The following is a 48,356-nucleotide window of genomic DNA, read 5'->3' as shown; positions in this document are numbered from 1 at the left end:
CCCAACGATCAGCCCACCCCACGCCCGCCGCCCAACCACCTGCAGACGACCCCGCTCCAGCCGCACCAACGGCCGCCACCGGTGACAACGCAAACCGGCCGTGGACCCCAGGGAAGAACGCCAGGTCCGCCTCGCCGCCCAACGCATCCTCGCCCGCCACCTGCGACCAACAACCCCAGAGGAGAATTCCACCCGTACGCCCCGGCCCGCGCCTACGTCTCCGCCTCCGCCCCGGCCACCGAGCCGGCGGCCGCCACCTCCGAGCCGGCGCGAGGCCAGGCGCACCCGTCGCCGCCCTGCTCTGGCCGGCGCCGGAGGAAACGAAGAAGTCCAAGCGCCGCTTAGGGCGTGTGTCGAAGTCGGCGGTGAGGCCTGAACTGGTGTGGCCGTTTGGCGTGTCGGAGGTCGAGATGTGGCGAGGCCTCCGGTAGGTGGTTCAGCGACCAAGCAGAACCGGAAACCGGAGACCTCGTGGACACCCTGGCGGTGACGAGGCGGCACGACCTGACCGACGTGCGGTGGGCGGCGCTGGAGCCGTTGCTGCCCGCGCCGAAGCGGCCAGGTCGACCGTCGTCATGAACCAGGCGGCAGCTGATTGACGGGATCCGGTGGCGGGTCCGGGTGGGTGCCCCGTGGCGGGACGTGCCACCGGACTACGGGTCCTGGTCGGCGGTGTACGGACTGTTCCGGCGTTGGCAGCGCGACGGGACCTGGCAGCGGGTCCTCACCGCGTTACAGGCCCTCGCCGACGCGGCCGGGCAGATCACCTGGGACGTGTCCGTGGACTGCACCAGCGCCCGCGCCCACCAGCACGCTGCCGGGGCGCGGAAAAGGGGGATCTGCAGGCCGAAGCGCCCGGCGGCGTCAGCGTCGAACCGGACGACCATGCCCTAGGTCGCTCTCGTGGTGGGTTGACCACGAAGCTGCACCTGGCGTGTGAGCAGGGGCAGAAGCCCTTGGCGATGGTGTTGACGGCTGGTCAGCGTGGGGACGGTCCGCAGTTCATCCCGGTCCTGGCCGCTATTCGTGTTCCTCGCCTGGCCGCCCGCCGCCCCAGGACCCGACCGGTTCGGGTCCTGGCCGACAAGGCGTACACGTCGAGGGCCAACCGCCGTTACCTGCGCCGGCGAGGGATCGCCGCGACGATCCCGTCGAAGGCGGATCAGGATGCCAACCGGCGTCGGAAGGGGTCGAAGGGCGGCCGGCCCCCGGCCTTCGACCCCGATCGGTACAAGCAGCGTCATGCCGTGGAGTGCGGCATCAACCGGCTCGAACGCCACCGGGCCGTCGCGACCCGCTTCGACAAGCTGGCCGTCCGCTACCAGGCCATCGTGCACGTCGCCGCGATCAACGAGTGGCTGTGACCGACTTCGACACACGCCCTAGGGCCTAGCCTGCGGCGGGATAGTTGATCCCCGCCTCTAGCAGCGCGAACGCGCGGTCGGCCAGGTCAGAGACCTTTTCGTCGGGCTCGTCTTCGCGCCAGGCGCGGACGGCCACCTGCAGCGCGGCGCTGGCCACCGACGCCACGAGCTTGGGCCGCGGATCGGTGACCGGGTCGACACCCATCCGCACCGCCACCCGGCGGGCCAGCTCGTCGAGCTGCTCGGTGCACATCTCCAGACTCCGGGCCATCACGGCCGGACTGTGCTGGACGAGGTCCATCACGCACGCGAACTGGGACGCGTCGGCCTCATCCCCTTCGTACGCCCGGAGAACGTCGACGACCGCGTGGCGCAGCGCGGTGACCACCGGCTCGTGGGTGGGGCGCGCCTCGAACGCCTGGTAGACCTCCAGGAACTGCTGCAGCTGGATCGATGTCGCGACGTCTTCCTTGGAGCCGAAGTAGCGGAAGAACGTCCGCGACGACACCTCGACCGCTTCGGAGATCTCGTCGACGGTGGTCGCCTCGAAGCCCTTGGTGCCGAAGAGTTCGAAGGCGGCCTCGATGAGCGCCTTTCGGGTGCGCTGCTTCTTGCGCTCCCGGAGGCCCATGCCCTCCACGGTCGTGTTCGGTGACATGCGGAAAGTGTACGGGTGGTGCCGAGCTCCGACTTTATTCCCCGCATGACAGTAGTCACTATCAGGCGTAAGTCCGTTGACGCCATCTGTCGTGCACTGACAGATTTTCTCCCATGTCACAGGCAACCCTGACCCGGCCCGGCGGGCCGAACAACGACGTACGGCGGCCCAGCCGCCACGGCCACGGTCACCCCTGGCTGACCCTGCTGGCCGTAGCCCTCGGCGTGATGGTCGTGGGCCTCGACGCGACGGTCGTGGCCATCGCCAACCCGGCGATCGCGCGCGACCTCGGCGCCGACTTCGCCCAGCTCCAGTGGGTTACCAATGGCTACCTGCTCGCCCTCGCGGTCTCCCTGATCGTCGCCGGCCGCCTCGCCGACCGGTTCGGCCGCAAGACCGTCTTTCTCGTGGGCGTCGCCGGCTTCGCGGTCGCCTCGATCGCGGTCGGCCTCTCCGGCTCGATCGAGATGGTGATCTTCTGGCGAGTCGTCCAGGGCTTCGCCGGCGCGCTGCTCCAGCCGGCCAGCCTCGCTATCCTCCGCAACACGTTCCCGGCCGAAAAGCTCAACATGGCGATCGGCATCTGGGCCGGCACATCCGGCCTGGCCATCGCCAGCGGCCCGATCGTGGCCGGTCTGCTCGTGGAGAACGCGAGCTGGGAGTGGGTCTTCTTCCTCAACGGCCCGGTCGCCACGGTGGCGATCCTCCTGGGCCTGTGGGTGGTGCGGCAGTCGCGCGACCCGGAGGCCGCCGGCTCGTTCGACCTACCCGGCGTCGGGCTGCTCTCCGCAGCCCTGTTCAGCCTGGTGTGGGGCCTGATCAAGGCACAGGAGCACGGCTTCGGCGACGTCGTCCCGCTCGGTTTCTTCGCCGGCGCGACGGTGCTCGGTGCCGCGTTCGTCGTGCGCGAGCGGACAGCCAGCCACCCGTTGATGCCGCTCGGCCTCTTCCGCAACCGCTCCTTCTCGGCCGGCAGCGTGCTGGCGATGCTGGGCTTCTTCGCGCTCTTCGGCTCGTTCTTCTTCCTCACCCTGTACCTGCAGCAGGTGCACGGCATGAGCCCGGTCGACGCGGGCGTGCGACTGCTGCCGATGACCGCCACGTTCATCGTGGCCTCGCCCGTGGCCGGCGCGCTCACCGCCCGGTACGGCCCGCGTCCGCCGCTGGTGGTCGGGATGCTGCTGACCGCGGTCGCGCTCTTCGCGCTCTCCCGGATCGGGGTACAGGCCGACTACCTGTCGCTCTGGCCGTGGTTCATCGTGATCGGCATGGGCTTCGGCATGGTGCTGGTCAGCAGCACCGAGGCCATCGTCGGCAACGCGCCGGTGCACCTGGCCGGGCTCGCCGGCGGGATCCAGCAGACGGCGGCCCAACTCGGCGGCGTGCTCGGCACCACCTTGTTCGGCACGATCCTGGCCACCCGGGTCGGTGACGTGCTAACGGAGAAGTTGACCAGTGCGGGCGTACCGGCCGACATGGTGCCCGGCTTCACGGCCGCCGAGGACTACGTCGCCCAAGGCGTCGCACCGGTGCCGCCGGGCGCACCCCAGCCGCTGGCCGACGCGATCACGACCGGCAGCCACCTGGCCTTCATGTCGGGCTTCCAGGCGGCGCTCACGGTGGGTGCGGTCATCGCGCTGCTGGCGGCCGCGGCGGCCCTGCTGGTGCGGCGTGGCGAGAACACCACCGCGGCGGCCCACGCCGGCGCCTAGGAGCCGAGTTCAGGCTCTCCTCACATCGGGGCGCTCCGCAGGCGACGGGGCGCCCCGATGCGGGCCTTACGGGGTGCGAACGCCGCCGCAGAATCGGGAACCAAGCCTGGCCGATGCACCGGCACCGCCGGCGGTGGGACCGGTTCGACGCTCTCTGCTTGGTCGTCGTCGACGAGGTGCAGGGGCGGCCTGTCCTCAGTTCGGGTGTCGTCGGGTGACCACTTTCCCCAGTCAGGGGTGTCGGTCGGCTGGTCGACGGGCACCGCCGCCGCTGGGGCGGTCGAGAAGACGAGCTTGGACGAGCCGAGGAACGCCAGCACCGGCACGGCCGACAGCAACCAGCCCGACAGACTCGGCTTCGCCGCCGCGAGCTGCGCCGCCAGGGACAGCGCGACCGCGCAGACGAGCAGGAACAGCGGATAGCCGACCGGGCCGCCGGTGCGGCGTCGCCGCCGGATGGTCAGTAACGCCGCGAGGGGGAGCATCCGGGCCAGGGGTGGCATGACTGGCGGAACGCCGATGGTCATCCTCACCGCGTCGAGGCCGTCCGTGCCCACCTGACCCGAGCAGGAGAGTGGTGGCATGACGCCAACGAAAAGCAGCGCACGCCCTACGTGCGAGACATCCTCGCGCCGTTGCGGCCCTCGCCTGAGTTGCTTGCTGAGCTGACCACGATCGTTTCCACAGCAGCTCACGTGGCCGTGCTGGTTGCCTGGGGGCCAAATGGTCAAGATAGTTCTGTTTTGCCTTCGGGTTCCGATTTCTCCTCTGACGCCCAGTAGAGAACGTCGCGCCAGTCTTCTCGTGTCGCCGTCAACCTCGGCCGCAACTCGAGCAGGGCGTCGACCGGGTCGTGACTGGGGGACCAGCCGGCCACCACTCAGCGGAACCCCGCCGCCGACTGTTCCCGGTCAAGATCCGGTCTGGTGGGGCTGCCGCTGAGACTAAGCACCCGAGCCGCCCAACGCCGCCTCGGTCCGCTGATTGACCGTCGCCTCCTGGCCGTCGATGCACTTCGCGTACACCCTCAGCAGCACGTCGACCAGCAGCACGTAGACGCAGTGCCCGGCACGCGCGGCGACGGCGGTTGCCGGCACGCCGGAGTTCAGCCACAGCGACACCGTCGCGTGCCGCAGGTCGTACGGCCGCCCGGCCAGCGGGGAGGCCACCTGCACCGGAGTCAACGCATCAACGGCTGACGGCAGGGCGGGGCCCCGATCAGAGCCCGAAACGTGTTCGGGGCCCGTGAGCCGCGGGTCCAGGATGCGGTGAAGCCGATAGGCGACAGGCCGGAATCCCCGGTTAGGCCAGAAGACGGACGAGAGCGGATTCGTTGCCCGCCAGCCAGTGACGCAGACCGTGAATCCCCGGTGCGCCGCGTCTGCCAGCGCCCACTCGGTCAGCCTGCGTCCAACTCCCGTGCCGCGAGCGTGCGGAGCCGTCGAGGCCAGGAACAGTTCAACCGAGCCCCGGGGCTTGAGGATCGAGGACTCATCGTCGGGGACAGGGCGCATGACCACGAAACCATCGATGCTGTCGTGTCCCTCGGACACCCAGTACGCCACGGTTGGATCATTCAACAGCTCCAAGTGACCGGATCGCAGTATGTCCCACATCGGCTGGTCGGTGAACGCGAACACCGGGGGCGCCGCATGCGCCTCATTGATGAGGCCAAGCAGTGGCTGCAGAACACCGATATCGGCGGGATCTGCCAGACGGACACCGCGCGGCGCCTCCACCGGGGTCTTCGCGGAGACATCCATGATGCCGTGGACCTGCTCGTGCCCGAATCCGAGCGTCAGCCACAGCGGAAGATCGGCGGCAGGAGGCTCCGTGTAGTGGTGCAAGCGTCCGTCGGCAACCCACTGACCTGACAGATGGGCGTACAGCCGCTTCAGAACCACCGGACCCTCGCCCAGGGCGTAAGCGGCACACTGCGGCAGCGTCCAACAGTGACGGCCGCGCTGCCCCTCCCCGGCCCGGGCCAGCAGGTATCCGATTACTGCACCTTCCCGCACCGCAACCGCACCACGAGAGCCGTCTTCCCACGCTTGTTCCAGAAGGGTCCGGCACTCTTCCAGGACGCCGAAGCGCTCGCCCAGCGCCCGCTCAAGCGCGAAGTCGCGCTGATGCCGGGCGGCGAGAATTTCTGCCGCACGATCCAAATGAGCCGAGTCGAACGTTTCGATCACAACGGTAGCGCCGGAATCAACAGAAGAACTAGGCAAATCGATCCAATCGCACCTTAGGGTATGGCACAATAAGGCCCATCCTCGCCCAACACGCCTGGAGTGCGCATCAAGATCGGATGATGCCTGAATCTGCGGCGATGCTACCGGGCCAGACCCGAAGACTGTCACAAGTTTCCCTCGCGCCGGTTGCACGCCCTGCCCGTTGGCGCGGAAGCCGAGGGTCGACGGCGGACTCCCGGGCGTAGCTGCCGGCGCGATCGCGCAGGTCAAGCCAGGTCACTGCGGTGCGACTGCTGGCCGTCTCCACACTCCCTAAGCCATTTGGCTGCAGCAATCCGTACAGCCAAGCCGGCCGGCGATCACGAGTGACGAGCGACGTCAGCCGACAAGGCGTCAACGACCTCGGCGACACCCCGGCGTGCCGCAGGTCGTACGGGCGACCGACCAGGCAGAGACCACCCGCCGGCGGCAGGCTCAACCGCCGTGCGTCCTTCCAGACCCGGGAGTACGTCGACGACGCCACCACCACGTTGCCCGGTCGCTGCGGAACAACCGCCCGGTGCTGACCCCGAACCGGTCGATATGCGCTCGCAGGATCGCCACCAGCTCCGGCGGGGCCGGCACCTTCAGCGCCTCCGGTTCGCCCCGGTGCTTCAGCCCCCGGTCGTCGTGGGCCGCAAGTTGTCCGCCGGTGCCCCGCTGCCGAACGTCCGCGACTTCGGCCCCGTCCCCACCACCCACCGAAAGGTGTACGACTTCTTGCGGCCCGCCAGCGCGTTGACCTGAATGCCTCGGATCCGCACCTCACGCGACTTCACGCCGCCTCCCGGTGCTGTTCCAGGCAGGCCCGCAGGTCCCGCCGCTCGATCCGCAGTTCGCCGTTGGGCAGCTTGATGCACTCCGGGGCGATGCCCAGCTCACGGGGTAGGGATGGTCTGGGCGACTGCCCGACGAGGAGATTTGCTTGAGTTCCGCAGGATGGGCCCTGAACGGAAGCAGCTGCTGAGGCTTGTGGGAGCCCGTCGAAGGCCCGCTCCGGTGGAGCTGTTGCTGCAGGGGAAGTCGTACGGCGCGTGAGGGGTGGTGGGAGGTCGGTAATCATCGGACCGGTGGTGACACAAGCCAGGGTGAGAGTTCGTCAACCAGGCGGGAGTCTTGGATGGGTCCACCGGGAAAGCGTGACGAGGATTGGTTCACCAGGGTCTACACGGCCGAATACGGACAGGTTGTGAAGTACGGCCAGCGTCGGCTTGCCGATCTGGACGCGGCGGCTGAACTCGCTCAGGAGGTGTTCGTCATCGCCTGGCGGCGTCGCCGCGAGGTGCCGGACCGCAGCCTGCCCTGGCTGTACGGGGTGGCTCGTCGCCTGCTTGCGAACGCATGGCGAGCTCGGCGAGCTGCGCCGGATGTGCTAGCGATTGCCGATGCTGGTTTTCTGCGGGAGCCAGGAACGTCCGGCGCGGACGCGACCGTGGGGGTCGCCGACCTACAGGCCGCTCTAGCCACCCTCGCCGACCTCGATCAGGAAATCCTCCGGCTGGTCGGTTGGGAGGAACTGACAGTTTCCGAGGCCGCTCAGGTCCTCGGCTGTACCCGTACCACCGCTGCGGTGCGTCTGCACCGCGCCCGTAGGCGCCTCAACGAAGCGATGTCGTACCGAGCTGTACCGCTGGCACAGCAGCCGGTGTTGGCCAGTCCTCGAAAGGTCATGTGATGTTCGGAGAAGAGCGAACGCGTACCCTCCTCGGTCCGGCTGACCCGGCCCGGCACAGCACCCTCGCACCGCCCCGGCTTTCGGCACACGATCTGATCGTCCGAGCGGAGGCTATCGCCGAGCCGGTCGCCGGTCGCCGCCAGGCACGCCCGACGCGCAGGCTGGTCTTGACGGCCGGGACGCTGGCCGTAGCGGTCGGCGCCGCAGCAATCGCCCAAACGTTCGGCCCGCTCAGCCCGGATGCCCCGCAGACCGCCAGTCCGCCCGGGGCGGACTCGGGGGTGGTGCTCGTGCCGGTGGCGTACGGCTCTGGCACCCGTGATGCTGGGAGGCAACTGCGCGCGTTGGCGAGCAGCCTTGTCGATGCGGAGTACGACAACAGTACGGGCCGGTACATGTACCACCAGACGAAGACGTGGGGCGACCCGGTGATGACGTCTTCCGACGGTCGCCACCACGTCGCTTTCGCGGCCGATACCAGACTCTGGCAGGCCGCCGACGGCACCGGTAAGCAGGTCACGGTTCAACTCGAGCCGCAGTATCCGGACCAGGAGTCTCGGGACTACTGGCAGCGCAACCTCAAGCCCAAGGCTGCCGCCTCCGCCACCCGTGCGCCTGACAGCATTCCGCTGCCACCGAAGAACCTCGCGCCGCTGCCGTCGGGTCGAGCGCAGCTGAACGAACTGCTCAAGGTCAGGTTCGGCGCCGGCACCGTCGGCAAGGAGGTCAGCATGGTGTACGGGCGGTATGTGGTTCCGCGTCAGACGCGAGCGGAGATCCTGCGGGTCCTTGCCAATGTGCCTGGGTTCCTGTGGCGGGGACAGGTAACCGATCGGGCCGGCCGGCAGGGTGTAGCCATCACCTTCGACGACCGCGAGCACAACGCGCAGTCCTTGCTGATCTTCAATCCGAACACGGGCGAACTGCTCGCCTACGAGCGGCTGACCCTCTCGCCGGTACGGATCAGCGCGTACCAGGTACTACTCGATACTGCCTGGACCGATCGACTCAACTGAATTGCCGGTGCCGGGGCCGCCTCTACGGTGGCCCCGGCCGCGCTTGACGATGACGGTCGGGGCTGGGCGATCCCACGGGCCGCAAGCCGGTGGCAACGAGGCATTTCGGACCGCCCGAGGCCATGTCGACCAGGCAGACCAACTGGCCATGAGTCGAGACAGTCACTTGTGCACCGCCACGATGGTCAGATCGTGGACCTGATCATTCCGGCCGGGAGGGGGTGACCTACGGCTGGGGGCGCTGCGATGAGAGCGCCTGCCGCTCGTCACCGCGGATGTCACGCTGCACGGTGCTGCGCTTGTGACTGGCTGGCTCAGCGGGGACGGTGCGACGACGTCCAGCGTTGCTGTTGCAGCCGCTCGATGCCGTCGAGCAGGAGGTCCAGTGCGAACTCGAACTCGAACTGGTCGTCGCAGCCCTGCCCCACGACCGAGCCGTCGTCGTGGGACGCCGCCGTGGCAATCTCCGCGAGGTGCGGGAACCGGGCCGCGATCTCCGGCGGTAGCTCCGCCGGCGGGTCCGAATTGGCCGGTCCGGAGCGGCCGGCGTGCCGGGAGGTGTCGAACAATTCCTGGCTGAAGCCCAGGATCCGGCTGCCCATGGCGTGCATCACGTGGTGGGCGAGGTCGGCGGAGAATCCGCCTGCCCGCAGCGTCCCGACCACCGAATCGAGGTAGGCGAGGATGGCCGGCGTCGCCGTGGTTCGCGACTCGATCGCGAGCGGTGCCCACGGATGGCGTCGGAGCGCCTGCCGCGCGGAGAGGACGCGTTCGCGGACCGTGTGCTTCCAGTCGGCGTCGGGCAGCGGCGGGTCGATCTCACCGACGACCATGTCGATCATGCCGGCTATCAACTCGTCCTTGTTGGCCACGTGCTTGTAGAGGGCCATCGGGACGACGCCCAGCTCTTGGGCGAGGTTGCGCATGCTGAGGGAGTCGATCCCGGCCGCGTCGGCGAGCGCGATGGCGGCGCGCAGGATCCGGTCCCTGCTCAGCGGCGCTCTGCGCAGCGTCTCAGCCTGCTCAGCCATCTCCTCAGCCTGCTCAGCCATCTCCGTCCCCGTCTTCCGGCAGCGTTCGAAACCTTAACCGCCTTGACGGGTGTACGGCGTACACCTACGATTCCTGTCAAGGTGTACGCCGTACACCCGCTGGGAGGCGAGAATGAAGGCGATCGTTCAGGACAGGTACGGTCCACCGGAGACGCTCACGCTCGCGGACGTCGACGTGCCGCAGCCGGCCGCCGGCGAAGTGCTCGTGCGGGTCGAAGCCGCCGCGCTCAACGCGTACGACTGGCATGTCATGCGTGGCGACCCGCGGATGGCGCGGTTGGCCCTCGGCCGGTCGCGGCCCCGGGCGCGCATCCGGGGCCGCGACTTCGCCGGCCGGGTCGAGGCCGTCGGGGCCGACGTTCGGCAGGTGCGCCCGGGCGACGCCGTCTTCGGCGACCTCGGCGACGCCAACGGCGCGTTCGCCGAGTACGTGTGTGTGCCCGAGGCCTTGGTCGCACCGAAGCCGGCGAACCTGACCCCGCAGCAGGCGGCAGCCCTGCCGCTGGCCGGCGTCACCGCGCTCATGGGGCTGCGCGACGTCGGACGGGTCGAGCCCGGCCACCGGGTCCTCGTCAACGGCGCATCCGGCGGCGTGGGCACCTTGGCCGTGCAGTTGGCCAAGGCGTTCGACGCCACCGTCACCGCAGTGTGCAGCACCCGCAACGTCGACCTGGTCCGCTCCCTCGGCGCCGACCGCGTCGTCGACTACACCCGCGACGACTTCACCCGCGAGGCAGGTCGCCACGATCTCGTGTTCGACCTGGTCGGCAACCGGTCACTCACCGCACTGCGGCGGGCGCTGACCCCGACCGGGACGCTGGTGCTCTCCGGGGGCGGCGTGTACCAGGGCGGCAGTCTCGTCGGACCGGTCGGGCTGATCGCGCGTGGACGCCTGGTGGCACCGTTCGTCCGCCACCGCATCGCCGTTCTCACCACGGCGCCGGGCCGGCAACACCTCGACACGCTTCGTGCCCACGCCGAGGCCGGGCGACTCACCCCGGTCGTCGACCGGACCTACCCGCTGCGCGAGGTGCCCCGAGCCATTCGGTACCTGGAGGGCGAACACGCGCGAGCCAAAGTGGTCATCATCATCTGACCGGTCACCCGCGCATCCCCAGCCGCGCCCCGAAGCCGGGCGACTGGCGCCGCCGGCAGCCTGGCCCCCGGCGGGCGACGCTCAGCGTCGCAGTTCCCGCCAGGCGGGGTTGCCGCCGCGCCACGCCCCCGCGAGGATGCTCGCGGAGCTTTGGCTGGAGCATTCCAGCACCTCTGAGCGGCCGTGCTCACCACCGATCTGCGCCTGAACCTCCCAGCGCTGACCATCGGTACGGATGTAGACGTCGCGACGCCCTCGCTTGGTCGCGTCCCCGTTCCACCAGTGTTCCTCGACGATCACCTTGCGACCGTACCAGCAGGCGTGGGGGCGGCGTCAGTCGCGACGGTGAGCGAATTTCGGGAGCGGGTCGGGAGGCGGGTGCTCTACCGCCGGCGCGCCGGCCGGGATCCGGGTGCTCTACCGCCGTCGAAAACGGCGCGACCAGGCGACGGGCCGATCGACCGCGTTCACCAACCGGGCATTCGGACACTGGCGATAAACGGATCGAAGGCACCGTGGGCCCCGCCCGCGCATTTGCGGGCGGGGCCCACGGCGGCGGCTCAGAGCGCGGCGCGCAGCGCCTCGGCGAGAGTGGTCGGCTGCCGGCCGATCAGCTTCGCCAGGTCGTCGCCGTCGACGTGCAGCGCGCCCCGGGACAGGCCCCGGTCGCTGTCGGCGAGGACGGCGGCGAAGCCCTCGGGCAGGCCGGCGCCGACCAGCACCTCCGTGAACTTCTCCGCCGGCAGGTCGGTGTACCCGACGGCGCGACCGGTCTGCCGGGACACCTCCTCGGCCAGTTCGGTCAGGGTGAACGCCTCGCCGCCCAGCTCGTACACCCGGTTGGTCTCCGCCGCGCCGGTGAGCGCCGCGGCGGCGGCCTCGGCGAGGTCCGCGCGGGTCGCGGCGCTGACCCGCCCGTCACCCGCCGATCCGGTCACCCCGAACTGGAGGTACGTCGGGACCTGGTCGGTGTAGTTCTCCAGGTACCAGCCGTTGCGCAGGATCACGTACGGCAGGCCCGCGCCGACGATCTCCCGCTCGGTGGCCAGGTGTTCGCTGGCGAGGATCATGCCGGAGCGGTCGGCGTTGGCGATGCTGGTGTAGACGACCAGCCCGACGCCGGCCTCGCGGGCGGCGGCTACGACGTTGCGGTGCTGGGCGATGCGCTGCCCGATCTCGCTGCCGGAGACGAACATGAGCTTTTCGGCCCCGGCGAACGCGCTGCGCAGCGAATCGGGGTCTGTGTAGTCGGCCTGCCGTGTTGTCACGCCGCGATCGGCGAGGTCGGCGAGCCTGGCTGTGTCCCGGCCGAGCGCGACGATCTCGCCGGCCGGTATGCCCCGGTTGAGCAGCGAGGAGACGATCAGCCGGCCGAGGTGGCCGGAGGCTCCGGTGACGACGATGGACATGATGTGCTCCCTCTCGGTGGCGGAGACGATCTCCGGGGTCGGATCCGTCGTCCGGTGCAACGGGATGCTTTCTCCTTGACTTCCCGTTGGAGAGTAGGCACCTTGAAGTAAGGCACTAACTGATGGAGAGTGAAGACGTGAAACCCACTCCCTTCGCCCGCAACTGCGGCAGCCGGCAGGTCCTCGACCGGATCGGCGACCGGTGGAGCGTGCTCGTCGTCCTCACCCTCGCCGGCGGGGAGAAGCGCTTCAGCGAGCTGGCCCGGCACATCGAGGGAGTGAGCCAGAAGATGCTCACCCAGACGCTGCGCGGGCTGGAGCGCGACGGCCTGATCACCCGCACCGTGCACGCCGCCGTCCCGCCCCGGGTCGACTACGCGCTGACCGACCTCGGGCGCAGCCTGCTCGACCTGGTGGGCGGGCTGGAGGCGTGGGCGACGACCCACCTCGGTGAGGTCGAGGCCGCCCGCGTCCGCTACGACACCGCCGGCTGACACCGCCCGGTTGCCCGGCCGCACCGCCCCGCGCCGGTCGGCCGAGTCCCCGGTCAGGCCGTCAGCTGGTCGACCCGGGTGAGCACCTGGTCGACCAGGCCGTACTCCCGGGCCTCCTCGGCGGTGAACCAGCGGTCCCGGTCCCAGTCCTGCCGGATCTGCTCCAGGGTGCGCCCGCTGTGCCGGGCGATCAGCTCCTGCATGGTGCGCTTGACGTGCAGCATGTTCTCTGCCTGGATGGTGATGTCGGCCACCGTGCCGCCGAACCCGCCCGACGGCTGGTGCATCATGATCCGCGAGTGGGGCAGGGCGTACCGCTTGCCGGCGGTGCCCGCGCAGAGCAGGAACTGACCCATCGAGCCGGCCATGCCGAGCGCGAGGGTGGCCACGTCGTTGCGGACGTACCGCATGGTGTCGTAGACGGCCATTCCGGCACTCACCGAGCCGCCCGGCGAGTTGATGTAGAGGTAGATGTCCCGCTCGCTGTCCTCGGCCGCCAGCAGCAGGAGCTGCGCGCAGATCTGGTTGGCCGACTCGTCGGTGACCTCCGTGCCGAGGAAGATGATCCGCTCCCGCAGCAACTGCTGGAAGACCTGGTCGTCGAAGGACGGCTGACCGCCGTTCCGCATCCGTACGTCGTACCTGATCATCACGAGCCTCCACGCCGCCGGCAGGCGACGGGAGCCGCCCAGGGGAACCGGTGCCCCCAGCGTCCGCCCGGCCTGGGGCGCGATCCCAGCGTTTCTGCCGGCGGCAGATCCGCCGTCGGCAGAACCGGCCGGGCCTAGCGAACGGTCAGCCGCCGCCGGTCCGCCTGAGCCCGCCGCCGGGCCAGCACCCGGGCGGTACGCACGGCGGGACGCCGCAGCGGCGCGGAGGCGAACAGCCGGATCGGCCACACGTGCCCGGCCGATCCGAGGTGCCCCACCGCCCCGCCCACCGACGCCACAGGCGCGCCGAATGCCGCCCCGCCGACGTGCAGCAGCCGGCCGCCCGCAGACGGGGTGACCCCGCCGAGCCGGAGCACCCGACCGGCGGACACCGGCGCGGGGCACTCCACCCGAGGCGTCCCGCCCGACTGCGGCGCGGAAGCGTCGGCGTGGAACCCGAGGCGCGGGCGCGGGCTCGTCTCGCCCCCCACCGGCACCACCGGGTCCAGGCGGGCCAGGGCCGCGCGGGGCGCGGCCGGCAGCCGCCGTTCGACCCGGCGCAGGTCGTCGCGGGCCTCCTCCAGCAGGTCCGACAGGCCGATGCCGAGGGCGCGGCAGATCGCCGCCAGCACCTCGGAGCTGGCCTCCTTGCGCCCGCGCTCGACCTCGGAGAGGTACGGCAGGGACACCCCCGCCGCCTCGGCCACCTCGCGCAGGGTGCGGCCCTGGCGCTGCCGCACCCGGCGCAGCACTCCGCCGATCACCCGCCGCAGCAACGACATCCGGGCCTCCTCGTGGTGGGCACTACTGCCCCCATCATGCCGGTTCGGCGGGCCGCACACCGACCCGGACGTGCGCCGGCGGCCGGGCTCGGTCCTGGCGAGGTGACGGCGTCCCTACCATCGGTGACCTGCCGGCCTGCCGGGCTGGGCCGGCCCGTACCAGCTATGTTGTGCACGTGCAGGCGGCGGAGGCGGAGCAGCGACGGTGATTCATTTTCCCGCGCAGCGGCGAGGCCCGTTGAGCGCGCTGAGCCTGCGTCTGGCCGCCGCCCTGGGCCTGGTCCTCGCCGTCGTCGCCGCGGTCTATTTCGACCGGGACGGCTACCGTGACGTCAACGAGGACGGTCTCACGCTCCTCGACTGCTTCTACTACGCGGTGGTTTCGCTCTCCACCACCGGGTACGGCGACATCACGCCGGCGGCGCCGTCCGCCCGGCTGGTCAACGTCCTGTTCGTCACCCCGGCCCGGGTGCTCTTCCTGATCATCCTGGTCGGCACCACCCTGGAAGTCCTGACCGAGCAGTACCGGACCGGCCGTCGTCTTACGCGGTGGAGGAGAAGCGTGAAGGACCACGTCATCATCTGCGGCTACGGCACCAAGGGCCGCAGCGCGGTCTCGGCTCTGCTGGAGAACGGCCTGGACAAGTCCCGAATCGTGGTGGTCGAGCGCAGTCCGGGGGCGCTGCGGCAGGCGACCTCCGCCGGGCTGGTCGCGATCGAGGGGTCGGCGACCCGCTCCTCCGTGCTGAACGAGGCACACGTACGCAACGCCAAGGCGGTGATCATCGCGACCGACAGCGACGACGCGTCGGTCCTGGTGGCGCTCACCGTCCGGCAGCTCACCGTCGGCCAGGTGCGGATCATCGCGGCGGCCCGGGAGGCCGAGAACGCGCCGCTGCTCAAGCAGAGCGGCGCCCACCACGTGATCGTCTCCTCCGCCACGGCCGGCCGGCTGCTCGGCTTGTCCACCTCCGCGCCGCCGCTGATCGACGTGGTGGAGGACCTGCTGACCCCCGGTCAGGGCATGGCGCTGGCCATGCGGTCGGCGGAACGCAGCGAGGTCGGCCGCTCCCCGCGCGAGCTGGACACCCTCGTCATCGCGCTGGTCCGGCGGGGCAAGGTGGTCACGCTTTCCGACCGGGCAGCCGCGGTCATCGAAACCGGCGACATGCTCGTGCACGTGCGTGACGACCGTCCGCAGCCCGCCGGCACGCCGGGCTGACGGGGCCCGGTTCCCGACGCGCTGATTCCGGGCCGGACGACAGGGCCCGGCACCTTCCGGTGCCGGGCTCCCTCGCCGTACGGGCGGGACGAATTCAGAGGATCGTCCAGGTGTCGCCGCTGCCCAGCAGGCCGGCGAGCTGCTGCTCCGGCGTCTCGGTGACCCCTGCCTTCGCCGCCTCGACCTGACCCTGGACGACGCTGTCGTAGGACGGGCGGTCGACCGAGCGGAACACGCCGATCGGGGTGTTGCTCAGGTCGAGCCCCGGCAGCCGGGAGAGCGCGAACGCGTACGCCGGGTCGGCGACCGTCGCGTCGTGCACGACGATCTCCTCCGGACGGACCGAGGCGGTTTCCCGGACCTCCAGCCCGAAGCCGCCCGGCGGGTGCACGACGCAGAACCGCCCCTCGGCGCCGAAGGTGATGGGCTGCCCGTGCTCCAGCCGGATCAGGAAGTCGTCCCGGGTGCCCGGCTCCTTGAGCTGGTCGAACGCCCCGTCGTTGAAGATGTTGCAGTTCTGGTAGATCTCCACGAACGCCGAGCCCTGGTGCTCGGCGGCGGCCCGCAGCACCGACTGGAGGTGCTTGCGGTCGGAGTCGATGGTGCGGCCGACGAAGCTGGCCTCCGCGCCCAGGGCCAGCGAGAGCGGGTTGAACGGGGCGTCCGCCGAGCCGGCCGGGGTCGACTTGGTGATCTTGCCGACCTCGGAGGTCGGCGAGTACTGCCCCTTGGTCAGGCCGTAGATCCGGTTGTTGAACAGCAGGATCTTCAGGTTGACGTTGCGACGCAGCGCGTGGATGAGGTGGTTGCCGCCGATCGACAGCGCGTCGCCGTCGCCGGTGACGACCCACACGGACAGGTCCGGGCGGGACACCGACAGGCCCGTTGCGATCGCCGGGGCGCGGCCGTGGATCGAGTGCATCCCGTAGGTGTTCATGTAGTACGGGAACCGGGACGAGCAACCGATGCCGGAGACGAAGACGATCCGTTCCCGGGGGATGTTGAGCTCCGGCATGAACTGCTGCACGGCGGCGAGGATCGCGTAGTCACCGCAGCCGGGGCACCAGCGCACCTCCTGGTCGGACTTGAAGTCCTTCGCGGTGAGCTTGAGGGCGACGGGCTCAGACATTCTTCAGGACCTCTTCCAGCATCGTCTCCAGCTCGGTGGCCGTGAACGGCAGGCCGCGGACCTGGTTGTAGCCGATGGCATCGACCAGATACTTGCCCCGGATCACGTGGGCGAGCTGGCCGAGGTTCATCTCGGGGATGACCACCCGGTCGTAGGAGCGCAGCACCTCGCCGAGGTTGGCCGGCATCGGGGCCAGGTGCCGCAGGTGCGCCTGGGCGACGGAGAAACCGCGCTGGCGCAGCCGCCGGCAGGCGGCGCCGATCGGGCCGTACGTCGAGCCCCAGCCCAGCACCAACATCCGGGCGTTGCCGTCCGGGTCCTCCACCTCGACGTCCGGCACCGGGATCGTCTCGATCCGGGCCGCCCGGGTACGCACCATGAAGTCGTGGTTCGCCGGGTCGTACGAGATGTCGCCGGTCTTGTCGGCCTTCTCCAGGCCGCCGATGCGGTGCTCCAGCCCCGGGGTGCCCGGGATGGCCCACGGCCGGGCCAGGGTCTGCGGGTCGCGCAGGTACGGCAGGAAGGTGCCGTTGTCGCCGTTGGGCGCGGTGGCGAACTCGACCCGCAGGTCGGGCAGGGACTCCACGTCGGGCAGCAGCCACGGCTCAGAGCCGTTGGCGACGTAGTTGTCCGACAGCAGGATCACCGGGGTGCGGTAGGTCAGCGCGATCCGGGCCGCCTCGATCGCCGCGTGGAAGCAGTCCGAGGGGGACCTCGGGGCGATCACCGCGACCGGGGCCTCGCCGTGCCGGCCGTGCAGGGCCATGTTGAGGTCGGCCTGCTCGGTCTTGGTGGGCATGCCCGTCGACGGCCCGGCCCGCTGTACGTCCACGATGACCAGCGGCAGCTCCAGCGCCACCGCCAGCGAGATCGTCTCGCTCTTGAGCGCCACGCCGGGGCCGCTGGTGGTGGTGACGCCGAGCGAGCCGCCGTACGACGCGCCGAGCGCCGCGCCGACGGCGGCGATCTCGTCCTCGGCCTGCATGGTGATCACGCCGAACCGCTTGTGCTTGCTCAGCTCGTGCAGGATGTCCGAGGCCGGGGTGATCGGGTACGCACCGAGGAACACCGGCAGGCCGGAGCGGACGCCCGCGGCCACCAGGCCGAGCGAGAGCGCCGCGTTGCCGGTGATGTTGCGGTAGGTGCCCGGCACCATCTTCGCGGGCTTCACCTCGTACCGGACCGAGAAGGAGTCGGTGGTTTCGCCGAAGTTCCAGCCGGCCCGGAAGGCCGCGACGTTCGCCGCGACCAGTGCGGGGCGCTTGGCGAACTTGCGCTCCAGGAAACGCAGCGTCGAGGAGTAGGGGCGGGAGTACATCCAGGAGAGCAGGCCGAGGGCGAACATGTTCTTGGCCCGCTCGGCGTCCTTCTTGGACACCTCCTGGTCGGCGAGCGCCCTGACGGTCATCGAGGTGAGCGCGACGGGGTGCACCACGTACCCGGTGAGGGAGTCGTCGTCCAGCGGGCTGGCCTGGTATCCGACCTTGGCGAGGTTGCGCTTGGTGAACTCGTCGGTGTTCACGATGATGTCCGCGCCGCGCGGCAGGTCGGCCAGGTTGGCCTTGAGAGCGGCCGGGTTCATCGCGACCAGCACGTTCGGCGCGTCGCCCGGGGTGAGGATGTCGTAGTCGGCGAAGTGCACCTGGAAGCTCGACACGCCCGGCAGGGTACCTGCGGGGGCCCGGATCTCGGCCGGGAAGTTGGGCAACGTGGAGATGTCGTTGCCCAGCTGGGCCGTCTCGGAGGTGAACCGGTCGCCGGTCAGCTGCATGCCGTCGCCGGAGTCGCCGGCGAACCGGATGACCACCCGATCGAGTTGACGGATCTGCTTCGTCACGCCTGCCCCTCGCTTCGCTCTGCGCGGTCGCGCGGGCGGCTGAACATGGTGATGACCTCGCCTTGCCCGGCCACGTGACCTCCTTGACACAGCGCTGCCCCCGTACCGCCCGTGGGTGGTCCGGTCCGGTCTGTAATTCCTACCCGAGAGCCTACGTCGGATGGGGTGTCGAACCTGACCGGTGGTCCGCCGAGTGGGAACGGATTCCGGGTGGTTATCGCCGCTTGTGAGGTGATTTGACGTGGCCGCCGTAATCAGGATCACCGGTCGCGGGGCCGGTCGCCGGGGGCGTCGACTCCTTGATCCGGACGACGGGTGGCCGGTCCGAGGGGACCCGGTCAGTCCGTGGGAGCCGGGCCGGCCGGTGCGGGCGTGACGACCGGCGTGGCCATGGCGGCTGCCGCGGTGATCCGGAAGCTCGTCTGCATCTGCCGGGCCCGCCCGCTACGCGGGTCGAGGCGGCCGACCACGGCGCCGGCCAGCGGCGCGTCGCGCTGCGCTCCGGCGGTCGCGCTGACCGTGAGTCGCAGGGTGGCGGCCCACCGGGGCGGTGGCGCTCACCCGGACCGCGCCGCTGAGCGGCATCCGTCGCCAGGCGTCGCCGTCGACCCGCACCTTGATCAGGGTGCTGAACCGCGCGCCGGCCGCGGTCGTCCACGCGCCGCAGAGGTTGCCCGCCACCGTCGGCCGGCGCGCAACCGGCGGTGCCCGCGTCGGTCAGGCCGGCCGGCAGGGTGTACGAGAGCCGGACCTGCTCCGCGACGTCGCCGGTGTTGGTCACGGTGACCCGCAGCGCGGTCGTGGTGCCGTCCGCGTTCCAGTACGCGTGGGTCGGCGTCACGTCGTCGGTGCTCACCCGCACGCCAATAACGTGTCCGGTACGGCCCCGGTCCCGGCACGGTAGGCTGACCCACCGTGACCGGTTACCTGGGCTCGTACGCGACGCTCGGGCTGTTGCTGCTCGCCAGCGCCCTCCTCTTCGTTACGGCGTTCTCCGCCAGCCGGGTGTTACGGCCCGCCCGTCCGGCTGATCCGCCCGGCAAACGGGCGAGCTACGAGTGCGGCCTCGACCCGGTGGGCGGCGACTGGGCCCAGATGCAGATCCGCTACTACGTGTACGCGTACCTGTACGTGTTGTTCGCGGTCGAGGCGGTCTTCCTCTTCCCGTGGGCCGTGGTCTTCGACCGGCCGGGCTTCGGGCTGGTCACGGTCGCCGAGATGGGCGTCTTCGTGGGCGTGCTGGCGCTCGGCATCCTCTACGCCTGGCGCAAGAACATCCTCCGCTGGACCTGAGCCCGCCCGCGCCCCGCCGGTCGCGCCCAAGGTGCCGTGCCGCCAAGCCCCGGGATGCGCCGGCGACCGGTCAGGCCAGCCCGCGCCGGGTGCGGGCCGGCGGGCGGTCGCCCCGGATCGACGCCACCATGTCCAGCACCCGCCGGGTGGGCCTCACCTGGTGGGCGCGGAACACCCGGGCGCCCAGCCAGGCCGACACCGCGGTCGCCGCGAGGGTGCCCTCCAGCCGCTCGATCACGGGCAGGTCCAGCGTCTCGCCGACGAAGTCCTTGTTGGACAGGGCGACCAGCAGCGGCCAGCCGGTGCCGGAGAGCTCGTCGAGCCGGCGGGTGATCTCCAGCGAGTGCCGGGTGTTCTTGCCGAAGTCGTGCGCCGGGTCGATGAGGACGCCGTCGGGGCGTACCCCCAGGGCGACCGCGCGCTCGGCGAGGCCGGTCACCGTCGCGACCACGTCGGCCACCACGTCGGCGAAGGCCGCCCGGTGCGGGCGGGTGCGCGGTTCCAGCCCGCCCGCGTGTGAGCAGACCAGCCCGGCCCCGGTCTCGGCGGCGACCCGGGCGAGCGCCGGGTCCGCCCCCGACCAGGTGTCGTTGAGCAGGTCGGCGCCGGCGGCGACCGCCTCCACGGCCACCTCGGCCCGCCAGGTGTCGATGGAGATGACCACGTCCGGGAAGGCGGCCCGGACGGCGGCGATGGTGTCCACCGTGCGGCGGATCTCCTCGGTCACGTCCACCTCGTCGCCGGGGCCGGCCTTGACCCCGCCGATGTCGATGATCTCCGCGCCCTCGGTCACCGCCAGCTCCACCGCGCGCAGCGCGCTGTCCTGCGCGAAGGTCGCCCCCCGGTCGAAGAACGAGTCGGGCGTGCGGTTGACGATGGCCATCACCACCAGCTCGCCCGGTGCGAAGGTTCGACTCCCGAGCCGAAGCGCCCCGGCCATGCCGCCTCCCGATCTCCCGCCGCCGGCCGGGTGATCCGGCCGCCCTCCGACGCTAGCCGGTCGCCCGGTGACCGTTCCGGGCGGTACGACCAACAGATTTGCACCGATCTGTGGGAGGACCCGCCCGGCGGGGTCGCTCCCGGCCCGTTCCCGTGCCACGATCTCTGCATGGGTCAGGTGCTGCTCATGTTGGTCGTCGCGCTCACCGTCGCGGCGGTGGTCTTCGGGGTGACGGTGTTGGTCACCGGCCGCGATCCCGGCCTCGCGCCGGTCGAGCCGGACGGGCAGGCCGTTCCGCTGCCGGGCAGCCGGCCACTGCGCGAGTCCGACGTGGGTGCGGTCCGTTTCGACACGGCGCTGCGCGGGTACCGGATGTCCCAGGTCGACCAGGTGTTGCGCCGGGCGGCCTACGACATCGGGTACAAGTCCGAGCTGATCGGCGTGCTGGAGGCGGAGGTCACGGCGTTGCGCGAGGGACGGATCGCCGACGCCGACGCGCTGCGGCACACCCGCGAGCAGGCCGCTGCCGCCGCCGAGGGAGCCGCCACCGCCACCGCCACCGCCACCGTCACCGAGGTTACTGTCGCCGCCACCGGGGCCGACCTCACCGTGACCGCTGCCGACCCCGGTCCCGCCGGGTGGGCCGGCGACGCCTCCGCCCCGGGAACCGCCCGGGACACCGTCGGCACGGCCGTGGCCGCTGCCCCGGAGCCCGGCGACCGCGAGCCGACGGACCCGGCCGACGGGCGGCGGGTCGGGTCGGAGCCGGCGTGACCGGCTCGGCCGACGCCGACGGCCTCCGCGAGGCGGCCCACCCCGGTGCCGGCGAGGTCACCGCCACGGTGATCGTCAACGCGCCGGCCGCCCGGGTGTTCGCCGGCCTGCTGGCCTGGGAACGGCAGTCCGACTGGATTCCGTTCACCACCGTCCGGGTCGTCGAGGGCGACGGGGGCGAGGGCAGCCTCGTGGAGGCCGTCACCGCGCTCGGGCCGGCGGTCCTGCGCGACGAGATGCGGGTGGTCCGCGTCGACGCGCCGTACGAGATCGGCGTGGTGCACTGCGGCCGGCTGCTGCGCGGCCCCGGGGTGCTGCGCTGCACCCAGATCGAGGGCGGTCGCACCCAGGTCGTCTGGCACGAGTGGTTCCACCTGCCGGGCGGTGCCGCCGGGCGGGTGGCCTGGCCGGTGCTCTGGCCCGGCTCCAAGGTCAGCCTCACCCAGGCGCTGAAGAAGTTCGGCCGACTGGTCGAGCAGGGTCGCCTGCCCTGACCGCCCGGGCGGCCCAACCTGCCGCCTCGGGTCGCGGCGTTCGCGCCAGATCGCCGGCATGGGGTAATCCCGAGGGGCGGACACCGCCACCACGCCGGCACGCCCGCACCCGGTCGGTGGCTCCCGCTAGCGTGTACGCCGTGACTGACCTGGTGATCGGCGCGGACGGGCTGCCCCGCTGCGCGTGGGGGGCGAGCACCCCGGACTACGTCGCCTACCACGACCGGGAGTGGGGGCGAGGCCTGCGCGGCGACGACGCGCTCTACGAGCGGATGACCCTGGAGGCGTTCCAGTCGGGGCTGTCCTGGCTGACCATCCTGCGCAAGCGCCCCGCGTTCCGGCTGGCCTTCGACGACTTCCGGATCGAGGTTGTGGCGACCTACGGCGAGGCCGACGTGAGCCGGCTGCTGGCCGACGCCGGCATCGTGCGCAACCGGGCCAAGATCGAGGCGGCGATCGCCAACGCCCGGGCCGCCCTGGAGCTGCCCGAGGGGCTCTCCGCCCTGCTCTGGTCGTACGCGCCGCCGCCCCGGGCCGCCCGGCTGACGTCGTTCGCCGAGGTGCCGGCGCTGACCCCGGAGTCGACCGCGCTGGCCAAGGCGCTGAAGAAGCGGGGGTTCCGATTCGTCGGCCCCACCACGGCGTACGCGCTCATGCAGGCCACCGGCATGGTCGACGACCACCTGGCCGGCTGCCACGTCACCGGTTCGTCCCCGGCGTGATGGGATTGACCCCATGACCGACACCGACGACCGCACCGGCACGGTCCCCGGCCGGTTCGACGGCGGGCGGGGCGCCGCCGCCTGGGCCGTGCTCCTCCCACCGGGCCGGTACGACGCCGAGCGGCTCGTCCACCACGACACGCTGGAGCTGACCGGGCTTGACGCCCCCGCCGGGGCCACCGACCCCGCCGGGCCCCGGCCGGGCGACCCGGTGGTCGTGCTGACCGAGGGGCCGCTGCGGCTGGTGGCGGTGGGTCGGGTCGCCCGGCCCGCCGCCGAGCGCCGGGAGGACCCGGACGACCCGCAGTCCGACCCGGTCTCCGGCGCGTTCGTGGTCGCGTACACCCGGCGGGCCTTCGACGAGCCGGTGCCGGCCGAAGGGCTGGCCCTCGACGGGCCGGTCACCGCGCTTTCCGCCGACGCCTACCGGGCGCTGCTCGGCCTGCTCGGGCCGCCGCCGGCCCGACGGTCCTGGCTGGTCAGCCTGGATCTCCCGATCGAGGCGGCCACCCCGGCGGAGGCCGTCCGGCTGTTCTGGTCGTACGTGCGGGACCTCGGCCCCCGCGAGCTGCCCACCTTCGTCTCGCCGTCGCACGACGAGCTGGCGATGCAGGCATTCGTCCTCGGTGCCGAGTCGAACCAGGACCCGGAGGAGGACTAGTCGATCCACGCCGGCCTCCACGCACCGGGCCACGGCCGAGTCCGGCGGGCCCCGCGCGGCGTTCCGGCCGATCACCGGCACGGAGGCGCCCGTGCTGCGGGCCCCGGCGAGCAGCGGCGGCAGCGCCGGCTCGCTCGATCCGACCCGAATGCGATTCGGTGTCCCGCTTGTCTATGGGCTGCGTTCAGCGTCCCTCGAAGACGGGTTTCTGCTTGTTGACGAAGGCCATGGTGGCGGCCCGGTGGTCGGCGGTCGCCCCGCAGATCGACTGGGCCTGCGCCTCGGCGGCCAGGGCGTCGGCGAGGGTGCCGGCGTCGGCGATGGAGAGCTGCCGCTTGATCGCCCCGTACGCGACGGTCGGGCCGGCGGCGAGCCGGGCGGCCAGCTCCTGCGCGGTCGGCAGCACCTGCTCGTCGTCGTCGACCAGACGGGTCAGCAGGCCCAGCCGGCTGGCCTCGTCGGCGCTGACCGGCTCGGCGAGCATCAGCAGCTCGACGGCCTTGGCGTGGCCGACCAGCCGGGGCAGGGTCCACGAGGCGCCGGTGTCGGCGGCGAGTCCCACTCCGGCGAAGGCCATCAGGAAACGGGTCTTCGGCCCACCGACGCGGAAGTCGGCCAGGAAGGCCAGCGACGCCCCGGCCCCGGCGGCCATGCCCCGCACGGCGGCGACCACCGGCTTCGGCAGGTTGGCCAGCCGGGCGGCGATCGGGTTGTAGTGGGTTCGGACGGTGTCCAGCGGGTTCGCGCTGGGTGACTCCAGGACCTGCACGTGCTCGCGCAGGTCCTGGCCGGCGCTGAACGAACCGCCCGCCCCGGCGAGCACCACGGCCCGGCAGGACCGGTCGGACTCCAGGGCGGCCAGGGTGTCCCGGAGCGCCTCCTTGAGCGCCACGTCGAGCGCGTTCATCGCCGTCGGGCGGTTCAGGGTCAGGGTGACGACGGCGTCGGTGTGGTCGACGAGCAGCGGCTCGGTCACGTCAGACGACCCTTCTCTCGCGGTTGGTGGCGTCGAGGCAGCGCTCGACGTACCGGTCGGCGGCCGGCCGCAGCCGGGCCGCGTGCCGGTCGAAGAAACTGGCGGCGGCGGTGCCAGGCCAACGCTCGGGCAGCAGCGCCGGGGGGAGCTGCGGGTCCCGGAACAGGAAGGTACGCCACGCGTGCACGAGCCGGAACCGGGCCGCGTACGCCTCCTCGTCGTCGCTGCGCACCGTGACCGCCGCCAGCAGTGGACGCTGCTCGGCGACGAACCGTTCGTAGGCGTGCCCGATCTCTGTGAGGTCCCACGCCCGGCGGACCACGCCCATCGCGCCGGGGGTGCCGCCGGCGTGCGCGGCGTTGAACCGCTCGTACCGCACGCCGGCATCCTCGAGCAGGACATCGACGTCCTCCGCCGGGCGAGTGGCCACCCAGGTCTGCTCGTCGAGCGCGCCGTAGCCGAGGAAGCTCAGGTTGGCGGCGAGGCGCTGCCGCTCCCGGCGGGACGCGGGGTTCTCCAGGAGAAGCATGTCGAACCGTCCGTCCCAGCTGACCCGGCCGGTCCGGTAGATCCGGGCGGCTGTCTCGTCGAGTCGCCTGGCGGCTTTCGGTGTGATCGAATAGCCCGGGCCCGAGGCCAGCCGGAGCGGGTCGAGCCAGCCCTGGCGGACCATCCGACTGACCGCCGTGCGTACCGCCGGTGGGGCGATCCCCAGCGGCGCGAGCAACTTGACCAGGGCGGCGACCGGCGCGCGGCCACCCCGGGGTCGGAGGTGGTCGCCGTACAGGTCGAAGAGTGCCGACCGTGCCTGCATGACCGCACATTGTGACAGGCGTCCTCAAGATAAGCTAGGTCCTGTTACATCAATGCCGCTTCGGTTTGGGTCCGGCGGTGTTCATCAGGGAAAATCGTTGGTCGACACCGCCGCGCACGTTGCGGTGGGTGATGGCGAAGAGGCTGTGGGGCAACCCACCGACCCTGTTGCAGGTCTGAGGGGAGACAACATGGCGGCGATGAAGCCGCGGACGGGCGACGGTCCGCTGGAAGTCACCAAGGAGGGCCGGGGCATCGTCATGCGGGTCCCGCTGGAGGGTGGTGGCCGGCTCGTCGTCGAGATGACTCCCGACGAGGCCAACGCGCTCGGTGACGCACTGAAGGCAGCCGCCGGCTGACCGAGAAACGGTCCGGGCGGCGGCTGTCGCGCGGGCGCTTCATAAATCCCTGAGCCACCGGCCCCGCCGGTGGCTCAGGGCCTTCGCCCTGGGCTCGCTCGCGCCCGGGCACCTCTTCCGACCCTCTTGGAGGTCGTACCAGCGTGCTTGCCATCCGCCTGGTGGGCGGGCCCGAACGGTCCGACGCCCTGGCCCTGCCCATCCGATCCGCCTGGGCGACCGAGGACGTGGCCACGCGGGCCACGCTCGCGCCCGGCCTGCCGGCGCTCGCCGACGACGTGCTGGCCGAGGCCGCCGCCCTCGTTCCGGCGACCCGGGCCACCGGGCGGGCCGGCGAGGCGCACGTCCACTTGCGGCCGGGGCGCACCCCGGGCCGGCTGCTGCTGGCCGGGACCGGTGAGGGCGACGAGCCAGGCTGGCGGGCGGCGGGGGCCGCGCTGGCCCGGGCGGCATCCGGTGAGACACATCTCACGATCATTATACCGGTCGATGCGTCGGTGGATGTGGTGCGCGGGCTCGTCGAGGGGCTGCTGCTGGCGTCGTACCGGTTCCGGCTCACCGAGGCCGGCGAGGCCCCGGCGTTGACCGGCGTCGACCTCGCGGTCGGCGACCCGGCCGGGTACGCGGACACGGTCGAACGGGCCGAGGTCACCGTCCGGATGACCCACCTCGCCCGGGACCTGACCAACACCCCGTCCTCGGTGAAGAACCCGCAGTGGTTCGCCGAGCAGGTCGAGGCTGCCGTGGCCGGCCAACCCGATCTGCGCCTGCGGGTCCGACAGCCCGACGAGCTGGCCGCCGAGGGCTTCGGCGGCATCCTCGCCGTCGGCGGCGGCTCCGCCAGCGGCCCGCGCCTGGTCGAGCTGGACTGGCACCCCGCCGACGCGCGCACCCACGTCGTCCTGGTCGGCAAGGGGATCACCTTCGACACCGGGGGGATCTCGATCAAGCCGGTGCCCGCGATGAAGCTGATGCGCAAGGACATGGCCGGTGCCGCCGCCGTCGTCGCCGCCACCCTGGGCGCGGCGGCCCTGCGACTGCCCGTCCGGATCACCACCCTCGCGCCGCTGGCGGAGAACGCGGTCAGCGGTTCGGCGTTCCGCCCCGGCGACGTCATCACCCACTACGGCGGCGTGACCAGCGAGACCACAAACTCCGACGCCGAGGGCCGGCTGGTGCTCGCCGATGCGCTGGCGTACGCGGTGGCCGAGCTGAAGCCCGATCTGCTGATCGACCTGGCGACCCTGACCGGGGCGAACATGGTGGCACTCGGCAAGCACATCGGCGCGCTCTACTCCGACAACGACGAGCTGGCCGCCGACCTGCTCGCCGCGATCGACGCGGCCGGCGAGTCGGCCTGGCGGATGCCGCTGCCGGCCGACTACGTCGAGCACCTCGGCAGTGACGTGGCCGATCTGTACAGCGCCCCGAACCAGGGCGCCGGCTCGGTGCTCGCCGCGCTCTACCTGCGCGAGTTCACCGGCGACCTGCGGCAGCGCTGGCTGCACGTCGACATGTCCGCGCCCTCGTGGGCCGACGGCGACGCCGCCGAGCTGACCCGGGGCGCCACCGGTTGGGGGGTGCGCGGCCTGCTGCGCTGGCTGGCCACCCTCGGGTGACTCAGCACTTCACCGCGGCGAGCAGGCCGTGACCGACCGAGAGCAGCGCCGGCGTCCAGTCCTCGGACTCCCGGATCGCCTTGATCGTCTCCCGGGTGGTCACCGTCTCGACGTCCCGGGCCGCCGGGTCGCCGATCCGGCCGTCGGCCAGGGTGCCGTGCAGGGCGAGCACCCCGCCGGGGCGCAGCAGCCGTAGCGCCGCGTCCACGCAGGAGCTGAAGCTGGTGGCCTCGGCGTCGACGAACACCATGTCGTACGCGCCGTCGGCGAGCCGGGGCAGGACGTCCAGCGCCCGGCCGGTGATGATCCGGGTGCGCCCGGCGGGGAAACCCGCCTCGGCGAAGATCCGGCGGGCGATCCGCTGGTGCTCCACCTCGACGTCGATGGTGGTGAGGACGCCGTCGGCGCGCATGCCGCGCAGCAGCCACACCCCGCTCACCCCCGTGCCGGTGCCGATCTCCACCACCGCCCGCGCGCTCCCGGCGGCGGCGAGCAGCCGCAGCGCCGCCCCGGTGCCCGGGGTCACCGCGTCGAGGCCCACCTCGCGGGCGAGACTGCGGGCGGTCCGCAGCACGAGGTCCTCGGTGACGTACGACTCGGCGAACTGCGACGCCGGGGTCGTCGAGCTGCCGGAACTGGCGGCCGTGGCGATGGGACACCTCCAACGGGGGCGGGTTGGCGGTATGAGCCTAGAGGCGGGAGCGGATGGACGCAGCCGCGAGTCCGGTGCCGGACGATCACGGTGGAATCCGCCCGGCCGGGCGATTCCCACCGGGCGGTCACGCACCGCAACCACTGACTGCACTAGCGGCATTCGTGTAATCCTGGAGGCGGTATCCCCGTCGTCGGACCGGCCAGCCCTGCCGGCCCGGGGCGTGGGGCCGGGGACGACTGGGAGGCACCGACGTGACCGACGGCTGGGACTGGCGCCAGCCCGGGGGAGCTCCGACTCCGGCGGCACCGCCGGGGGCCGGTGCGCCGCCGGCCGGGCCGTCGACGGCGTCAGACGGCGTCCACCGGGGCTCCCCGGCTTCGCCCTGGTGGTCCGATGCGCTCGCCGACCCGTGGCGCGACCCGTACGCCCCGGCGGCCGTGGTCGTGCCCGGCCCCGTCGACGGCGCGGCGGAGCCGGAGCCGGTCGTCGACCCGGACGCGCCGGGCCGGCCGCCGCTGCGCCAGCTCCTGCTCATCCCGCTGATCACCGCGCTGCTCGCCGGGACCCTCGGCGGTGCCCTGGGGTACGCCTTCGCGGTGCGCGGCGGCGCGGCCGGCGGTCCGGCGCTCGGCGCCGGTTCCGCCGAGGCCCCGGCGCTGGCCCAGCGCAAGCCGGAGTCGCTGGCCGGGGTCGCCGAGCGCGTCCTGCCCAGCGTGGTGACTGTCCGGGTGGCCAGCATGAGCGGCACGAGCGAGGGCTCCGGCTTCATCGTCAGTGCCGACGGGCACGTGGTCACCAACGACCACGTCGTCGCCGGCGGCAACGGCAAGGCGACGGTGGTGTTCAACGACGGCAGCACCGCTGGCGCGAGCGTCGTCGGCCAGGACCCGGAGTCCGACCTCGCGGTGATCAAGGTGTCCTCCGCCACGGGCCTGCGGCCGGTGGAGTTCGGCGACTCCGACGCCCTCGCGGTCGGCGACCCGGTGCTGGCCATCGGCTCGCCGCTGTCCCTGGCCAACACGGTGACCGCCGGCATCGTGAGCGCCCTGGACCGGACGATGCAGGCCGGTGAGCCGGGCGGTCCCACCCGCTACTACGCGGCCATCCAGACCGACGCCGCGGTCAACCACGGCAACTCCGGCGGCCCGCTGGTGGACTCGGCCGGCCGGGTGATCGGGGTCAACTCGACGATCAAGTCGCTGGTGGCCGACGGGCAGGAGGCCGGCAACATCGGGCTCGCCTTCGCCATCCCGATCAACCAGGCCAAGCGGGTCACCCAGGACATCATCGGCACCGGCAAGGCCCGCCGTACGGTGATCGGCGCGCAGGTCGGCGGTGCCGGCGGGTCCAGCGGCGGCGCCGGCGGCGTACGCCTGGCGTCGGTGGAGCCGTCGGGCCCGGCGGCCGGGGCCGGGCTCCGGGCGGGCGACGTGATCCTGCGGCTCAACGGCCGCCCGATGACCGACCCGACCGACCTGATCGCACTGGTCCGCAAGTTCGCCCCGGGATCCGTGGTGACGGTGGAGTACCGGCGCGGGGCGAGCCGGCAGAACGCCTCGGTGACCCTCGCCGCAGACGCCAAGTGAGAGCCGGCCGGCCCTCCCCGACCAGCCGTCACGTGCGTAGTCTTGGCCTGACCGACGAGGAGGCCCAGCGGTGTTCGAGAACCTCAACTGGTGGGAGATCGGTGCGCTGCTGCTCCTGGCGCTGCTGATCTTCGGTGACCGGCTGCCCAACGTCATCAGCGACGGGCTGCGGATGGTGCGCAACCTGCGCGCCATGGCCCGCAACGCGACCGGCGACCTGAGCCGCGAGCTGGGCACCGACATCCAGCTGGAGGACCTGCACCCGAAGGCGTTCATCCGCAAGCACCTGCTCAGCGAGGAGGACGAGCAGGCGATCCGGAAGCCGCTACAGGGCGTCTACGACAGCCTGCGCTCCGACGTCACCGGCGTGCACGACGACCTCAAGGACGTGGCCCGGTCGGCCGACCTGCGGGCGAGGACCCCCGGCGCGGCCACGGCCACCTCCGGCGGCGCGGCCATGGCCCCCGCCCCCCGCACGGCCAGCTACGACGACGCCACCTGAGCCCGCCGCCCGCCCGCGTACACCTGATGGGGCAGCCCGCCGGAAACGGCGGGGGCGGCGCCCCCGCGTTCGGAGCGCCGCCCTCGCCGTACGCCGACAGGCGGCCCGGTCAGCGGCCGGCGGGCTTGAGGCCGAGCGGCTTGCCGAGCAGCGACTCCCGCCGCACCGCGAGCCGGTCGGCGACCTGACCGAGGGCCCTTGCGGCCGGCGACTCCGGCTCGGCCAGCACGATCGGGTTACCGGCGTCACCGGCCTCCCGGACCCGGGTGTCCAGCGGGATCTGGCCGAGCAGCGGCACCTGGGCCCCGATCGTCCGGGTCAGCGACTCGGCGACCATCTCGCCGCCACCGGAGCCGAAGATCTCCATCCGGGAACCGTCCGGCAGTTCCAGCCAGGACATGTTCTCGATCACGCCGACCACCCGCTGGTGGGTCTGGAGCGCGATCGCGCCGGCCCGCTCGGCCACCTCGGCCGCGGCGGCCTGCGGTGTGGTGACCACCAGGATCTCCGCGTTCGGCAGTAGCTGGGCCAGCGAGATGGCCACGTCGCCGGTGCCCGGGGGCAGGTCGAGCAGGAGCACGTCCAGGTCGCCCCAGTAGACGTCGGCGAGGAACTGCTGCAACGCCCGGTGCAGCATCGGGCCGCGCCACACCACGGCCGCGTTGCCCGAGGTGAACATGCCGATCGAGATGACCTTCACGCCGTGCGACTGCGGCGGCATGATCATGTCTTCCACCCGGGTAGGGCGGCCGTCCGTGCCGAGCATCCGGGGCACCGAGTGGCCGTAGATGTCCGCGTCGACCACGCCCACGCTCAGACCCCGGGCGGCCAGCGCGGCGGCCAGGTTCACCGTGACGCTGGACTTGCCGACGCCGCCCTTGCCACTGGCGACCGCGTACACGCGGGTGCGGGAGCCGGGCTGGGCGAACGGGATCACCGGTTCCTCCGTGGCGGAGCCGCCGCGCAGCTTCGCCTGGAGGCCCTGGCGCTGCTCGGGACTCATCACCCCGAACTCGATCTCCACCCCGGTCACCCCGGGCACCGCGCCGACGGCGGCGGTGATGTCGGCGCGCAGCTTGTCCTTCAGCGGGCAGCCGGCCACGGTGAGCAGCAGCTCGACCCGGACCACCCCGTCGTCGCCGACCTGCGCGGAGCGGACCATGCCGAGGTCGGTGATGGGCCGGCGGATCTCCGGGTCGTCGACGGTGGCCAGGGCGGCCTGGACGGCGTCCTCGACGGTGCTGACGGGTGCTGACATGCCCGCAATGCTACGTCGGGGGTGATAGGTACCGGCCGCCGGCGGCCCGGTGTGAGCGAGTCGATGGCAGCGGCCTGGCCGGTCGGTGCGACCCGGCCGGGCTCGTCGGCGCGTCGCGCCGGGGGGTCAGCGCGGCTCGGCCGGCCCCTCCGGCCGGCCGCCCCGGGCGATGTCGCCATCCATCTCGTCGAGGGGCTCGTCGAGGTGTGGCCCGCCGCGCGGCGACGGCCGTCCCTGCTGCCGGCGTTCCAGCTTCTGTCGGCGCTGGGCGGCCTCGTCCAGCTCCTCGGCCAGCCGGGCCAGCTCCGAGCGGAGGAAGTCCCGCGTCGCCACCTCGCCAAGCGCGATCCGCAGCGCGGCGACCTCCCGGGCCAGGTACTCGGTGTCCGCCTTCTGCATACCCGCGCGCCGCCGGTCCTCCTCCAACGCCACCCGGTCCCGGTCGGTCTGCCGGTTCTGCGCGAGCAGGATCAGCGGTGCCGCGTAGGACGCCTGGAGGGAGAGCACCAGGGTCAGGAACGTGAAGGTGTACGGGTCGAAGCGCAGGTTCGCCGGGGCCAGGGTGTTCCAGCCGAACCAGGCGGCGATCACCACCGTCATGTAGACGATGAAGTTCGCCGTGCCCATGCCCCGGGCGATCCCCTCGGACCAGCGGCCGAACGCCTCCGGATCGAACCGGGGCAGCTTCACGCCCCGGGGCTCGCGAGGCTGGTCCAGCCGCTCGGCCCGCCGCTGCTCACTCATCGGCGCCGTCCAGCACCTCGTGCACGGGCGCCGGGGCGGTCGGGGCGTCCCGGTCGCGCCAGTCGCGCGGCAGAGAGTGGTCCAGCACGTCGTCGACGGTGACCGCGCCGACGAGCCGGTTGTTGCGGTCGACGACCGGCATGGCGACCAGGTCGTAGGTGGCCATCCGGCGGGTGATCTCCGGCAGCGGGGTGGCCGGGCGCAGCGGGTCGATGTCGTTGACCACCACCCCGCCGAGCAGGTCGGCCGGGGGCTCCCGGAGCAGCCGCTGGAAATGCACCATGCCCAGGTACCGGCCGGTCGGGGTGGTCAGCGGCGCGCGGGTCACGAAGACCTGCGCGGCCACCGCCGGGGAGAGTTGCTCCTCCCGGATTCGAGCCAGGGCCTCGGCGACCGTGGCGTCCGGCGGCAGGATCACCGGCTCCGAGGTCATCACGCTGCCCGCCGTCCCCGACGAGTACTTCAGCAACTGGCGTACGGGGTCGGCCTCGTCCGGCTCCATCAGGTCCAGCAGCACGTCCTGCTCGGTCGGGGGCAGCTCGTTGAGCAGGTCGGCTGCGTCGTCCGGGTCCATCTCCTCCAGCACGTCCGCGGCCCGTTCCCGGTCCAGCGCGGCGAGGATCTCCACCTGGTCGTGCTCGGGCAGCTCGCTGAGCACGTCGGCCAGCCGCTCGTCGTCCAGCGCCGCCGCCACCTCGTTGCGCCGGCTGTCCGGCAGGTCCTGGAGGACATTGGCCAGGTCGGCCGGGCGCATGTCCTCCAGGACGGCGAGCAGGTTCGCCGTACCCCGGTTCTCGCCGATGTCACTGAGGCCGCGCACCCGGTCCCACTCGACCTGGTGCAGGTGGCCGCGGCGGGTGAGCCGACCGGTGTGCTCGCGGACGGCGACGCGGGCCAGCGACCACTCACCGCCCCGGCTGCGCTCCATGGCCACGTCGACCACCGACCCGGGCTGGCCGCCGGGGTCGAGCTGCACGCGCCGGTCCAGCAGCTCCTGGAGCACCAGCAGCTCGTTGGGGCGCTTTTCGAACCGGCGCAGGTTGAGCGTGCCGCTGCCGAGCACCACCGCCTCGGCGTCGATGCTGGTGATCCGGTTGATGGACAGGAAGATCCTCCGGCGCATCGGCATTTCCGCGACCAGCCCCACCACCTCCGGCGGGCGTTGGGTGGGCCGCAGCCGGGCCACCGCGTCGCGCACCCGACCCACCTGGTCACCGTTGGGGTCGAAGACGGCGACTCCGGCGAGTCGGGCGATGTAGACCCGGTTCGGCGTGCTCACGGCCACCAGCCTAAGCGCCTACTGTCTATCAACATGTCGACCTTGGCCTACGAGATCGTGGACGTCTTCACCGACCGCCCGTTCGCCGGCAATCCGCTGGCTGTGGTGTTCGGCGCCGAAGGGCTGGCCACCGAACAGATGCAGTCGCTCGCGCTGGAGTTCAACCTGTCCGAGACGGTGTTCGTGCTGCCGCCCACCCAGGTCGGGGCCACCTACCGGGCGCGGATCTTCACTCCCACCGACGAGCTGCCGTTCGCCGGTCACCCCAGCGTCGGCGCGGCGGTGACCGCGAGCCGCCGGGGAATGTTCGGTGTGGGGCGGGTCACCCAGGAGTGCGGGGTCGGCGTGCTGCCGATCGAGGTCACCGCGACGAGCGCGACGCTGACCGGCGGTGTGCCCACGCTCGGCCCCGAGCTGGACCTGGAGCCGCTGCTGGAAGTGGTCGGCCTCGCCGTCGCCGACCACGCCGGCCCGCCGCCCCGGGTCGCCGGGTGCGGGCTGGAGTTTCCGTTCCTGCCGGTGCGCAGGGACGCGGTGGCCCGCGCCCGGGTCGACTCGGCGGCGGCGCAGCGGTACGGCATCGAGCACGTCAGCATCTTCTCCTGGGACGCCGACTCGCAAACCGCGCATGCCCGGGTCTTCGTCCCCGGGCACGGCGTGCCGGAGGACCCGGCGACCGGATCGGCCGCCCTCGGGCTCGGCGTGTGGCTGGTCGCCAGCGGGCTGCTCCCCGGCGAGGGGCACTCCTCCTACATCGTCCGGCAGGGCGCCGAACTGCGCCGTCCGTCCGTGCTGGCCTGCACGGTCACCGCCGTCGGCGACGCGGCGATCGGCGCGACCGTGAGCGGCGACGTGATGTCGGTGGCGCGCGGCGAGATCGCCGTCCCACCCTTCGTGGGCTAGGTGCAAGGAAGGGCCCCCTGTCAACGCCCGCGGTAGAGAAGGGCACCCCTCTCACCGCCTCGGAGCGCGGGCCGGCGCGCCTCGAAGCGCGCACCGGCGGGCGTACGGCTCGGAGCGCGCACCGGCCGGCCGACCGGCGTACGGTCGCGTGGGCCGGCAGCCGTGCGGGAGGATGCGCAGGTGACTGACGAGGTGGACGAGCGGGTCGGCACGCCACTGCTCGACGAGGCGGTGAAGCTGGTCGACGAGGCGGTGAAGAAGGCCGCCGTGGCCTGGGTGAGCGTTGTGGGCGGGCCGGCACGGGCGCTGTGGTGCGTACCGTCGGAGGGGTCGCTGCTGGTCGTGAGCGGCCCCGGCGAGCAGGCCGCGCCCGGGCTCGCGGAGGCGACCGAGGCGCGGGTGACCCTGCGCGGCGATCACGGCGGGCGGATCGTCACCTGGCCCGCCCGGGTGACCCGGCTGAACCCCGGCACCGAAGAGTGGACGGCCCTGGCCCCGACGGTGGCGGCCAAGCGGCTCAACGCGCCCGGCCCCACGGCCGATCTGGTGGCCCGGTGGGCCACCGACGGCTGCGCCCTGGTCCGGCTCACCCCGGCCGGCGATCCGGCCGCCGGCGACCGGTTGCCGGAGGCCTCGCTCGCCGAACCACCCCGGGCGGCCCCGGTGGTCCGGGCCACCCGCAGGCCGTTCCGGCTGCACCGCGTCCGGCGCCGCTGACGGGCCCGAGCCGGCCGCGCCGCGCGCCGCGGCGACCGGGGTCAGGCCGGTTCGGCGACCGGTTCCACCAGGCCGAGGACGTCGCTGAGCGAACCCAGCTCCGGCCCGTCCCAGGCCGGTTCGGCGTTGAAGACCATGTGCTCGACGAGGTCCGGGGCGGCCAGCCGCACCGCCGTCATGCCGGCCCGCCGCGCGCCGGTGAGCTCCTGGCTGCCGCCGTCGCCGACGTACAGGCAGTCGCCCGGGGGCAGCCCGAGCGGGCGGCACGCCGACAGGTAGAGCGCCGGATCGGGCTTGCAGCGGCCAAGCTGCACCGAGAACACCCGCACGTCGAGCAGCGGGGCCACGGCCAGCTCCGGCAGGAACGCCGGCAGCTCGTGGGTGCAGTCGCTGACCAGGCCGGTGCGTACCCCCCGCTGGCGCAGCGCCGCCAGCACGGGCACCGCCTCGTCGCGCAGCCGGGTGTCCGCGCGGATCGCCCGGTGCCGGGAGACGACCGCCGCGCGCAGCGCGCTCTTCGGCGGGTGTACGCCGGCCTGCGCGCATACCCAGCGCAGGGTCGCCTCGGCGTCGCCGAACCGGCCGCTGGCCCGCTGGTAGTAGCTGCGGTCGAGCACGTCGACGAGCGCGTCGACCGGGCAACCGAGCAGCTCGGCGGTGGACCGGTGAGCCGTGCCACGTTGCACGGAACAGGTGAGCGTGCCGAAGAAGTCGAACAGCACCGCGCGAAAGACGGGCATGGGGAAGTGCCTCCGGACGTCGAGGGGGAGGGCCGTCGGCGGAAATTCCATGATCGTAACTGAATGCTGACGTTCCGTGTCGACGGGTGTCGTGTGAGGATTGCTTCCCGTGTCCGTACCTCAGCACCACCGCCCGGTGGACCCGCTGACCGGCGGGGTCGTCGCCCTGGCCGTTCTCGCGGTCTCGTCGTCCGCTCCGCTGGTCGCCTTCGCCACCGCACCGGCCCTGGCCATCGCCTTCTGGCGGAACCTGCTCTCGGTCGGTGCGCTCGTCCCGTTCGCGTTCACTTGGCGGCGGGCCGAGTTCCGGGCGCTGACCCGGCGGGGCGCCGACCGTGACTGGAGCCCGCCGGTGGGCGCGGGTCGCCGCGAGGGCTGGTACTGCGTGCTGTCCGGGGTGGCGCTGGCCGCCCACTTCGCCACCTGGATGCCGAGCATCCGGCTCACCTCAGTCGCCGCCGCGGCGGCCCTGGTCGCCACCCAGCCGGTCTGGCAGGGGCTGATCGCCCGAGGTCAGGGCCGCCGGCTGCCGCCGGCCGTCTGGGTCGGCATCGGGGTGGCGGTCGGCGGGGCGGTGCTCGCCTCCGGGGCCGATTTCGTCGCCTCCGGGCGGGCGTTCGCCGGTGACCTGCTCGCGGTGGCCGGCGGCCTCTTCGCGGCGGTCTACACCGCCCTCGGCGAGCGGGCCCGGATCGCCATCAGCACCACCACCTACACCACCATCTGCTACGGGGTGTGCGCGCTGATCCTGCTGGCCGTCTGCCTGGTCGGCGGGGTGCCGCTGGGCGGGTACGACACCAACACCTGGCTGGCGATCCTCGGCCTGGTGGCGGGTGCCCAACTGCTGGGCCACTCGATGTTCAACTACGCGCTGCGGCGGATCTCCGCGACCACGGTCAGCGTGCTGATCCTGCTGGAGGCACCCGGGGCGGCCCTGATCGCCTGGGCCTGGCTCGGCCAGCTACCCCGGGCCGGCGCGGTGCCCGGGCTCGCGCTGATCCTGGTCGGCGTCGCCGTGGTGGTGCTCGGCGGAGCCCGGACCGGCCGCCGTCACGGCTCGACGCCGACCGCCTTCGCGCTGGCCGTCCAGAGTCGGGCGGCGAGCTGGGGGTCGCTGGCCTTGCGCATCGGTCGGCGGAGCCGGCGGTCACTGTAGTAGCCGCCGTCGACCAGTCGGGCCGGGTCCTGGTTGGCCAGCCAGACCAGGGTCTCCGCGCCCTTCTCGGGGCTGCGGAACGGCAGAACCCGCAGGCCGAATGCGACCAGGGGGCTGTCCGCGCCGAACCGGGTCCGCACCACACCGGGGTGGAAGCAGTACGCCGGGATGTCCGGCCAGCGCCGGGCCGCCTCGGCGGTGAACAGGATGTTCGCCTGCTTGCTGGTGCCGTACGCGCGTATCCGCCCGTAGTCACGCAGGGCGGCGTTGAGATCGTCGGGGTCGAGCGCGCCGCTGCGGTGCGCGCCGGAGGCGGTCACCACCAGCCGACCCACCCGGTCCCGCAGCAGGGTGCTGAGCAGGAACGGGGCCAGGTGGTTGGCCTGCATGGACAGCTCGAACCCGTCGACCGTGGTCACCGGACGCAGCACGATCGCGCCGGCGTTGTTGGCCAGCACGTCGATCCGGTCGTACGCGGCGCGCAGCCGCTCGGCCAGCCCGCGCACGTCGTCGAGGACCGCGAAGTCGGCCCGGAACAGCTCGGGCCGCTCGCCGCTGGCCTCCCGTACCCGCTCGCCGGCGGCCCGGAGTCGGGCCGGGTCCCGCCCGACCAGCACGACCTCGTCGCCCCGGCGTGCGAGGTCCACGGCGGCGGCCAGCCCGATGCCGGAGCTGGCCCCGGTCACCACCACGATCCGCCGCCCAGTGAGATCTTCCACAGGCCCATTCACCCCAGTCACGGCACGAGGTTACCGTGGCGTCACAAACGCCTTTGCGATCGTTAAGTTCTCCGGTTGTCGTACCAGTGGCGTCTTTCCTGCAGGTTGGCGTCGGCCCGCCCGCCGGACGTTGGAAGGAGCGCACCCATGACCGCCGCCGGTCGTCCCCGCCGGTCCTGCCTCGCCGTGCCGGGCTCCAGCGTCAAGATGCTCGGCAAGGCCCAGGGCCTCCCCGCCGACCAGGTCTTCCTCGACCTGGAGGACGCCGTCGCCCCGCTGGCCAAGCCGGACGCGCGCAAGAACGTCGTGGCCGCGCTCAACGAGGGCGACTGGGCCGGCAAGACCCGGGTGGTCCGGGTCAACGACCTCACCACCCCGTGGACGTACCGGGACGTGATCGACATCGTCGAGGGGGTCGGCGCGAACCTGGACTGCGTCATGCTGCCGAAGGTGCAGAACGCTGCCCAGGTGCAGTGGCTGGACCTGACGCTCACCCAGCTGGAGAAGACCCTCGGCCTGACGGTCGGCCGGATCGGCATCGAGGCGCAGATCGAGAACGCCGCCGGCCTGGTCAACGTCGACGCCATCGCCGCCGCCTCGCCCCGGGTCGAGACCATCGTCTTCGGCCCGGCAGACTTCATGGCCTCGATCAACATGAGGTCGCTGGTGGTCGGCGGGCTCATCCCGGACTACCCGGGTGACCCGTACCACTACATCCTGATGCGCATCCTGATGGCCGCCCGGATGTACGACAAGCAGGCCATCGACGGCCCGTTCCTACAGATCCGGGACATCGACGCGTTCCGTGAGGTGGCGAAGCGCTCGGCCGCGCTGGGCTTCGACGGCAAGTGGGTGCTGCACCCCGGCCAGATCGACGCCGCGAACGAGGTCTACTCGCCGGCCCAGGCCGACTACGACCACGCCGAGCTGATCCTCGACGCGTACGAGCACTACACCTCCGAGGCCGGCGGCCGGCTCGGCGCGGTGATGCTCGGCGACGAGATGATCGACGAGGCGTCCCGCAAGATGGCTCTGGTGATCGCGGCCAAGGGCCGGGCGGCCGGGATGACCCGCACGTCGAGCTTCACGCCTCCCGCGGAGTGAGAGCCGTCTGCGGGAGTGGGAGCCGCCGGGGCCGGTGCCGCCCCGGGCCGGGGCGGCACCGGGCGGGTCAGAAGCCGCTGCTGCTGCCGGTGTCCATGGTGATAGCGAGGACGATCATTACCACGTAGAAGATGATCAGCAGCACCAGCAGGCCGGTGAGGATCCAGCCGACGATGATGGCGGCCTGCGCCATCCCCGCGCCGCCCTCGCCGGTCTCGCGGATCTGCTTGCGGGCCACGTGCCCGAGGATCGCGCCGATCGGCGCGGTGATGCAGGAGGCGACCCCGACGAGGGCGAGCACCAGCGCCGCGACCGCCATCCCGTTGGTCCTCTGCGCCGGCGGGTACCCGTACCCCGGGTAGCCCGGCGCCGGGTAGCCGGCCGGGGCGTAGCCGGGCACGGCGTGCGGGCCGGCGACCGGCGCGGCCTGCTCCATCTTCATCCCCGCGTACGGGTCGACGGGCGCGTACGGGTCGCCGCCGGTGGGCTGCCCGCTCACCGGCAGGGTCGGGTCGACCGGCGGCGTGGACGGTTGGGACCAGGGGTCGTTCGGGCCGCCGGCCGGTGGGGGGTATGTCATAAATTCTCTCCGCGTCTTGTCGAGGGTGCGCGGTCAGGGTAGCCAGGGCGGCCCAAAACGCGGCACCGTTACCGGGTGCCGCGTTGCCCGGGGCAGGACGAACCGGCAGGATCGCGGCATGGCAATCGACGCGCGCGCCGCAGACCGTTCCGGCAGCCGACCGCGACGGGACGTGAGCCGCCCCGGCCTGGCCCGGCGCAGCCGCTCCGCCGCCGGGGCCGGCCCGACCGACCAGGACGCCCCGGTGCCGCTGGCGGACCCGGTCACCATGCGGCTCGACGGCAGGGTCGCCCTGGTCACCGGCGCGGGCAGCCCCGACGGCATCGGGTACGCCACCGCCCGCCGGCTGGCGGACCTGGGCGCCCGGGTGGCCATCGTCTCCACCACCCGGCGCATCCACGAGCGGGCCGGCGAGCTGGGGGTGACCGGATTCGTCGCCGACCTCACCGACGAGTCGGAGGTCGGCGCGCTCGCCGACGCGGTGACCGAGCAGCTCGGCGACGTCGAGGTGCTGGTCAACAACGCCGGCCTGGCGAGCCGGGCCAGCCCGGAGGTGCTGCGCCCGGTGGCCCAGCTCAGTTACGACGAGTGGCGCGGCGAGATCGACCGGAACTTGACCACCGCGTTCCTGTGCAGCCGGGCGTTCATCGGCGGGATGGCCGAGCGCGGCTGGGGGCGGATCGTCAACCTCGCGGCAACGGCCGGCCCGGTGAACGCACTGCCCACGGAGGCGGCGTACGCGGCGGCGAAGGCGGGCGTGGTGGGTCTGACCCGGGCGTTGGCGATGGAGATGATCGCCGACGGGGTGACGGTGAACTCGGTGGCCCCCGGCACCATCCACACGGCGGCGTCCACAGTGGCGGAGATTCGGCAGGGCCTCGGCACGCCGGTGGGCCGCCCCGGCACCCCGGACGAGGTGGCTGCCGCGATCACCTTCCTCTGCTCGCCGGCCGCGTCGTACATCACCGGGCAGATGCTGGTGGTCGACGGTGGCAACAGCGTCCGCGAGGCGCAGTTCCGCTGACCGTCTCCCCGGGGAATCCGCTGTCGACCCGCGGAGAAGATCGGCTCCCGGGAAATCAGTTGTAGGAGCTGCCGTCCATGGAGCGGCCCCAGATCGCCAGCCCGATCCAGCCGCAGCAGGCGACCAGGCCGATCACGGTGAAGACGTAGCTGAGGATCAGCCCCCAGGTGGCGAGCTGGTCGCCCTCCTCCCCGGTGCGCTGGATCTGCCGCTTGGCCACGTGGCCGAGCACGATTCCGGCTGGCGCGAAGACGAACGCGAAGACCAGCGACAGCACGGCGAGGACGTTCGTGCCCCGGCCCTGCCCCGACGGGCCGTACTGGCCGTAGCCCGGGGGTGGGCCGTACTGCCCGTACTGTTCCTGGCCCGAGGGCGGGTCGTACTGGCCCTGACCTTGGCTCTGGCTCTGGCTCTGGGACGGGCCGTACTGGCCGGACGGCGGCTCGTACGGCGACGGCGGCTGGTCCGGCTCCTGCGGTGGATAACTCATCCGACACCTTCCGCTACCCGTCGTGACCTGGCCTATCGCGGACGCTACCCGCAGCGGTGAACCTTTTCACAGCGGTTGGGTGGACTGGTCGCCTTGGCGTCGTCGCCCACGAGGCCGATACTGACCGAGCGTTACCCATGAGTAATGCGCTTGTCCCCGGAGGCTGAGATGGCTCGACTCGCCCAGACGCCCGGCCTGACCGACGTGCAGCGGTCGATCCTGCAAACCGTCCGGGAGTTCGCCGACAAGGAGATCGTCCCGCACGCGCAGCGGCTGGAACGCGCCGACGAGTATCCCACCGACATCCTCGACGGAATGCGCGAGATGGGGCTGTTCGGCCTCACCATCGACGAGGAGTTCGGCGGGCTCGGCGAGTCCCTGCTGACGTACGCCCTGGTGGTCGAGGAGCTGTCCCGGGGCTGGATGTCGATCTCCGGCATCGTCAACACGCACTTCATCGTGGCGTACCTGATCTCCCAGCACGGCTCCGCCGAGCAGAAGGCCCGGCTGCTGCCCCGGATGGCCACCGGCGAGGTGCGCGGCGCGTTCTCCATGTCGGAGCCGGAGTGCGGCTCCGACGTCTCGGCGATCAGGTCGAGGGCGGTCCGCGCCGGCGACAACTACGTGCTCGACGGCCAGAAGATGTGGCTGACCAACGGCGCGTACTCCTCGGTGGTCGCCACCCTGGTCAGGACCGACACCGGTGCCGAATCCGTGTACGGCAACATGAGCACCTTCCTGCTGGAGAAGGAGCCGGGCTTCGGCGAGACCGCCCCCGGCCTGACCATCCCCGGCCGGATCGACAAGTTGGGCTACAAGGGCGTCGAGACCACCGAGATGGTGCTCGACGGCGTCACCGTCCCCGCCTGCACCGTGCTCGGCGGTGCGGAGCAGGTCGGCCGTGGCTTCTATCAGATGATGGACGGCATCGAGGTGGGCCGGGTCAACGTCGCCGCCCGCGCCTGCGGCATCTCGATCCGCGCCTTCGAGCTGGCCGTCGCGTACGCCCAGCAGCGCAGGACCTTCGGCCAGCCGCTCGCCAAGCACCAGGCGATCGCGTTCAAGCTCGCCGAGATGGGCACGAAGATCGAGGCCGCACATGCCCTCATGGTCAACGCCGCCCGGCTCAAGGACGCCGGCCAGCGCAACGACGTCGAGGCCGGGATGGCCAAGCTGCTCGCCTCCGAGTACTGCGTCGAGGTCGTCCAGGAGGCGTTCCGCATCCACGGCGGCTACGGCTACTCCAAGGAGTACGAGATCGAGCGGCTGATGCGGGAGGCCCCGTTCCTGCTCATCGGCGAGGGCACCTCGGAGATCCAGAAGACCATCATCTCCCGCGGCCTTTTGCGCGACTACAAGCTCTGACGGTGCAAGGAAGGCCCCCTGTCAACGCTTTCGGTATAGGAAGGGGCCCCTGCAAACCAGCACCATGCCCAACACTCGAGCCGACGCCGGCCGGCGGGAGCGGCATTCAGCCGAGGCGGCTCAGGTTGGCGGCGGCCCGCTCGATGATCAGGCACCGGTCCTCGACGTAGTCGACACCGGCCTCCTCGGCGATCCGGCGCGCCTCGAGCGAGACGATCCCGAGCTGCAACCAGACCGCGGGCGCGCCGATGGCCACCGCCTCGCGGACCACCTCGACGGCGTCCCGGGCCGGACGGAACACGTTCACCAGGTCCACCGGGTGCGGAATGTCGGCCAGGGACGCGTACGCCCGCTCGCCGAACAGCTCGTCGACCGTCGGGTTGACCGGGATGATCCGCCAGCCGTACCGCTGCATCCGCGCCGGCACCCGGTGCGCGGGCTTGCCGGGGTCGCGGGACGCGCCCACGACGGCGATCACGGCGGCTTCGGCGAGGATCTGCTGGGCGCTGCGCACCCCGCGACTGTAGCCGGCCGCCCGGCTCAGAGCAGGGTGAGCTGCTCGGCGGGCGGCGCGACCGGCTTCGCGACCGGCCGTCGGTCGTCGCCCGCTTCGGGGCGGATCAGCCTGTGCCGGCGGGCGGCGATGCGCACCCGGGCGGCCAGTTCCCGCTGGTACGCCTGCGGCGCGTACGCACCCGCCCGGTAGAGCTCCCGGTAGCGGGGGACGAGGTGCGGGTGCTCCCGGCCGAGCCAGCGCGCGTACCACTCGCGGGCACCGGGGCGCAGGTGCAGGGCCAGCGGCGTCACGCTGGCCGCCCCGGCGGCGGCGATCGCCGAGACGGTGGCGTCGATCGACGCGTCGTCGTCGGAGAGGCCGGGCAGGGTCGGGGCCATCAGCACGCCGACGGAGAAACCGGCGTCGGTCAGCGCCCGGACGGCCGCCAGCCGGCGGCGCGGGCTCGGGGTGCCCGGCTCCACCGCCCGCCACAGCGCCTCGTCGAGGAACCCCACCGAGTACGCCAGGCCGACCCGGGTCACCTCGGCGGCGCGGCGCAGCAGCGGCAGGTCCCGCAGCAGGAGCGTGCCCTTGGTCAGGATCGAGAACGGGTTCGCGAAGTCGCGCAGCGCCGCGATGATCTGCGGCATGAGCTGGTATTTCCCCTCGGCGCGCTGGTAGCAGTCCACGTTGGTGCCCATCGCCACGGGTGCCCCACGCCACCGGGGCGCGGCCAGCTCCCGGCGCACCAACTCGCCCGCGTTGACCTTGACGATCACCTGCCGGTCGAAGTCCGCCCCGGCGTCGAGGTCGAGATAGGTGTGCGTGTTGCGGGCGTAGCAGTAGACGCAGGCATGCGAACAGCCCCGGTAGGGGTTGATCGTCCACTCGAAGGGAACGCGGGACGCGCCCGGCACCCGGTTGATGATCGACTTGGCCCGGACCTCGTGGAAGGTCATCCCCGCGAAGCCCGGGGTGTCGAAGGTGCGGGTGACCGCGCCGGGCAGCGCCAGCGGCAGGGGTGGAGCCGCCGGCGCTGCCCGCTCGGAACCGGCCTCGTCCGGGGGAGCGGAGAGGTTTCCCCAGCGCATGACCCACATTCGAACACATGTACGAACTGCGCGCAAGTGACCTGCCGGACACCGGTGTGCGGCGGGCCGCGGCCGGGGGGAGGATGGCAGCATGGAGAGGTCGACCTTCGTCTACGACGGCGACTGCGCGTTCTGCACGAGGTGCGCGGAGTTCATCGAGCGCCGCATCCCCACCCGGGCGCGCGTGCTGCCCTGGCAGTTCGCCGACCTCGACGCGCTGGGCCTGAGGGAGGCCGAGTGCGAGGAGGCGGTGCAGTGGGTGGGTGCGGACGGCTCCCGGGCCGCCGGGCCGGACGCGATCGCGAAGCTGCTCGGTGAAAGCGGCCTCTTCTGGCGGGTCGCCGGGTCCGCCCTGCGCTTCCCGCCCGCCCGCGCGGTGGCTTGGCCCGCGTACCGCTGGGTTGCCCGCAACCGCCACCGGCTGCCAGGTGGCACGGCCGCCTGCGCCGTGCCCTCGGCCCGCCGGGACTGACCTCTCACATCGCCCCCGAGCGCGGCGAGCAGCCGTTTCGAGCAGTGCCAACGAGGGCCGTCCGTCGCGAGACGGCAGGTCCCACACCTCGACCAGTCCCGCGCGGGGCGACCCGCGGCCAGCACCCGGACGGCACCCGCCGGCAGGTCCGGGTCGGTGGCGATGTGGCGGGAACGCGCGGAGGACCCGCCCCTACGGCTGGTGCAGCGGCGCGGGGCGGAGGTCGTCGCCACTAGCTGCGAGGGGCTGGTCGTCGAGCTGGCCGGGCCGCCCCGGCGTAGTCGCCCCGGCGGGTTGCCCCGGCGGGCCGCCCCGGCGTAGTCGCCCCGCGCCTGCCTGCCGCAGCCAGCCGACCGGGCGTATCCGCTCCAGCGGCAGGAAGCTGGCCATCGCCACCAGGTGCGGGGCGAACGAGATGGTGATCGTCGCCATGGTGACCAGGTGGAACGAGTAGAAGAAGCCGACCATGGCCAGCCGCCAGCGTGCCGGCAGCACGAAGACCACCGGGCTGAGCAGCTCGAAGGCGAGGATGCCGAACTGCGCCACGAGCAGCAGGTACGGCACGCCGGCGATCAGGTCGGCCAAATCGGTGCCGCGCCGGATGATCGCCTTGGCGAGCACCGAACCGGTGGCCCAGTCGAGGCCCCCGAACCGGAACTTGGCGAAGGCGGCCAGGAAGTACGTGCAGATCACTGCGATCTGGGTGACCCGCAGAGCCCAGCCGCCGGCCTCGGTGCGGGTCGGGTCGCCGTGCCGGGCCCGGCCGGCGGTGGGCAGCGCGGCGAGCGCGACGAGCAGGCCGAACCGGTCGTGGTCGACCTTGCCGTAGCTCATCGCGATGATCATCCACTCCAGATAGAGCGCGAAGACCGACCAGCCGAGCAGGCGGTGGGCCCGGCCGGTCGCGGCGAGCAGGGCGAGGACCAGCAGCACCCAGAAGATCACGCTTACCAGCGCCGGGGTGGGGGTCGGCAGCGGGAGCACCCGCCCGACGAGCAGCGGCTGGTAGAGGTCGCCGGGCACGCTCGCGCGGGCGCGTACCCAGGGGGTGAAGACCACCAGGTCGGCGGCGACGAACAGGTAGACCAGGGTGCGGAAGGCGGCCACCCGGCCCCGGGGGACCGCCTCGGTGAGCCAGCGGGTCACCCGTCGGCCCGCCAGCTCACCACGGTCTCGTCGGTCCAGCGCCCGGTCGGCCGGCCGGTCTCGATGCCGTACCAGCGGATCACGATGCGTACCTCGACCAGCACGGCGGCGTCGGGGTGACGTTCGGCGTACGCGTCGGCGACCTGGCGCAGCCGGGCCGGATCCTCGACGTACCGGCTCTGCTGGCCCTCGATCTCGGCCCGGCGGATGCCGGTGGCGTCCTGGCCGAGGTCGACCACGGCGCCGGTGCGGTCGACGCCCTCGATGCGGGTGTCGGGGGCGGGGGCGTCCGGCGGGTCGGACGTGGAGTACATCCGGAACGGCCCGAACGGGAAGTCGTCGTCGGTGCCCCAGGCGGTGCCGGCCAGCAGCACGGCGAGGCCGAGCGCGGTGGCGCCCAGGCGGGCCCCCCGGCCCCGGCGGGTCAGCGTCTCCATCGGTTCACGACGGTACGGGATGGAGGGGCCGCTTCGGGTCCCTCCATCGGCCGGCGTGCCCCCGGCCGCACCGGTCACCTGGGGCCGGTGACGCGGCGACGGCCGGACCCGACGTGGGTCCGGCCGTCGGCCGGCTCGGCGCTTGGTGCCTGTGGCCGGCGCGGTGCCTGCGCGCAGTGCTGGTGGCTCGGTGCTCAGTGCTGGTGCTCGGCCAGCTTCTTGCGCACGTCGTCCATGTCGAGGCCCTGGACCTGCTCGATGAGGTTCTCCAGGGCCGACTCGGGCAGTGCCCCCGGCTGGGCGAAGACGATCACGCCGTCCCGGATCGCCATGATCGTCGGGATCGAGCGGATGTCGAACTTCGCGCCGAGCTCCTGCTGGGCCTCGGTGTCGACCTTGCCGAAGACGATGTCCGGGTGCTTTTCCGAGGAGCGCTCGTAGACAGGGGCGAACCGCTTGCACGGGCCGCACCACTCCGCCCAGAAGTCGACGAGGACGATGCCGTCGCCGCCCGTCACCTCGTCGAAGTTCGCCGTGGTCAGCTCAACGGTTGCCATGTGGACTCTCCGATCACCGCGGAATCACCTACGCCTCCTGGAACCAGGACGGAGCCCGTCGAATTCCCGGGCGTCCGTCCCCGAAACCCGGCGGGGCCGGGGAGGGGTGCCAGCGCATCGACTTTTGTCTGTTGACGGCGTCCGCGTGGCGTGCACATGCATGACGCATTTGCGTGACCAGCCGTGATGGGAGCGTTTCCACAGCTAGCGCCCCTGATTGTTGATCAACTTCGATGATTTGACGCCTGACAAGCACCGATTCGACCCGTGGAGATCGCCCCGACGCTCGTTGATCGTCACTCTTCGTATTGTTACGAAAAGATAAATGTGACGTCGGTCTCTGTTGGTCGGGCATCTCCGTGCGGCAGAATCTTCCCCATCAGAGCGTGGGCGGCGGGTGCCGGGGAGGGCCCCGCCGCTCATTGCGTCTCCCCCCGGGTGTGCGGCCGGTGTGGCATTTTCGCGGCAGGCCCGACCCCGGCGTCACCTTAACCCTCGATAAGGCATGCTGGCCCGAACTCCGTCGCCGCCGTGAAGGGGACACCGATGCAGTTCGGCCGCTACTACGAGGAGTTCGAGGTCGGCGCGGTCTACCGGCACTGGCCGGGCAAAACCGTCACCGAGTACGACGACCACCTCTTCTGCCTGCTCACCATGAACCACCACCCCCTGCACCTCGACGCGCACTACGCCGAGTCGGCGAGCCAGTTCGGGCGCAACGTCGTGGTCGGCAACTACGTCTACTCCCTGCTGCTCGGCCTCTCCGTGCCCGACGTCAGCGGCAAGGCCATCGCGAACCTTGAGGTCGAGTCGCTGCGGCACGTCGCACCGACCTTCCACGGCGACACCATCTACGGCGAGACCACCGTCCTGGACAAGCGCGAGTCCGAGTCGAAGCCGGACCGGGGCGTCGTGTCGGTGGAGACCCGCGGCTACAAGCAGGACGGCACCATGGTCTGCGTCTTCCGCCGCCGGGTGATGGTCCCCAAGCGGGCGTACGCGGCCACGACCGTCGCAGCGGGCGTCGACCCGGAGCGGCCGAGCTTCCCCGAGCCGCGCTGACTCCTTCCGTACGCCGTCACGTCCTTTCCGGCGCCGTTGCGGCGAAGGGGCCCGGCGTGCCGGACGGGGCCATATGCTGGCGCCGGAGGTCCCCATGAGCCACTCCGTCGCCGGAGAGCCGCCCTCTGCCGGCCGCCGCGCCGTACCGTTGACCACCGCCGTCTACTCCGCCGCCGAGTGGGACCTGCTGACCGGCCTCCCCGGCCGGGTGCTCGTGGCCGCCGCCGCGCCCGCCCCTGGCGACCCGCCCCGGGGCGTCGCCGCCGGGCTGGCCGGTCTGGACGCCGTGGCCGCCGGTCGCGCCTCCGACAGCGACCTGGTCCGCGCCGTGGTCGCCGCCATCTACGCGCGGCACGACGGGACGGCCGCACCGGCCGACCGGCTCACCGACCCGGTCGACCTGCTGGCCGCCTGCCGGGCCGCGGTCCGGCTGCTGCGCCAGCGGGCCGACCCCGCCGACTCGGCCGCGTACCGGCAGTGGGTGCAGTCGGTGGCGGCCCGGGTCCGCCGGGCTACCGCCGGGGCCCCGGCGGGCATGGCCGCCACTCCGGCCGACCTGCGCTTCCTGGACCGGCTCGGCGGCGCCCTCGACCTGGGCTGACCCCGCCCGATCAGGCGCCCCGGCCCGCCGCGCCCGGCGGGCCGGGGTGTCCGTACGCTCTGCAGACCGTGACCGGTGACCAGCTCGAAGTCGGCGTGGGACCGTGGGTCGGCGACCCCCCGGACGATCCGCGCTACGACCCGGAGTTGCTCGCCGGAGGCGACCGGCGCAACGTCGTGGACCGCTACCGGTACTGGCGGCGCGAGGCCGTGGTGGCCGACCTCGACCGACGCCGGCACGACTTCCACGTGGCGATCGAGAACTGGCAGCACGACCTCAACATCGGCACCGTGGTCCGCAACGCCAACGCCTTCCTCGCCGCCGAGGTGCACATCGTCGGGCGGCGACGGTGGAACCGGCGGGGTGCCATGGTGACCGACCGGTACCAGCACGTCCGGCACCACGAGACGATCGAGGAGTTCGCTGCTTGGGTGGCGGGCCGGAACCTGCCGGTGGTGGGCATCGACAACCTGCCCGGCTCCCGCCCGCTGGAGACGACGAGCCTGCCGCGCCGCTGCGCGCTGCTCTTCGGCCAGGAGGGTCCGGGGCTGTCCGACGTCGCGCGGGCGGCCTGCGACCAGCTCTTCTCCATCGCCCAGTACGGCTCCACCCGGTCGATCAACGCCGGGGTGGCCAGCGGGATCGCCATGCACGCCTGGATCCGCGCCCACGCCGGCCCGCCGCCCGCCTGACC

General features: G+C 72.2%; 52 protein-coding genes and 1 pseudogene. 27 read left to right on the top strand and 26 right to left on the bottom strand.

Annotated features, from left to right (window positions below; translation table 11 throughout):
• Positions 1–486: 486 nt before the first annotated feature.
• A pseudogene (locus tag E1258_RS01915) lies at positions 487–1,364 on the top strand (IS5 family transposase).
• Between the two features lie 25 nt (positions 1,365–1,389).
• On the opposite strand, the gene E1258_RS01910 reads toward E1258_RS01915, so the two are convergent.
• Positions 1,390–2,022 (bottom strand): TetR family transcriptional regulator, encoded by a 633-nt coding sequence (locus tag E1258_RS01910; protein WP_132396221.1) that lies wholly within the window; start codon positions 2,020–2,022, stop codon positions 1,390–1,392.
• 113 nt (positions 2,023–2,135) lie between these two features.
• Between E1258_RS01910 and E1258_RS01905 the strand changes: the two genes are divergently transcribed.
• On the top strand, positions 2,136–3,734 hold the full coding sequence (locus E1258_RS01905) for an MFS transporter (RefSeq protein ID WP_165949601.1): 1,599 nt from the start codon (positions 2,136–2,138) through the stop codon (positions 3,732–3,734).
• A gap of 20 nt (positions 3,735–3,754) precedes the next feature.
• On the opposite strand, the gene E1258_RS01900 is transcribed toward E1258_RS01905, so the two are convergent.
• Both E1258_RS01900 and E1258_RS34245 read right to left on the bottom strand, forming a co-directional pair.
• The gene (locus E1258_RS01900; RefSeq protein WP_243715119.1) at positions 3,755–4,261 is read right to left on the bottom strand and encodes a DUF2637 domain-containing protein; all 507 of its coding nucleotides are present in this window, start codon (positions 4,259–4,261) and stop codon (positions 3,755–3,757) included.
• Positions 4,262–4,678: 417 nt separating this feature from the next.
• Positions 4,679–5,926, bottom strand: coding sequence for a GNAT family N-acetyltransferase (locus tag E1258_RS34245; protein ID WP_243715117.1), 1,248 nt, complete (start codon positions 5,924–5,926; stop codon positions 4,679–4,681).
• Between the two features lie 648 nt (positions 5,927–6,574).
• Between E1258_RS34245 and E1258_RS32995 the strand changes: the two genes are divergently transcribed.
• The 3 genes from E1258_RS32995 (at position 6,575) to E1258_RS01865 (ending at position 8,656) form a co-directional block, all read left to right on the top strand.
• Positions 6,575–6,712 carry a hypothetical protein gene (locus E1258_RS32995; RefSeq protein ID WP_165949600.1) on the top strand — a complete coding sequence of 46 codons (138 nt, stop codon included), beginning with the start codon at positions 6,575–6,577 and terminating at the stop codon, positions 6,710–6,712.
• A gap of 373 nt (positions 6,713–7,085) precedes the next feature.
• Positions 7,086–7,640: an RNA polymerase sigma factor gene (locus E1258_RS01870; protein WP_132396217.1), complete on the top strand. Its 555-nt coding sequence runs from the start codon at positions 7,086–7,088 to the stop codon at positions 7,638–7,640.
• Entirely contained in the window at positions 7,640–8,656 is a 1,017-nt protein-coding gene (locus tag E1258_RS01865) for a CU044_5270 family protein (RefSeq protein ID WP_132396215.1), read from the top strand. Before E1258_RS01870 ends, E1258_RS01865 begins: the two co-directional genes overlap by 1 nt.
• A 314-nt stretch (positions 8,657–8,970) precedes the next feature.
• Here the strand turns inward: E1258_RS01865 and E1258_RS01860 are convergent, their stop codons facing one another.
• On the bottom strand, positions 8,971–9,687 hold the full coding sequence (locus E1258_RS01860) for a TetR/AcrR family transcriptional regulator (RefSeq protein ID WP_132396213.1): 717 nt from the start codon (positions 9,685–9,687) through the stop codon (positions 8,971–8,973).
• Positions 9,688–9,820: 133 nt separating this feature from the next.
• Here E1258_RS01860 and E1258_RS01855 point away from each other — a divergent pair, with 133 nt between their 5' ends.
• The gene (locus E1258_RS01855; protein ID WP_132396211.1) at positions 9,821–10,804 is read left to right on the top strand and encodes an NAD(P)-dependent alcohol dehydrogenase; all 984 of its coding nucleotides are present in this window, start codon (positions 9,821–9,823) and stop codon (positions 10,802–10,804) included.
• An 81-nt stretch (positions 10,805–10,885) separates the two neighbouring features.
• Here E1258_RS01855 and E1258_RS01850 read toward each other — a convergent pair whose 3' ends face one another.
• Both E1258_RS01850 and E1258_RS01845 read right to left on the bottom strand, forming a co-directional pair.
• Positions 10,886–11,104 (bottom strand): hypothetical protein, encoded by a 219-nt coding sequence (locus E1258_RS01850; RefSeq protein ID WP_132396209.1) that lies wholly within the window; start codon positions 11,102–11,104, stop codon positions 10,886–10,888.
• 260 nt (positions 11,105–11,364) lie between these two features.
• Positions 11,365–12,213, bottom strand: a complete 849-nt coding sequence (locus E1258_RS01845; protein WP_165949602.1) for an SDR family oxidoreductase — start codon at positions 12,211–12,213, stop codon at positions 11,365–11,367.
• 122 nt (positions 12,214–12,335) lie between these two features.
• Between E1258_RS01845 and E1258_RS01840 the strand changes: the two genes are divergently transcribed.
• Positions 12,336–12,707 carry a helix-turn-helix domain-containing protein gene (locus E1258_RS01840; RefSeq protein ID WP_132396205.1) on the top strand — a complete coding sequence of 124 codons (372 nt, stop codon included), beginning with the start codon at positions 12,336–12,338 and terminating at the stop codon, positions 12,705–12,707.
• A 53-nt stretch (positions 12,708–12,760) separates the two neighbouring features.
• On the opposite strand, the gene E1258_RS01835 is transcribed toward E1258_RS01840, so the two are convergent.
• The gene (locus E1258_RS01835) at positions 12,761–13,357 is read right to left on the bottom strand and encodes a ClpP family protease (RefSeq protein WP_132396203.1); all 597 of its coding nucleotides are present in this window, start codon (positions 13,355–13,357) and stop codon (positions 12,761–12,763) included.
• Positions 13,358–13,491: 134 nt separating this feature from the next.
• Positions 13,492–14,139, bottom strand: coding sequence for a helix-turn-helix domain-containing protein (locus tag E1258_RS01830; RefSeq protein WP_132396201.1), 648 nt, complete (start codon positions 14,137–14,139; stop codon positions 13,492–13,494).
• A 205-nt stretch (positions 14,140–14,344) separates the two neighbouring features.
• Here E1258_RS01830 and E1258_RS01825 point away from each other — a divergent pair, with 205 nt between their 5' ends.
• Positions 14,345–15,361, top strand: coding sequence for a TrkA family potassium uptake protein (locus E1258_RS01825; protein ID WP_132396199.1), 1,017 nt, complete (start codon positions 14,345–14,347; stop codon positions 15,359–15,361).
• Positions 15,362–15,455: 94 nt separating this feature from the next.
• Here the strand turns inward: E1258_RS01825 and E1258_RS01820 are convergent, their stop codons facing one another.
• Together E1258_RS01820 and E1258_RS01815 are read right to left on the bottom strand one after the other, a co-directional pair.
• Complete coding sequence (locus E1258_RS01820) at positions 15,456–16,490, bottom strand: 2-oxoacid:ferredoxin oxidoreductase subunit beta (protein ID WP_007074394.1); 1,035 nt, start codon at positions 16,488–16,490, stop codon at positions 15,456–15,458.
• Positions 16,483–18,327 carry a 2-oxoacid:acceptor oxidoreductase subunit alpha gene (locus E1258_RS01815; protein ID WP_132396197.1) on the bottom strand — a complete coding sequence of 615 codons (1,845 nt, stop codon included), beginning with the start codon at positions 18,325–18,327 and terminating at the stop codon, positions 16,483–16,485. Before E1258_RS01815 ends, E1258_RS01820 begins: the two co-directional genes overlap by 8 nt.
• A gap of 915 nt (positions 18,328–19,242) precedes the next feature.
• Between E1258_RS01815 and ndhC the strand changes: the two genes are divergently transcribed.
• Positions 19,243–19,620 (top strand): NADH-quinone oxidoreductase subunit A, encoded by a 378-nt coding sequence (ndhC, locus tag E1258_RS01805; protein WP_132396195.1) that lies wholly within the window; start codon positions 19,243–19,245, stop codon positions 19,618–19,620.
• A 70-nt stretch (positions 19,621–19,690) separates the two neighbouring features.
• Here ndhC and folP read toward each other — a convergent pair whose 3' ends face one another.
• The gene (gene folP / locus E1258_RS01800; protein WP_132396193.1) at positions 19,691–20,560 is read right to left on the bottom strand and encodes a dihydropteroate synthase; all 870 of its coding nucleotides are present in this window, start codon (positions 20,558–20,560) and stop codon (positions 19,691–19,693) included.
• Between the two features lie 168 nt (positions 20,561–20,728).
• Here folP and E1258_RS01795 point away from each other — a divergent pair, with 168 nt between their 5' ends.
• The 4 genes from E1258_RS01795 to E1258_RS01780 all read left to right on the top strand — a co-directional run bounded on the left by E1258_RS01795 (position 20,729) and on the right by E1258_RS01780 (position 23,211).
• Entirely contained in the window at positions 20,729–21,334 is a 606-nt protein-coding gene (locus E1258_RS01795; RefSeq protein WP_132396191.1) for a DivIVA domain-containing protein, read from the top strand.
• Positions 21,331–21,828, top strand: a complete 498-nt coding sequence (locus E1258_RS01790; RefSeq protein ID WP_007074400.1) for an SRPBCC family protein — start codon at positions 21,331–21,333, stop codon at positions 21,826–21,828. The genes E1258_RS01795 and E1258_RS01790 overlap by 4 nt, the downstream gene beginning before the upstream one ends.
• Positions 21,829–21,968: 140 nt before the next feature.
• Complete coding sequence (locus E1258_RS01785; RefSeq protein ID WP_132396189.1) at positions 21,969–22,550, top strand: DNA-3-methyladenine glycosylase I; 582 nt, start codon at positions 21,969–21,971, stop codon at positions 22,548–22,550.
• A gap of 13 nt (positions 22,551–22,563) precedes the next feature.
• The gene (locus E1258_RS01780; RefSeq protein ID WP_132396187.1) at positions 22,564–23,211 is read left to right on the top strand and encodes a hypothetical protein; all 648 of its coding nucleotides are present in this window, start codon (positions 22,564–22,566) and stop codon (positions 23,209–23,211) included.
• 184 nt (positions 23,212–23,395) lie between these two features.
• On the opposite strand, the gene E1258_RS01775 is transcribed toward E1258_RS01780, so the two are convergent.
• Both E1258_RS01775 and E1258_RS01770 read right to left on the bottom strand, forming a co-directional pair.
• Positions 23,396–24,187, bottom strand: a complete 792-nt coding sequence (locus E1258_RS01775; RefSeq protein ID WP_132396185.1) for an enoyl-CoA hydratase/isomerase family protein — start codon at positions 24,185–24,187, stop codon at positions 23,396–23,398.
• 1 nt (position 24,188) lies between these two features.
• Positions 24,189–25,001, bottom strand: coding sequence for a PaaX family transcriptional regulator C-terminal domain-containing protein (locus E1258_RS01770; protein WP_007074404.1), 813 nt, complete (start codon positions 24,999–25,001; stop codon positions 24,189–24,191).
• Positions 25,002–25,191: 190 nt separating this feature from the next.
• Between E1258_RS01770 and E1258_RS01765 the strand changes: the two genes are divergently transcribed.
• Positions 25,192–25,359 carry a DUF3117 domain-containing protein gene (locus tag E1258_RS01765; RefSeq protein ID WP_007455245.1) on the top strand — a complete coding sequence of 56 codons (168 nt, stop codon included), beginning with the start codon at positions 25,192–25,194 and terminating at the stop codon, positions 25,357–25,359.
• A 143-nt stretch (positions 25,360–25,502) separates the two neighbouring features.
• Complete coding sequence (locus E1258_RS01760) at positions 25,503–26,978, top strand: M17 family metallopeptidase (protein ID WP_132396183.1); 1,476 nt, start codon at positions 25,503–25,505, stop codon at positions 26,976–26,978.
• 1 nt (position 26,979) lies between these two features.
• Here E1258_RS01760 and E1258_RS01755 read toward each other — a convergent pair whose 3' ends face one another.
• Complete coding sequence (locus E1258_RS01755; protein ID WP_256370949.1) at positions 26,980–27,630, bottom strand: O-methyltransferase; 651 nt, start codon at positions 27,628–27,630, stop codon at positions 26,980–26,982.
• A 254-nt stretch (positions 27,631–27,884) separates the two neighbouring features.
• Between E1258_RS01755 and E1258_RS01750 the strand changes: the two genes are divergently transcribed.
• Both E1258_RS01750 and E1258_RS01745 read left to right on the top strand, forming a co-directional pair.
• On the top strand, positions 27,885–29,219 hold the full coding sequence (locus tag E1258_RS01750) for a S1C family serine protease (RefSeq protein WP_132396179.1): 1,335 nt from the start codon (positions 27,885–27,887) through the stop codon (positions 29,217–29,219).
• 70 nt (positions 29,220–29,289) lie between these two features.
• Positions 29,290–29,721: a hypothetical protein gene (locus E1258_RS01745; protein WP_007074409.1), complete on the top strand. Its 432-nt coding sequence runs from the start codon at positions 29,290–29,292 to the stop codon at positions 29,719–29,721.
• A gap of 109 nt (positions 29,722–29,830) precedes the next feature.
• On the opposite strand, the gene E1258_RS01740 is transcribed toward E1258_RS01745, so the two are convergent.
• From E1258_RS01740 to E1258_RS01730, 3 genes are all read right to left on the bottom strand, one after another.
• Positions 29,831–30,979 (bottom strand): Mrp/NBP35 family ATP-binding protein, encoded by a 1,149-nt coding sequence (locus tag E1258_RS01740; protein ID WP_007074410.1) that lies wholly within the window; start codon positions 30,977–30,979, stop codon positions 29,831–29,833.
• Between the two features lie 126 nt (positions 30,980–31,105).
• A complete protein-coding gene (locus tag E1258_RS01735) occupies positions 31,106–31,723 on the bottom strand; it encodes a DUF1003 domain-containing protein (RefSeq protein ID WP_132396177.1) in 618 nt (205 codons plus the stop codon).
• Positions 31,716–33,002: a magnesium transporter MgtE N-terminal domain-containing protein gene (locus tag E1258_RS01730; protein ID WP_132396175.1), complete on the bottom strand. Its 1,287-nt coding sequence runs from the start codon at positions 33,000–33,002 to the stop codon at positions 31,716–31,718. Before E1258_RS01730 ends, E1258_RS01735 begins: the two co-directional genes overlap by 8 nt.
• Positions 33,003–33,035: 33 nt before the next feature.
• On the opposite strand from E1258_RS01730, the gene E1258_RS01725 reads away from it, so the two are divergent.
• Together E1258_RS01725 and E1258_RS01720 are read left to right on the top strand one after the other, a co-directional pair.
• Positions 33,036–33,905, top strand: coding sequence for a PhzF family phenazine biosynthesis protein (locus tag E1258_RS01725; RefSeq protein ID WP_132396173.1), 870 nt, complete (start codon positions 33,036–33,038; stop codon positions 33,903–33,905).
• A 180-nt stretch (positions 33,906–34,085) separates the two neighbouring features.
• The gene (locus E1258_RS01720; protein ID WP_132396171.1) at positions 34,086–34,622 is read left to right on the top strand and encodes a hypothetical protein; all 537 of its coding nucleotides are present in this window, start codon (positions 34,086–34,088) and stop codon (positions 34,620–34,622) included.
• 41 nt (positions 34,623–34,663) lie between these two features.
• Here the strand turns inward: E1258_RS01720 and E1258_RS01715 are convergent, their stop codons facing one another.
• Positions 34,664–35,362 carry an HAD family hydrolase gene (locus E1258_RS01715; RefSeq protein ID WP_132396169.1) on the bottom strand — a complete coding sequence of 233 codons (699 nt, stop codon included), beginning with the start codon at positions 35,360–35,362 and terminating at the stop codon, positions 34,664–34,666.
• 100 nt (positions 35,363–35,462) lie between these two features.
• Here E1258_RS01715 and E1258_RS01710 point away from each other — a divergent pair, with 100 nt between their 5' ends.
• Positions 35,463–36,518, top strand: a complete 1,056-nt coding sequence (locus E1258_RS01710) for a DMT family transporter (protein ID WP_243715116.1) — start codon at positions 35,463–35,465, stop codon at positions 36,516–36,518.
• Here E1258_RS01710 and E1258_RS01705 read toward each other — a convergent pair.
• Positions 36,413–37,237, bottom strand: coding sequence for an SDR family NAD(P)-dependent oxidoreductase (locus tag E1258_RS01705; RefSeq protein ID WP_083802306.1), 825 nt, complete (start codon positions 37,235–37,237; stop codon positions 36,413–36,415). The two genes, E1258_RS01710 and E1258_RS01705, sit on opposite strands and share 106 nt — an antisense overlap.
• A 147-nt stretch (positions 37,238–37,384) precedes the next feature.
• Between E1258_RS01705 and E1258_RS01700 the strand changes: the two genes are divergently transcribed.
• Complete coding sequence (locus E1258_RS01700; protein WP_132396167.1) at positions 37,385–38,341, top strand: CoA ester lyase; 957 nt, start codon at positions 37,385–37,387, stop codon at positions 38,339–38,341.
• 67 nt (positions 38,342–38,408) lie between these two features.
• On the opposite strand, the gene E1258_RS01695 is transcribed toward E1258_RS01700, so the two are convergent.
• On the bottom strand, positions 38,409–38,921 hold the full coding sequence (locus E1258_RS01695; protein WP_132396165.1) for a DUF4190 domain-containing protein: 513 nt from the start codon (positions 38,919–38,921) through the stop codon (positions 38,409–38,411).
• A gap of 187 nt (positions 38,922–39,108) precedes the next feature.
• Between E1258_RS01695 and E1258_RS01690 the strand changes: the two genes are divergently transcribed.
• Positions 39,109–39,945 carry an SDR family NAD(P)-dependent oxidoreductase gene (locus E1258_RS01690; protein WP_207919366.1) on the top strand — a complete coding sequence of 279 codons (837 nt, stop codon included), beginning with the start codon at positions 39,109–39,111 and terminating at the stop codon, positions 39,943–39,945.
• Between the two features lie 55 nt (positions 39,946–40,000).
• Here the strand turns inward: E1258_RS01690 and E1258_RS01685 are convergent, their stop codons facing one another.
• Positions 40,001–40,435, bottom strand: coding sequence for a DUF4190 domain-containing protein (locus tag E1258_RS01685; RefSeq protein ID WP_132396161.1), 435 nt, complete (start codon positions 40,433–40,435; stop codon positions 40,001–40,003).
• A gap of 168 nt (positions 40,436–40,603) precedes the next feature.
• On the opposite strand from E1258_RS01685, the gene E1258_RS01680 reads away from it, so the two are divergent.
• Positions 40,604–41,800 carry an acyl-CoA dehydrogenase family protein gene (locus E1258_RS01680; RefSeq protein ID WP_132396159.1) on the top strand — a complete coding sequence of 399 codons (1,197 nt, stop codon included), beginning with the start codon at positions 40,604–40,606 and terminating at the stop codon, positions 41,798–41,800.
• A gap of 106 nt (positions 41,801–41,906) precedes the next feature.
• Here the strand turns inward: E1258_RS01680 and E1258_RS01675 are convergent, their stop codons facing one another.
• Together E1258_RS01675 and E1258_RS01670 are read right to left on the bottom strand one after the other, a co-directional pair.
• On the bottom strand, positions 41,907–42,314 hold the full coding sequence (locus tag E1258_RS01675) for a CoA-binding protein (protein WP_007074423.1): 408 nt from the start codon (positions 42,312–42,314) through the stop codon (positions 41,907–41,909).
• A gap of 26 nt (positions 42,315–42,340) precedes the next feature.
• On the bottom strand, positions 42,341–43,387 hold the full coding sequence (locus E1258_RS01670) for an Rv2578c family radical SAM protein (protein WP_132396157.1): 1,047 nt from the start codon (positions 43,385–43,387) through the stop codon (positions 42,341–42,343).
• 91 nt (positions 43,388–43,478) lie between these two features.
• Between E1258_RS01670 and E1258_RS01665 the strand changes: the two genes are divergently transcribed.
• Complete coding sequence (locus tag E1258_RS01665) at positions 43,479–43,859, top strand: thiol-disulfide oxidoreductase DCC family protein (protein WP_132396155.1); 381 nt, start codon at positions 43,479–43,481, stop codon at positions 43,857–43,859.
• Positions 43,860–44,051: 192 nt separating this feature from the next.
• On the opposite strand, the gene E1258_RS01660 is transcribed toward E1258_RS01665, so the two are convergent.
• The 3 genes from E1258_RS01660 to trxA form a co-directional block, all read right to left on the bottom strand.
• The gene (locus tag E1258_RS01660) at positions 44,052–45,005 is read right to left on the bottom strand and encodes an MFS transporter permease (RefSeq protein ID WP_132396153.1); all 954 of its coding nucleotides are present in this window, start codon (positions 45,003–45,005) and stop codon (positions 44,052–44,054) included.
• Positions 45,002–45,442 (bottom strand): hypothetical protein, encoded by a 441-nt coding sequence (locus tag E1258_RS01655; protein WP_132396151.1) that lies wholly within the window; start codon positions 45,440–45,442, stop codon positions 45,002–45,004. Before E1258_RS01655 ends, E1258_RS01660 begins: the two co-directional genes overlap by 4 nt.
• A 194-nt stretch (positions 45,443–45,636) precedes the next feature.
• Positions 45,637–45,999: a thioredoxin gene (gene trxA / locus E1258_RS01650; protein WP_007074428.1), complete on the bottom strand. Its 363-nt coding sequence runs from the start codon at positions 45,997–45,999 to the stop codon at positions 45,637–45,639.
• Between the two features lie 546 nt (positions 46,000–46,545).
• On the opposite strand from trxA, the gene E1258_RS01645 reads away from it, so the two are divergent.
• From E1258_RS01645 to E1258_RS01635, 3 genes are all read left to right on the top strand, one after another.
• Positions 46,546–47,061: a MaoC family dehydratase gene (locus E1258_RS01645; RefSeq protein ID WP_036374042.1), complete on the top strand. Its 516-nt coding sequence runs from the start codon at positions 46,546–46,548 to the stop codon at positions 47,059–47,061.
• 73 nt (positions 47,062–47,134) lie between these two features.
• On the top strand, positions 47,135–47,662 hold the full coding sequence (locus E1258_RS01640) for a hypothetical protein (RefSeq protein WP_207919365.1): 528 nt from the start codon (positions 47,135–47,137) through the stop codon (positions 47,660–47,662).
• Positions 47,663–47,730: 68 nt separating this feature from the next.
• Positions 47,731–48,354 carry an RNA methyltransferase gene (locus E1258_RS01635; RefSeq protein WP_132396147.1) on the top strand — a complete coding sequence of 208 codons (624 nt, stop codon included), beginning with the start codon at positions 47,731–47,733 and terminating at the stop codon, positions 48,352–48,354.
• Positions 48,355–48,356 lie beyond the last annotated feature (2 nt).

This window comes from Micromonospora sp. KC207 (genome assembly GCF_004348615.1).
GTDB lineage: Bacteria > Actinomycetota > Actinomycetes > Mycobacteriales > Micromonosporaceae > Micromonospora.
Note: the sequence above shows the minus strand (reverse complement) of the source record. Positions and strands in the feature narration are given on the sequence as shown.

What these genes read in the sequence shown, in the direction of transcription:
- E1258_RS01685 (WP_132396161.1), bottom strand. Translation starts at nt 40,435, where the DNA reads ATGAGTTATCCACCGCAGGAGCCGGACCAGCCGCCGTCGCCGTACGAG.
- E1258_RS01855 (WP_132396211.1), top strand. Translation starts at nt 9,821, where the DNA reads ATGAAGGCGATCGTTCAGGACAGGTACGGTCCACCGGAGACGCTCACG.
- E1258_RS01665 (WP_132396155.1), top strand. Translation starts at nt 43,479, where the DNA reads ATGGAGAGGTCGACCTTCGTCTACGACGGCGACTGCGCGTTCTGCACG.
- E1258_RS01770 (WP_007074404.1), bottom strand. Translation starts at nt 25,001, where the DNA reads ATGCAGGCACGGTCGGCACTCTTCGACCTGTACGGCGACCACCTCCGA.
- E1258_RS01910 (WP_132396221.1), bottom strand. Translation starts at nt 2,022, where the DNA reads ATGTCACCGAACACGACCGTGGAGGGCATGGGCCTCCGGGAGCGCAAG.
- E1258_RS01845 (WP_165949602.1), bottom strand. Translation starts at nt 12,213, where the DNA reads ATGTCCATCGTCGTCACCGGAGCCTCCGGCCACCTCGGCCGGCTGATC.
- E1258_RS01820 (WP_007074394.1), bottom strand. Translation starts at nt 16,490, where the DNA reads ATGTCTGAGCCCGTCGCCCTCAAGCTCACCGCGAAGGACTTCAAGTCC.
- E1258_RS01835 (WP_132396203.1), bottom strand. Translation starts at nt 13,357, where the DNA reads ATGATCAGGTACGACGTACGGATGCGGAACGGCGGTCAGCCGTCCTTC.
- E1258_RS01900 (WP_243715119.1), bottom strand. Translation starts at nt 4,261, where the DNA reads ATGACCATCGGCGTTCCGCCAGTCATGCCACCCCTGGCCCGGATGCTC.
- E1258_RS01700 (WP_132396167.1), top strand. Translation starts at nt 37,385, where the DNA reads ATGACCGCCGCCGGTCGTCCCCGCCGGTCCTGCCTCGCCGTGCCGGGC.
- E1258_RS01640 (WP_207919365.1), top strand. Translation starts at nt 47,135, where the DNA reads ATGCTGGCGCCGGAGGTCCCCATGAGCCACTCCGTCGCCGGAGAGCCG.
- E1258_RS01670 (WP_132396157.1), bottom strand. Translation starts at nt 43,387, where the DNA reads ATGCGCTGGGGAAACCTCTCCGCTCCCCCGGACGAGGCCGGTTCCGAG.
- E1258_RS01645 (WP_036374042.1), top strand. Translation starts at nt 46,546, where the DNA reads ATGCAGTTCGGCCGCTACTACGAGGAGTTCGAGGTCGGCGCGGTCTAC.
- E1258_RS01830 (WP_132396201.1), bottom strand. Translation starts at nt 14,139, where the DNA reads ATGTCGTTGCTGCGGCGGGTGATCGGCGGAGTGCTGCGCCGGGTGCGG.
- E1258_RS01695 (WP_132396165.1), bottom strand. Translation starts at nt 38,921, where the DNA reads ATGACATACCCCCCACCGGCCGGCGGCCCGAACGACCCCTGGTCCCAA.
- E1258_RS01725 (WP_132396173.1), top strand. Translation starts at nt 33,036, where the DNA reads ATGTCGACCTTGGCCTACGAGATCGTGGACGTCTTCACCGACCGCCCG.
- E1258_RS01860 (WP_132396213.1), bottom strand. Translation starts at nt 9,687, where the DNA reads ATGGCTGAGCAGGCTGAGACGCTGCGCAGAGCGCCGCTGAGCAGGGAC.
- trxA (WP_007074428.1), bottom strand. Translation starts at nt 45,999, where the DNA reads ATGGCAACCGTTGAGCTGACCACGGCGAACTTCGACGAGGTGACGGGC.
- E1258_RS01765 (WP_007455245.1), top strand. Translation starts at nt 25,192, where the DNA reads ATGGCGGCGATGAAGCCGCGGACGGGCGACGGTCCGCTGGAAGTCACC.
- E1258_RS01840 (WP_132396205.1), top strand. Translation starts at nt 12,336, where the DNA reads ATGGAGAGTGAAGACGTGAAACCCACTCCCTTCGCCCGCAACTGCGGC.
- E1258_RS01870 (WP_132396217.1), top strand. Translation starts at nt 7,086, where the DNA reads ATGGGTCCACCGGGAAAGCGTGACGAGGATTGGTTCACCAGGGTCTAC.
- E1258_RS01905 (WP_165949601.1), top strand. Translation starts at nt 2,136, where the DNA reads ATGTCACAGGCAACCCTGACCCGGCCCGGCGGGCCGAACAACGACGTA.
- E1258_RS01680 (WP_132396159.1), top strand. Translation starts at nt 40,604, where the DNA reads ATGGCTCGACTCGCCCAGACGCCCGGCCTGACCGACGTGCAGCGGTCG.
- E1258_RS01740 (WP_007074410.1), bottom strand. Translation starts at nt 30,979, where the DNA reads ATGTCAGCACCCGTCAGCACCGTCGAGGACGCCGTCCAGGCCGCCCTG.
- E1258_RS01865 (WP_132396215.1), top strand. Translation starts at nt 7,640, where the DNA reads ATGTTCGGAGAAGAGCGAACGCGTACCCTCCTCGGTCCGGCTGACCCG.
- E1258_RS01715 (WP_132396169.1), bottom strand. Translation starts at nt 35,362, where the DNA reads ATGCCCGTCTTTCGCGCGGTGCTGTTCGACTTCTTCGGCACGCTCACC.
- E1258_RS01780 (WP_132396187.1), top strand. Translation starts at nt 22,564, where the DNA reads ATGACCGACACCGACGACCGCACCGGCACGGTCCCCGGCCGGTTCGAC.
- folP (WP_132396193.1), bottom strand. Translation starts at nt 20,560, where the DNA reads ATGGCCGGGGCGCTTCGGCTCGGGAGTCGAACCTTCGCACCGGGCGAG.
- E1258_RS01795 (WP_132396191.1), top strand. Translation starts at nt 20,729, where the DNA reads ATGGGTCAGGTGCTGCTCATGTTGGTCGTCGCGCTCACCGTCGCGGCG.
- E1258_RS01655 (WP_132396151.1), bottom strand. Translation starts at nt 45,442, where the DNA reads ATGGAGACGCTGACCCGCCGGGGCCGGGGGGCCCGCCTGGGCGCCACC.
- E1258_RS01735 (WP_132396177.1), bottom strand. Translation starts at nt 31,723, where the DNA reads ATGAGTGAGCAGCGGCGGGCCGAGCGGCTGGACCAGCCTCGCGAGCCC.